This window comes from Muriicola sp. SD30, from assembly GCF_041205185.1.
Classification (GTDB): Bacteria; Bacteroidota; Bacteroidia; order Flavobacteriales; family Flavobacteriaceae; genus Muriicola.
The window spans coordinates 807,399-857,161 of record NZ_JBGEWB010000002.1; the positions used below are offsets into that span (position 1 = coordinate 807,399).

The window sequence follows — 49,763 nt, forward strand, 5'->3', positions numbered from 1 at the left end:
ATAGAAATTAATTGGGTTGATTCTATCGCCATCTTTCCATACTTCATAATGCAAATGAGGTGCTTCCGATCGGCCTGTACTTCCTATGAATCCAATTAAATCACCGCGTTTTACTTTCTGGCCCTTTTTCACATTGTACTTGCTCAAATGTGCATAGAGAGACATATATCCATACCCGTGTTCTATCCGAATGTGCTTCCCGTATCCGGATGCCCTGTTGTCTGCCCTGGATACCGTTCCGTCACCTGTAGCATATATAGGCACTCCTTTAGGGGCTGTAAAATCCATTCCCCAGTGCATCTTCCTCGCCTTGGTAAATGGGTCTGATCTCCAGCCGTAACCTGAAGCCATCCTTGTGAGGTTTTCATTGTTTACGGGCTGAATGGCAGGGATTGCAGCAAGTAATTTTTCCTTGTCTTCCGCTAGCTTGGTGATTTCATCAAGGGAGCGCGACTGGATGACCATTTGCTTCTGGATAACGTCAAGTCTTTTTGTCGTAGCAATGATCATTTCTGAATTGTTGAACCCTTCGAGTGACTTGTATCGGTTTACCCCACCAAATCCGGCACGCCTTTGCTCTTCAGGGATAGGATTCGCTTCAAAGTAGAGCCTGTAGATATTATTGTCCCGGTCTTCTATATTGGTGAGAACCTGTTCGATTTGTTCCAATTTCTTATTGAGAAGCTCAAACCTGAGTTCGTAATTTTTTACCTCCCGTGAAAGGGATAACTCCCTGGGAGTGTTCAGGATGTTTGTATTTAGCAGGAAGATTAATCCGAGAAAACCAAAAAGTGCAGAGCCGAGAATAAAAAGAAAGATGTTCCTATATCGACGGGATTTTTTCAGCTCTATTTTTCGATAGGAGAGCGTGTCCGGATCGTAATAGTACTTAACTTTAGACATGAATGTAAATTATCCTATTTTTGTGCTTCCATTGTATCAAAACAAACAAATATAAAAATTGTTTTGCAGAAAGCGTTAAAATTACCGAAACCTTATTTTCTTATATGACTTCGAGCGAAATACGCGATCATTTCCTGGCATTTTTTAAGGGAAAAAATCACACCATTGTGCCATCAGCTCCTATGGTTATCAAAGATGATCCTACCCTGATGTTTACCAATGCCGGAATGAACCAGTTTAAAGAATATTTTCTGGGTAACAGCGTATCAAAACACCCCCGTATTGCAGATACCCAAAAATGCTTGCGGGTAAGCGGAAAACACAACGACCTGGAAGAGGTAGGAAAAGACACCTACCATCATACCATGTTTGAGATGCTGGGGAACTGGAGTTTCGGGGATTACTTTAAAAAAGATGCAATTCAATGGGCATGGGAATTACTGACCCAGGTATACGGGATCGAGAAAGACAGCCTCTACGTATCAGTTTTTGAAGGAAGCGAGGATGAGGACGATCTTGATCTGGATGCCGAAGCTCTGGAATTATGGAAAGCTATTGTCCCTGAAGACAGAATCATCTTCGGAAATAAAAAGGATAATTTCTGGGAAATGGGAGATCAGGGTCCTTGCGGACCGTGTTCTGAGATTCATGTCGATATACGTTCAAAAGAAGAAAAATTAAAGATTCCCGGAGCTCAATTGGTTAATCAGGATCATCCAGAGGTTATAGAGATCTGGAATCTTGTTTTTATGCAGTACAATAGGAAGGCAGATGGAAGCCTTGAACCACTTCCGGAAAAACATGTGGATACCGGAATGGGCTTTGAACGCCTCTGTATGGTATTACAGGGAGTGAATTCTAGTTATGACAGCGATCTTTTTACCCCGCTGGTAAAAGAACTTGAGCTGGTAAGTGGGAAGTCCTACGGAAAAGATAAGGAGACGGATATCGCATTCAGGGTGGTGGTTGACCATATCAGGGCTGTGGCCTTTTCAATTGCTGATGGGCAGTTGCCGAGCAATAATGGTGCCGGCTACGTTATCAGACGAATCCTGAGAAGGGCTGTAAGGTATGGATTTACCTTTCTGGGAACTTCAGAGCCCTTTATATATAAACTGGTAAAAGTCCTTGTGGCTACCATGGGAACTGCATTTCCCGAGTTAAAGAAACAAAATGTCCTTATTGAAAATGTTATCAAAGAAGAAGAACACTCTTTTCTTAAAACACTTGAACAGGGACTTACCCTCCTCGATAATGTGATTTCTAAAACCAAAGGGAAGGTGGTAGACGGTGAGAAGGCATTCGAATTATACGATACCTTCGGATTTCCAATAGATCTTACAAGTCTCATTTTAAGTGAAAAAGGCTATACGCTTGATGAAGCAGGTTTTGAAAAAGCCATGCAAAAGCAAAAAGCCAGGTCCCGATCTGCTTCCGAAGTATCCAAAGACGATTGGCAAATCGTTTCCGGGAATGGGGAACAGGAGTTTTTAGGATATGATCAGCTCAGTGCTGAAGTACAGCTGGTAAAATACAGGAAGGTAGTCACTAAAAAAGAAGGAACACAGTTTCAGCTGGTTTTCGATAAAACTCCTTTTTATCCCGAAGGGGGAGGTCAGGTAGGAGATAAGGGATATCTGGAAGTTCCAAATGGGGATGTTGTTTATATTCTGGATACAAAGAGGGAGAACAATGAAATCGTCCATTATGCAAAAAACCTTCCCAAACACCCGGCGGAGACTTTAATCGCCGTAGTGGATAAAGTTCAAAGAGCGAGGACGGAGCGGAATCACAGTGCCACTCATTTGCTGCATCAGGGATTGAGACTAATTTTAGGAGAACACGTAGAACAAAAAGGCTCCGCAGTGCATTCGGGACATCTGCGCTTCGATTTCTCACATTTTGCCAAATTGACAAATGAGGAAATCCGTCGCGTTGAGGATTTTGTAAACGAAAGAATACAGGAACAGCTTCCTTTGGAAGAACAGCGTAATATTCCTATGAAAAAAGCCCTGGAGGAAGGTGCCATGGCCCTGTTTGGAGAAAAATACGGGGAGCAGGTGCGTACGGTTCGTTATGGCGATTCCATAGAGCTATGTGGAGGAACACACGTAAAGAACACAGGAGACATCTGGCACTTTAAGATAATTTCTGAAGGGGCAATTGCAGCCGGGGTGCGCAGGATTGAAGCCATAACATCCGATGCTGTACGCCAATTCTATGAGGAAAAAAACAAACAGTTAGACGAAATCAAATCGCATTTGAAAAGCAGTGGAGATCCTGTAAAAGCGGTAGAACAACTCCTGGAAGAGAACAATGCGATGAAGAAGGAGATCGAAGCATTGTTAAAGGCCAAAGCCAAAGGCTTAAAAATTCAGTTAAAGCAAGAACTGGAGTCGGTAGATGATTTTTTCTTCCTGGCAAAAGAGGTAGATCTCGATGCAGGAGCTATGAAAGATCTGGCCTTTGAAATGGGGCAGGAAGAAGAGAAATTGTTTTTGCTTTTTGCATCCGAAAAGGATGGTAAGGCCTTACTGAGTTGTTATATCTCAAAGAATCTTGTTGAATCCAAAGGCTGGAATGCAGGTAAAATAGTTAGAGAACTCGGCCAGTATATCCAGGGTGGAGGAGGCGGACAGCCTTTCTTTGCCACCGCCGGTGGAAAGAACCCGGCCGGAATACAAAAGGCCCTCGAAGAGGTACGCTCCCTGATCCAATAAAGAAATGGAACTTCAGACACATGTTCCGCTTGATAAGGCACCGATTCCAATATCATATGATAGTGAAATAATGCTGCTGGGATCCTGTTTTGCTAATCATATTGCTTCCAGGCTTACTTATTTTCAATTCAGGAACAGGGTAAATCCTTTCGGCACACTTTTTCATCCTCAGGCGATAACAAATCTGATAATCCGTTCCATTAAGGGTAAAAAATTCAGGAAAGAGGAATTAATTTACCACCAGGAATCTTGGCATTCTTTTGAAGTTCATTCTGAGATGAGCAGAGCTGAGGCTGATGATCTCCTTACCGGTTTGAACACTGGACTGCAGGAGCTGCGAGAATTTCTCCTAAATGCTTCTCACCTGGTCATAACCCTGGGTACCGCATGGGGTTATAAAAGCAAAGACAAGGATTCCTGGGTCGCCAACTGTCATAAAGTACCGCAGAGTGAGTTTACAAAGATCCTTTCAACCCCCGCCGATATAAAGGAACATTTGTTTAATGCCCTAACCGCAGTTTTTGAGATTAACCCGGAAATAGGCGTATTATTTACAGTTTCGCCGGTAAGACATCTCAAAGATGGGTTTGTTGAGAATCAGAGGAGCAAGGCACATCTCATGGTTGCTGTTCATGAGCTTGTTGAGCAATTTTCAAATGAGAAGGTCTACTATTTTCCTTCATATGAATTGATGATGGACGAACTACGAGATTACAGGTTTTACGAGGCTGATATGGTACATCCCAATGCGCTCGCTGTTAATTATATCTGGGAGAAATTTAGCCCAGTGTGCATTGATGACAAAGAACATGCTGTAATGCTTTCTGTGGAGGAAATTCGGAAGGGTTTAGCACACATACCGTTTAATCCCCATTCAGAGGCTAACAAAGCCTTTAAATTGGCTTTGGGGGAGAAAATAGATGACTTAAGGAAACGCTACCCCTTTATGAAATTTGAGTAGGCTTTAGCTGATCACCCCCGCATTGTTTACCAGGCTGATTCCGTCATCGATCAGGTGACCCAGATCAGGATGTTCCTTTTTCACTTCGTGAAGATGGTCCAAAATTTCCCGGGCAAATGCCTGATCATTATTATTTTTGGCCAGTTCATATAATTCTACCGAAAGCAACCAGTCATCAGGATAATTATTGCAGATTTCTTTAAAGACCTTATTTCTGGATATGGTGGTATTGGTTCCTTCCCTGAATTCCCTGATCTGCCGATAGAGTAATTGTAATTTTCTGCGTTCGGGAGAAATAACCGGTTTAATGGTGGTACTTGTCACTTCATGTGTGATAAGGTCAAAACTCGACAGGTCGGCCGGACCGTTAAAAGCTGAGACGATCTTTTCTCCTACAGCCATATTGTAAAGTCCGCTTGACGGATCAAATAATACAGTGTCTCCATGGGTTACCGTACAGTCTTTAAATGTGATCAAAATGATCTCTCCTCTCAGATTTCGGGTTCCCGTAATGATTTCACCCTCTACCTTTATCCCTCCTTCAAATTCAAGGGAAATTCGCTCCCCTTCATAGATATTGTAGGCTTTAAGGTCGCGCGGACTCATATCCTCAATAGCCAGGTTGATTCCTTTTAGTTTACCAATAGGGGAGCCAAATCCGTTGGGGTGGTGCTTAGTACTGTGCCCCACCAGTTCTTTTTCCCGGTAAGATAAGGCTGTTGGGCCTTCAGTCTGAATGTAGGCAGCCTGATTCTGATGTTGAATGACCTTATTGAATGCTCCTGAGATCTGCAATCCTGTACTAAGTTCCAGGGTACATAATTCCCGGGATGCGATCACTTTTTTTACGCCACTTAACCCCCCTTTTCTCAAGGCCATGGTATTGGCAAATTCTTCTAAAACCTGACTCAGATAGGCAAAGTCGGGAGTGACAAATAATTGGGGTTGAGGTTTTGTAATGTCGAAGGAAGTATGTGCCGCTTCAATGGAATAGGGCACTTTTTTCACCTTATCGGTCATACACCAGGCACTTTCCCCAATGGAAGACAAAAGGCCTGCTCCATATATTTTTGGATGCTCAATACTGCCGATCAACCCATATTCAACTGTCCACCAGTGCAGATTACGTATCAATGCAATTTCACTGGGCTCACCCATATTGTTTTGTAGATCCTCGATCTTAGCCTCGGCCTCATCGATACTGGTCTGTGGTGTTCCCGATGCTTCTTTGATTATGGATAAATGCCTTACGGCTTCATATAATTCGTGATCCTTGGCATTCGAAATAGCCTTGCATCCGATTTCCCCAAACCTCCGTAGGTATTCTGCGTATTCCGGGTTGGCAATGATAGGGGCATGTCCGGCCCCTTCGTGAATGATATCCGGGGCGGGAGTGTATTCAATATGTTCAAGCTGGCGAATATCACCTGCGATGACCAGTACGTTATACGCCTGGAATTCCATAAAAGCAGAGGGGGGAATAAACCCATCAACTGCTACTGCTGCCCACCCAATTTCTTTCAATATCCTGTTCATTCCGTACATATTCGGGATATGGTCTATTGAAATACCAGTGAGTTTAAGGCCTTCCAAATAAGAGTTATGAGCAACCTCACTGAGGTAGTCTACGTTTTTTCGCATCACATATCGCCAGACAGCCTGATCGATTGCTGTATATTCCTCATAGTTCTGAGGTTTTATATACTGCTTCAAATGTTCGGGCAGTTTGTCTAGAATGGGATTGCTTTCGTAGCTCATTACACAAATTTATTCTGTCACTCAAAGGTAAGAAAACAAGACCACAAAGCCATGTCTCAATCAGTGTCAACCATTGAGTAAAATTCATTAAAAAACCGCCGGGAAGGCGGTTTTTTATTTTAACTGGAAGCCAGCGTATTTGGAGGGTATTTCTCCAAAATTTGGGATACAAATTGCCTTATCCTCTCTTCCTTTTTCTCGATGTTTCCTGTATTGTTTAAGGTTCCCACGCCTCTTCCCTGCCAAATCAATTCTTTAGAGCTGGTATCGATGAGGTCAATATACAATGATCCTTCTGTACGGGTACTTATATTATTTCCCCAGCCCGGGCCTCCCCATAGCCATGGATTCCAATAGCCCCATCCGGGACCCCAACCCCAACCCCAGCCCCAGCCGGCATTGTTATATACGTCAACTCGTTCACGTTCTTTGGTAAAAATACTGACCAGAAGGTCTGGATTTTCAGATTTTACAAAACCCTTATTGGCCATTTCATTTTCAATGGCCCTCAGGATTCTCTTTTTATCAAGATCCGAAATTTGGGCTTTGTCTATCCCGGTTTTGTAAAATGCATAACTCTTATAGGTGTTAAAATCTGCGTTGCGGTCGTAGTCGGCAATAACTCTTACTGAAACACATGAACTCGCCAGAAACATTAGGGCGAGAGGGAGAAAAAACAAAATCTTCTTTTTCATAATACGGATTTTTTTAGTGAACCAATACTGTATATTTCGCTCAAATATCATGCCGAATCACCACATTTCAGGATCTTTTTCCGCTCGGATTAAAGCCGTAAGGGCAGTGTCTGCAATTACTTTCACAGCAGTACCCTCTTTTTAAATGGTATTGCTCGGTAAAAACCTTATAGCCTTCTTTTGAAAGGTAGAAATCTCCTTCTTCCAGTGGTAAAATCCTTTTCACTTGAGTTTTCTTTGATGCCTAAGAGTAAAATTACTGGTTTTCCTGTTAATAACCCATAGCTGTAATCGGTATTATGCCGGTATCTTTACTCCTGATAGCTAAAGGGATATGACCTTTAATTGTGAGTAATTTGTCGAAGATCTTTTTAAAGTTGCGCGAAAACGTCTTAATTTTAGGAAGACAGGATAGTGTACATATGGTGATAATCAGTAAGTATTTTTTTTACAGGAATTACGTAGGTCTTTCTTTATGGCCTTTTATTATCCTTAAAGAACCGGAACTTTCCCATGACAGAATTCTGATCAATCACGAACGTATCCATCTCAGACAACAGGCCGAAATGCTTATTCTGCCTTTTTATATTTGGTATATTAGTGAATGGGTACTTAAATCCATTTGGTATTTAAGCACTTATAAGGCGTACCGAAACCTTAGTTTTGAACGAGAGGCCTACCTTCACGAATCGGACCCGGAATACCTTTCTTCCAGAAGCAGGTTCGGATTTATAAAATATCTTTGGTTGACAAATCAGGGCTAATGTTGATTTTGCCCACAGATTTCATAGAACTTCCGGGACTTAAGGAAAAACATATCAGTCTTTATCTACGACGAGAAGACATGATACATCCTACACTCTCCGGAAATAAATTCCGAAAGTTAAAATACAATATAGAAGAGGCTAAAAAACACAAATGCGAAACCCTCCTGACGTTTGGAGGTGCCTATTCAAATCATATTCCTGCAACGGCCTTTGCTGCTTCTTCGAATGGGATGAGTTCGGTTGGAATTATCAGGGGAGAAGAGCTGGCCGAAAGCTGGCGAAAGAATCCAACGCTTGTTAGTGCTGCGGAAATGGGGATGGATTTTGAATTTGCGACACGCAAAGAATATCGGTTGCGTGAAAATGCAGATTATCAGCAGAGAGTTCTTCAGCGGTACAAAGCGGCATATTTAATACCTGAAGGAGGCACAAATGACCTGGGGATAAAGGGTTGTGAGGAAATTCTGCTCCCTGAAGATAGCCGATTTGATATAATATGTTGCCCGGTAGGCAGCGGTGGAACCCTGGCAGGCCTTAGCAGGGCGGCTGGGGACCATCAGAAAATATTGGGATTTCCGGCATTAAAGGGAGATTTCCTGCCAAGCTTGATAGGAAGATATACAGAAAAGGAAAACTGGTCGCTCATTGATTCTTATCATTTCGGGGGTTACGGCAAGATTACAACTGAGTTAATCACCTTTATCAATTCCTTTAAGGAAAAGACTAAAATCCCCTTAGATCCCGTTTACACGGGAAAAATGATGTATGGCATTCTCGATATGATAAAATCGGATGCATTTAAAAAGGGAACCAAGATACTGGCAATTCACACAGGTGGTTTGCAAGGGATTAAAGGGATGAATGGAATTTTGAGAAAAAAGAACTTACCTTTGCTAAGCATATGAGGAAGATTTTTTTTATAGGAATAATGGTTGTCCTGGTCTCTGCCTGCGGGACAAAAAAACGTACTACATACAGTAAAAAGAATTCCGGAACAACCACTGTTGAGAAGAACAGGAAGGACGACACCGGACTCTACCCCATGCCTGAGGACAATGGAAGATTTATGGAATTTCCCATTGCCTCCATTCAGGATTATATCGATACCTTTTCAGAAATAGCTCAGTTTGAAATGAAGGCATATGGAATCCCGGCGAGTATTACCCTGGCTCAGGGCATTCTCGAAAGTGGCTTTGGACGAGGAGAACTTACACTGAAGACCAATAATCATTTTGGAATAAAATGTCATACAGGATGGGACGGACCTTATGCACTCCACGATGATGATGAAAGGGGCGAATGCTTCAGGAAATACAATCATCCAATGTATTCCTTCCGGGATCACAGTTTGTTTTTGACCACCAGATCTCGATATGCATTCCTTTTCGATCTGAGAAAAGACGATTATAAAGGCTGGGCATACGGCTTAAAGAAAGCGGGTTATGCAACAGACAGGAAATACCCCCACAAGCTTATCTCCTTTATCGAACGATACAAACTGTATGAATACGACACAGCTGTGTTGCAGCAAGGGTATGTGGTTGAGAAAAAATCTTCATCGGGGCGGTTTAAGGTTCATGTGGTAAAGGAAGGCGACACCCTTTATTCCATTTCCCGCAGGTATTTGGTTTCTGTGGAAGAACTCAAGGAACTCAATGCCCTGAATGACAATATCATTTCCGTGGGACAGGAGCTTAGAATACAGTCCAATAAGATCAGATAATCCTATGAAGTACGAAAGGAGCAGTGCCCTGTTCAAGGAGGCACAACGCTATATTCCGGGCGGAGTTAATTCACCCGTTAGAGCATTTAAGGCGGTGGGAGGCACCCCTGTTTTTGTAAAAGAAGCTAAAGGTGCCTATATATATGACGTGGACGGCAACAGGCTTATAGACTATATTTCTTCCTGGGGTCCGCTAATATTGGGTCATGCCTATGAACCCGTTATTGAGGCCGTCATAAAAAAAGCAAAAAAAGGCACTTCTTTTGGTATGCCTACCGAAATAGAGACCGAACTGGCCAAGCTGGCGATCTCCATGGTTCCCAACATCGAAAAGATCAGGTTTGTCAATAGCGGAACCGAAGCCTGTATGAGTGCTATCAGGCTTGCAAGGGGTTTTACAGGAAAGGAGAAGATCATAAAATTTGCCGGGTGTTATCACGGCCATGCCGATGCATTCCTCATCCAGGCAGGGAGTGGAGCTGTAACCTTTGGAAGTCCCAATAGTCCGGGCGTGACCGCTGGTACAGCCAAAGACACCCTGCTGGCCAACTACAACGATCTTGAGAGTGTTGACGCCTTGCTGGAGGCAAATAAAGATAAAATAGCCGCTATAATCATTGAACCTGTAGCAGGCAATATGGGCTGTATTATTCCCGAGGACACCTTTATTCATGGTTTGAGGGAACGCTGTACAGATAATGGTATTCTCCTCATCTTCGATGAGGTAATGACAGGGTTTAGACTGGCACCGGGAGGAGCCCAGGAGGTGCTGGATGTCAAAGCAGATATCGCAACCTACGGAAAGGTCATAGGCGGGGGATTACCAGTGGGCGCCTTTGCCGCAAAAAAGGAGATCATGGATTATCTGGCCCCTGATGGTCCTGTATACCAGGCCGGCACATTGAGCGGAAATCCGCTGGCCATGAGTGCAGGACTTGCAATGCTGACTGCCCTGAAGCGAAACCCCGGAGTGTTCGATAGCCTTGCTGAGAAAACGGAATATCTGCATAAGGGAATAGAGGGTATTCTAACTGATCATGGAATTGCCCATCAGATCAACCGTTTTGGCTCCATGATTTCAGTACATTTTACCGAAGAGGCTGTTAAAGATTTTCAAGGAGCAGTAAAGGGGAATAACGATACTTTTAAAAAATACTTCCACGGGATGTTATCCAAAGGGGTGTATCTTCCACCAAGTGCTTTTGAAAGTTACTTTCTCAATGATGCGTTATCCTACAAAGACATTGATTTTACCTTAGAAGCATTGTCACAGATCGCTCCGGATCTGAAATAAAAAAGGGCCAAATTGGCCCTTTTTATTCATTTATCGCTTCCCGCGACGGTTTTGGTCTCTTTTGTGCTTGCGCCCTTTTTTATGGTGCATTAACTTCTCCCATTTCTCGAATTGTTCCTGATTGAGGATGGATTTTAGCTTTTCCTTGCTGGCAATCATCCGATCGAGGCGCTCATTCTGCATGGCAAATTTTTCATCAGCACTGAGTTCCTTACGAGGAGAATCGGCCCGGTCTTCTTTCCTCGACTCCATTTTTTCCCTGCGTAGCTTGTTATTTTCCAAGTGAAATTCCTGAATCTGCTCCTGCTGTTTCTCTGTGAGATCGAGGGCAAGGGTCATCTTTTTGGTTTGCAAGGTTGCCATTTGTTCCGGTGTCAGGGGATCTTCTGCGTGGCGCGGTCCGTGCCGATGTCCTTCCTGGGCCATGGCACTCATACTGGCTATGATAAACATAGCGATAAGAAATTTTTTCATGTGTTATTAATTTAAGTTATACCCTTAAGACCTGAGGTACAACAAAAGGTTTATCTCAAAACCTGAAATTAAGATGAATTTAACTCATGGACTATAAAAAAAGGAAAGGCCTGCTAATTGCAGGCCCTTTCTTATTGATTTGGGGATATGAAAAAGGTAATTGCTTATAAAGGCTGGTCTGTATCCTGGTTAAAATCTTCAGCTTGCGTCTGAACGAGTTGTAACTCTTCAGAAGAAGGCTCATTCATATTGTTTTCCATTTGACCGTAGATGACAACTGAAACAACAAAACAAATCAGGTATATGAGACTTTTTACTTTATAAGACATGATCTGGGGGTTTTTATTTATATCACTAATATAGACCCTTAAAGAAGGCAATTTGGAGGAATGTTGTGCAATAGCAGTTCTGATGTGGTGAAAGAACCTAAAGTTGTGGTAAACGGAGAAATTGGGTACTAGCTGAAAATAAAAAAAGGTACCGCTCACAGAGGAAACAGTACCTTTTAAAGAGGGTTGTAATTTTATTTAACTCGGATCCAGGATCTTTTCTATGCGCTTGGCGATGTCCTGCAAGTGATATTTGCTCATTCTGTCTGAAGTCCGGTTAGCTGCATTTAATGCCGCAGATCTCAGCGTAGTGAGTTCTGCTCTGGCGATAGATCGAATGTCGGACTGACTTGTAGTTACGGCTGTTGATTTCCGGTACCCGCCAAAATCAGGCAATTTACGCTGGTTTTCAGCATTCATGAGGTATTCGAGTCGGTCTACATAGGCCTTTTGCAGATTCCTGCGATAAGTGTCTATGGTTCGCCCGTACCTGAGTTCAGACCAGATCCCGCTTCGCAAGTCGGTCATAAGGTCGACCAAGGTATAAGCTTCATTCCCGTGTATGGCCTCGTATTCAACCAACCTGGCCAATTTACCGAGGCTCAACAGGTTATTCAGAGCACGAACCTGTAGGGCTCTTACTCTTTCCACTGAACCAGAGTACTCAATCTTCGCAAAAAGGTCTGGATTGATAAGCCACTCAGGAGTTTCAAAGAGCTGGTCGTGTAAAAAGGCGACACAATTCTCCTGATGTTCCTTGGGGACATAGGTATAAACGGCCCCTTCCTGATCGTAGGTCTTGTGATTTTCGTAGACTCCTCCGATGTTGTTGGAAACATGACCCATATACCTGTTGTATTGAGAAAGCACCTGACCGTATAAGGTTTCAAGGTCATCGTAATTTTTTCCATCTTCCTGGGTCCATTCAATCAGATTGGGAACGATACGCTTTAAGTTTTTAATTCCGTATTCGCTGGCGAGGATAGCGTTATCTCCAAGATCTTCAGTTTGTGAACTGGGATCGACCACATCACCCACTTGTTGATGTCCGAATCTATACATGGGATCTCCTGCATGCTCAAGGATCCATGAATCAAGGATAGATTTTTCATCTTCAGCAGAAACATCCGGAATAGGTTTATACCCCCATTTGATAGCATATTTGTCGTAAATACCAATATTAGGCATTAAGGCGACATCCCCATCTTCTGGTTGTGCTACGTAGTTAAATCGGGCGTAGTCCATGATAGAGGGAGCTGTTCCATATTTCTTCGTAAAGGATTCGGAGCGAAGAGAATCAACGGCATAGGCAACACTGCTTCCCATATTGTGCGGTAATCCCAAAGTATGTCCTACTTCGTGGGAAGAGACAAACCTGATTAACCTGCCCATAACCTCATCTTTAAATTCAACCCCACGTGCCTCAGGGTTGATGGCAGCAGTTTGTACAAAGTACCAGTTACGTAATAGTGTCATCACGTTGTGATACCAGTTGATGTCGGCCTCCAGTATTTCACCACTACGGGGATCACTTATATGAGGTCCAGAGGCATTTTGAATGGTGGATGCCAAATATCTAACTACAGAGTATCGCACGTCTTCAGGTGACCATTCAGGATCTTCTTCCGGAGAAGGAGGATCTTTAGCGATGATGGCATTCTTAAAACCTGCTGCCTCAAAGGCTACCTGCCAGTCTTCTATCCCCTGTTTGATAAAAGGCACCCATTGTTCAGGAGTTGCCCGGTCTACATAATATACGATTGGTTTTTTAGGCTCAACCAATTCCCCATTCTTAAATTTTTCCATGTCCTCATCCTTCACTTCCAGTCTCCAGCGATCTAAGTAGGTGACGGTCTTGCTTTTTTGTGCATCCAGCCCGTAATCTACCTGTCCTCTGGCAAACCATCCTACACGTTCATCAAAATAACGGCGCTTCATGGGTTCTTCCGGAAGTAGGATCATAGAATTGTTTATCTCTATAGATATAGAACCTAAACTCTGATTAGAAGGAGGATTCCCGGCATTGTATGTTTTTACATGCCTGGCTTCTATATTGAGCGGGTAGCTCTTCAGCGATTCAATATAACTCCTGTCTGCGTCCAATCGCGTTGCCTTGTATCGTTTCTTTAGTCTGTCGGGCATACCCAGGGCCTGCACATCTTTGGTAAATAGTTCGTCAACCTGAATGACTGTTGCAGGATTCAGAGAGTCTTTCTTAAAAGCTTTAATATCGAAAGAATATAAGATCGGTTCAAAGTTGGAATTAACAACAGCTTCATGTACAGGAAGGGAATCTGCTGCTACTACGTCATAGCTTACTACCCGCAGCAGTACTTTTTTAGGTTTCTTCTCCCATCTCAGAACCTGTTTATTAATCTCTCCACCTCCGAAACCAATCCCTGAAGCTGCCTTGGCGATTCTACTAACCATTAGCATTTCACGATTGAAGAGGGAATCCGGAATCTCATAAAAATGAGAGTCATCTACTTTGTGAACATCAAAGAGTCCGGAATCTGTGACCGCATCTTTGGTAATTACTTTTTCATAGGGTTCAGGATCACCTTTCTTAGATTTAGCTTCCGGTTTAGAAACTTCGGTTTTCTTCTTTTTTTTGAAGAGCTGTGCCTCCGTACTTGGTGCGTACCCTACAAGTAACAGAATTACAAGAATCTTTGGGAGTACTTTTTTAATCATTTTCTGACTTTTAAGATTGAATTTTCCAAAGAACTGAAAATTTAGCCAAAAGTTCTGTTAAGGTTATCTTAAGTAGAGGTAGTTGTAGCAAAGCAAAACAGAAGGTTAAAAGGCAAGTAATAATGGACAGTTACAGGATTTTCAGAGTGAAAATTTGATAAGGATCACGCTGTGATCAGATTGTTAAACCTAAGCAAATGATGTAACATTTGGTTTTTTTCAAAGTCTTATAGATATAGCTTAACATTCATCTAATCAATCAAAAAATGAACAAATTAATTGTCCTATGTGGAATGGTTTTCCTGGGGATAACCTCCACACCGCAATCAACTGATCCCAACGATGTAAGTTCAGAAAATGAAATCACTTCTTTTGTTTTGTCAGAAGAAAACATCGATGCAATTCCTAGTCATCTAATTCCAGAGAATTGGATATGTACTGAGGAAAAAGAATCAATAACCCTGGAGCTTACCTCTATCCCTTATCTGGAAATTGAAGAAGAGGTTGATCTGGGATTTAATACAGCAGAATACCTACCTGGGAATTTTGATCCACAAAAGTTCTATTTCGATCTCTCTTCAGTAGTATATCAGGACTTGAGCAAAGAAAAAGACTTTATTGGAAATTTAAGCCGCCATCTGCCTGAAGGATTCGATCCTTATGCTTCTCCTGCCGATTTTATGGATATTTCTTATATAGATGAAGAAGATATAGAGCTGGGGTTTGATACAAGGGACTACCTCCCTGTCAATTTTGATCCTTATAAAAAAGAACTGGATTTAAATTCCATAGTTTATCTCGAAGAAGAAGAGGTAGAATTGGGTTTTGACACCACAATATTTCTGCCTGAGAATTTTGACCCATACAGTCTGTAGTGAGCTGTATTAATACCAATTTTATTTAATCACTTATTTGAATTAGTTAGCGGAAAAGCCCTTGGAAAGCAGGGGCTTTTTGTTTTGGAAGAATAATTAACCACCCAGGACCTTACTTAACAAAAGTTTAACGCACATTTCACGACTGGTTTTACTGCAATAAAAGCTGCCGGCTGGTACACTAAATGTGTCATTTAGACCTTATTATTATCAACTTGATAATGAAAATCTATAGAAATTATCAAAGTAATAATATGTACTTATATTACAATATGTTAATCATTTCTCAAGTACAATAAAAACGGGGCTTTGGGGTTATATCTTTGCTTTATAATTAAACCAAAAAAAAGGCATTATGAATATACATATTTTAAAAATCAGCACACTTTCACTCTTAGTAGCGGGGCAAATGGCCTTTGCGAATGGAAATTTACATGACAAAAATCTGAACCTTGAGGATATCATCTATCTGGAGGAAGAAACAGCTTCTCTCGATTTCGATACAGATGCGTATCTGCCAGAGGATTTCAATCCTTATGCAGGACCAGTGAACGTTTTACACGTGAGTTATATTGAAAAGACAGAGGAGATTGATCTTGGATTTGATACTCTGGAATACCTCCCAGAGGGATTCAATCCTTACCAATGTGATTTTGACTTAAACTCTATAGAGTATATCGATGAAAATGACCTCTTTGAACTCGATTTTGACACCCGGGAGTACCTCCCCGTTAATTTCAATGCCAGCATTGGAAGGTAAGAAGTAAGACAATAGTTTATTGAAGCTCCGAAAGAAATTTCGGAGCTTTTTTTTTATTAAAACAGCAAAGGCAGGATAAATTGGAACATGATGATCAGCAGGGCCACTGAGATCAGGTTGAGGATAATCCCTGCCCGGGCCATTTGGTGGACTTCTATGTATCCGCTTGCAAAGACGATGGCATTGGGGGGTGTAGCCATAGGGAGCATAAAAGCACAGCTGCTGGCAATAGTGACCGGGATTAATACATGCAGCATAGGAATGTCAAGGCCAATAGCAATTCCTGCCACTACGGGAGCCAGAACAGCCACAAGGGCCACATTGCTCATCAATTCGGTCATAAACAGCATTAAAAGGATAAGCAGGGAAACGGTAAAGAGAACTGATAATTCACTTTGGGCAATGGCATCGGAAACCACATCAACAATACCGCTACTGGCCATGCCGTTGGCAAGTGCCAATCCTCCTCCGAACAGAATCAGAATTCCCCATGCCAGTTTACTGGTGTCATTCCATCGTATTATAAAATCACCCTTTCGCAAATTATATGGTATTGCAAAAAGAGCAATGGCTCCTGTCATAGAGATGATGGTATCTGAGAGTCCGAGCGAAGGAATCATTCCATTGATGACCGTTCGAAAGACCCAAAGAAAAACAGTGACTCCAAAAATGGCGAGCACCATCTTTTCTTTCCCCGATGTAGGCCCGAGTTTGCTCAACTCATCCTGAATCACCTGGCGGGACGCCGAAAACTGTAGTTGATTGTTGGGAAACATCCATTTAACCAGGACCCAGTAACAAATAAAAAGTAATAAGGCCGAGAATGGAAGGCCAAAGGTCATCCATTTTAGAAAGGAAATCTCAATCTGATACTGATTTTCAAGCAACCCGATAAGTACTGAATTAGGAGGAGTACCGATTACGGTAGCGATACCTCCTGCATTGGCCGAAAACGCAATTCCCAGCATTACACTCAGGGCAAAATTTTTATCGTCCTTCGTAAATCCGTCCTGATCATGGATTAACAAACTAATTACAGACATGGCTATGGGCAGCATGACCACCGTACTGGCTGTATTACTGATCCACATACTAAGGGCTGCCGTGGCAATCATAAAGCCCAGTACAACCTTGTTGGGTGTGGTTCCTGTAATCCTTATGATGGTGAGCGCTATCCGCTTGTGAAGGTTTACCTTTTCAAGCGCAAGGGCTAGTACAAAACCACCGAAAAAAAGGAAGATTATAGGACTACCATAATTAGCGCCGACCTCGGCAATGGCCATTACATCGAGACTGGGGAACAATACAAGGGGGAGGAGGGCTGTTACCGAAATAGAAACTGCTTCAGTAATCCACCAGACAATCATCCAGGAGGCCGTGGCGATGACCGCATTGGCATATACCTTGCCTGGTAGAAGGTCAGGTAAATTAATCAGGATAATAAAAAGCAGCGGTCCCAGGAATAGGCCAATTTTTTTACTCAAAGCCATGGATCGAAATTTAAGGCCTAAGCTATACTTAAAATTTTAGTTGGGAAAATAAAAAAGGGAGCTGTCAGCTCCCTTTTTAGAACATGGCAACCAACCCTTACGGACTCAGATCAATGAGCATCAGATCATTATCACAAGCTCCGTAGAAGATTTTAATTTCGTTTTCCTGATCATAACCGGCAATAAAAAAGAGGGCATTGTCCTTTTTTATAAGTTCAGGAAGGTAATTTCCGTTGTACTTTAACTGGGCTGTCTGAGCACCTTGTGCGTTGAATTTTCGCAGGTATTCATCCGTTGAGATCACAAAAGAATCTCCCAGTTCAACCAGGGCCTGAATTGTTGAACTCCCTTCAAAGAAGGTCTTATTTATCGTGTTACCCTCAGCGTCGGTTACCCTGAGTTCACCATGACTGTACATTACCAAGTTCCCATTGCTGAGGCGTGTAAGTTGATAGCTTCCGTTAAGTCCGTTACAATCCTCAACATTTTCAGAAAGGGAGGTGTCCTCATAGATCACATGACTGGTCACATTTAAATCCCCATCTAAAAAGATAAGTAGGGGTTGATAGTCTGAAACATAAGGCAGAGAAATATTTTTTGAGAATACAGCTCCATAAGCTACATATCCGCCATCTATGGCTATCATATCTCCAATCATAGAATCGGCCGGGCCAAAGTTATTTAGCACTACGGCAAATGCGTCACCACTACTATTGCGTTTCTCTACTGCCGTTTTGTAGAGTCCACCTTCTTCCTCTGTTCCGAAATAAAGGTAATCTGAACCGGCTGTAAGAGCTCCGTAGCTGTGTTTTGTGGCAGAACTCACCGCATTGAGCAGCGTCCAAACGCTTGTATAATTCAATTCCTGAGTACCGTAAAGTCCGCCCAGGGTTCTCGCAAAGACAAAGTTCATTTTCCCTGACGGGTAGAAATTAACAAATCCGCTTCCCGAATTATAAGGCTTATCCGCAATATAGTTTGAAGCGTATTGAAAGTTCTCGTCAAATTCCCGGTAGAAGAACTTTGATCCTCCCACGCCCTCATTGTCCTGGTACAACTCCAGGGAATATATATTTCCTGTAGTGGGATTTACCCCTACTTCCAGAGGAAGGCCGGTAAACCCCTCAGGGATCTCCGGAAACAAATAGGAGGCTTCAATAACAATGACGGTAACAGTTTTGGTCTGCGACTTGCTTTCCTGTTCATCATTGGTAACTGTAAGGGTGATATCATAACTTCCACCTTCTTCAAAACTGACAGAAGGACTTTCCAGCTCACTGCTGGTTCCATTGCCGAAATCGAACAAATAGGATGTTGCTCCTTCTGAACAATTGCTGAATGTCAGCATCTCACCAACATTGATAGTGGTGGAGCTAAGTTCAAAACAAGCCTTCAGGGCTACGCCTTCGTCCGGATTTTCGTCAATTAAGGGGTTAGCGTCTTCAGAACACGCGAATAAGAGAATCAGGCATACGCCCAGTAGGTAGTATTTTTTCATAAACACAGATTTGAGGTTCCACGTTTATAAAACGCCTGACTGGCGATGATATTTGAAAAATTAACAGCTTTTCGATGAGATGCACGCTGTATAACTACCTGAAAATAAATATTTTAGATAATTTTAACAGGTTGTTCATCGAATAGGGTCCTATTGGAGGATACAGAGCAGGTTTTTACCCTCTTTTACCACTTTTACCAAACCGTGGGCATTAAGACCTTTAATCCCCTTATCCCAGGCCTTATTACTTAATCCTACCTTTTCTTTAAGGGATAAGAGCGGCATGGGATTTTGCTGTTTCAGGTAGTCCAGAATAAGTTTTTCATTCTCCTTGAGCTCCGGTGCTTTCTTCTCAGGACGCATTTGCGGGAAAAACAGCACCTCTTGTATAGATGCGTTATCTGTCATTAACATCACCAGCCGGTCTATTCCGATGCCAATCCCGGAGGTTGGGGGCATTCCGTATTCAAGAGCCCTTAGAAAATCCTGGTCGATAAACATGGCCTCGTCATCTCCTTTTTCGGAGAGTTTTAATTGATCTTCAAATCGTTCCCTTTGGTCAATAGGGTCGTTTAACTCAGAATATGCGTTCGCTATTTCCTTCCCATTCACCATTAGTTCGAAGCGTTCGGTGAGTTCCGGATTAGTTCTGTGTTCTTTGGTAAGCGGACTCATTTCTTTGGGATAATCAATAATAAAAGTGGGCTGAACATAGAATTTTTCACAAGTTTCCCCAAAGATCTCGTCAATCAGTTTGCCTTTCCCCATGCTGTCATCTGTCTCAATACCCAGTTTTTTTGCAATGCTGCGTATTTCCTCTTCGTCTTTTCCATTGAGGTCGTGACCGGTGTGTTCCTTTATGGCTTCAAGCAAGGGTACTCGTGGATACGGGGCTTTAAAATCGATTTCATTTTTCCCCACCTTCACCCTGGTGCTCCCATGTGCATCAAGGGCTACTTTTTCAAGGAGGCGTTCTGTTGTCTCCATCATCCAGTTATAGTCCTTATAGGCCACATATAGCTCCATAACCGTAAACTCCGGGTTATGGGTACGGTCCATCCCTTCATTCCTGAAGTCTTTTGAGAACTCATAAACGCCTTCAAAGCCCCCTACAATAAGTCGTTTGAGGTATAATTCGTTGGCAATACGCAGGTATAGCGGGATATTAAGGGCGTTGTGATGGGTGACAAAGGGCCTCGCGGCGGCACCTCCGGGAATGGGTTGCAGGATGGGTGTTTCCACTTCAAGGTAGCCCATGTCATTGAAGAAGCCGCGGATACTGTTGGTTATCTTTGTCCGTTTAACAAACGTCTCTTTAACTTTCGGATTAACAACGAGGTCCACATAACGCTGGCGATAGCGCTGTTCGGGATCGTTAAACTCGTCATAGACGTGTCCATCTGCATCTTTTTTGGGCAGTGGCAGGGGCCGGAGTGATTTACTCAGCAGGTCGAAATGTTTTACCATTACGGTCTTTTCACCTACCTGGGTTGTAAAGAGTGTTCCTTCTACGCCAATGATATCTCCTATGTCGAGCAATTTTTTATAGACCTCATTATAGAGCGTCTTGTCTTCACCGGGACAGATCTCATCCCTGTTAAAATAGAGTTGTATTCTGCCTTCGCTATCCTGAAGTTCTGCAAAGGATGCCTTTCCCTGAATACGTCTCGACATGAGACGACCGGCCACAATCACTTCCTTTCCTTCCTCGTAGTTCTGTTTGATCTGAGCAGACCTGGTATTTACCGGGTAGAGATTAGCGGGATAGGGATTAATTCCCATCTCCTTTAGTTTAGCCAGTTTTTCCCTTCGTACTACTTCCTGTTCAGACAGTTGCATATTCCCAAAATTGAGCTGCAAATATAGCGACATGCAGCCAATCTATCAATCAAAATCATGCGTAGTAGAGAAAAATCAATTGGAATGCGGTGTAACATTTTATCTTTATTTGATACTGATATAGTACATCAATCAAAATCAAATCAAAATGAGCTTTATACGCGTATTGCTCGCCATACTCTTTCCACCCCTTTCGGTTATAGGAAAAGGTTGTGGCTCTTTTATTATCGTATTCTTATTAACACTCTGTGGCTGGGTGCCCGGGGTTATCGCTGCCCTTATCATATTGAATAATCCCAACTAGGTAAAAGTTTGCAATTGCATCAATCCATAGACTGCCGAAAAAATCTTACCCCGGCCCTAAAGGGTGGATTTTTTCTATTTCTACAGTGAATTTTGCTCTTTTTAGGGTAGGGGAAACAAAATTGACCCAGTAGTTGTTGATTTGTATTTTAACCTATTAAGTTGTAACAGCCTTTTTGTATTGGCCGAAAAAATCTTACCCCGGCCCTGAAGGGTGGATTTTTTCTATTTCTACATTGAAGCTTGTTCCTTTTGGGGTAGGGAAACAAAATTGACCAAGTAGTTGTTGATTTGTATTTTTACATATTAAGTTGTAAAAAGCCTTTTAGTATTGGCCGAAAAAATCTTACCCCGGCCCTGAAGGGTGGATTTTTTCTATTTCTACAGTGATTTTTGATCCTTTTTGGTTAGGGGAAACAAAATTGACCAATTAGCTGTTGATTTTTATTTTAATCTATTAAGTTTTAAAAAGCCTTTTTGTATTGTCCGAAAAAATCTTACCCCGCACCTGAAAGGGTGGATTTTTTCTATTTCTACAGTGATTTTTGATCCTTTTTGGTTAGGGGAAACAAAATTGACCAATTAGCTGTTGATTTTTATTTTAATCTATTAAGTTTTAAAAAGCCTTTTTGTATTGTCCGAAAAAATCTTACCCCGGCCCTGAAGGGTGGATTTTTTCTACTTTTGTGAGAATTATTAATGCTGTTTTCCTACAGATAGTTAAGTGTTTATATTCCTAGATCATTTTCCAATGAACGAACATAGAGACTTGTTAAAAGACGAAGGTATGCATGCAGGTGCGTCGGCAGACAAATTTGCATTCGCAAGATTCCTAAGGAAAGTTGAAACTCCGCAAGAAAAAAAACTTTGGAATTTTTTGCGTACCAAACCTAACAAGATTAAGTTTCGAAGACAGCATCCTTTTAAAGATTATATCTTAGATTTTTACTGTCACAAAGCGAAACTTGTTATCGAAATCGATGGTCATCAACACAAATCGAATCAACAATATGATAAAGATCGTACAGAAATAATTGAAAGTTATGGTCTAAAAGTGATCCGATTTCAAAACAGTGATATCGATGATAATTTTGAAATGGTAATTAAAAGATTGATGAAATATATTTAAGCTAATTTTTCCTCTCCCCATCCCTAGAGCATGGATTGTTCTGCTTTCAAGGTCAATTTTGCTCCTTTTAGGGTAGGGGGAACAAAATTGACCTAATGATTGTTGAGTTTTTATTTTATTGGTCAACAGCCAGCCCAAAAAATCTTACCCCGGCCCTGAAGGGTGGATTATCCTCGTATCTTTGTGGCCTATGAATAAAAAGGTGGCCATAGAGGATCTCGGTCTGAAAGATTACAAGGAAACCTGGGATTACCAGGAGGAGTTGTTCCAGGAAATTATCGGACTCAAAATACGCAACAGGCGTGAGGCAACCACATTGCCTACCCCCAACCATTTTTTATTCGTAGAACACCCACATGTCTATACCCTGGGCAAGAGTGGCGACATTGAAAATCTTTTGGTAGATGAGGAACAGCTCAAAAAGAGGGGTGCTACTTTTTACAAGATCAATCGCGGCGGAGATATCACTTATCACGGGCCGGGGCAGATTGTAGGCTATCCAATACTGGACCTGGATAATTTCTTTACCGATATTCATAAATACTTGAGATTACTGGAGGAAATGATCATCCTGACACTGGCCGACTATGGACTTAAAGGTGAACGCTCCAAAGGGGAGACAGGGGTTTGGCTTGATGTGGGTACTCCGTTCGCGCGAAAGATATGTGCTATGGGTGTCAGGGCAAGTCGCTGGGTGACCATGCACGGCTTTGCCTTTAATATCAACACAGACCTCTCTTATTTCGACCTGATGATCCCATGCGGGATCAAAGGGAAGGGGGTGACATCTCTGAATGTGGAATTAGGTAAGAGAGAAATACCCATACACGAGGTGCAGGAAAAACTTCTTCTTCATTTCGGTAAGCTCTTTGAGGCCGAAATATCTTAAGATGATTTCCGGGTCGATTTGCTCAAGCCTGTCATAACGCCCAGATAATTTTAGGGTCTTATCCGTGTAACATTTATGCTAATTTTTCGTCTTTAGTATATAGAAACTCTTATTTATAACATTAACAATCAAAAAGATGTCAAGTATTAGAACTCAATTTTTACACAAAGGAATTATGTTGGGCATATGCCTGATGGGAGTCTTGTTGAGCACTATCTTTATCGGGAATGATTCGGAATATACAGATGAAACTTTACTGGTAGGACATCATATTGAAAACCCTTCCGGAGAAAAGGAGTACCAAAGCGAGGGGTCATTAGATCAATCCGATTCTACCCTGGGTGTTACTAAACCAAAATCTACGGTCGAATAAATCAATTCTTCCGTTTCATCGCAGTTTTTAAATGCCTTGTTAGGAGGATTAAGCTATATTTTATTTAGAGAAAGCGGTTAATTCAGACCAGCTAATGAGCTTTCCTTTTTTATTATAATCTTCCTGCTTTACCATACCTACTCCTTCCGCCAGCCATTGTTTTGCTGTACCACTTATTTTTATCCCCATTTTAGATTCAAAGTTATAGGAAAGCACTACACAGTTAAACGTCCCTGCAGGAGTGGTTACGGTTTCTTTACCTGAGACTTTTCGATTGGTGATATTGACGTCCATATTTAACTTGATGGGGTTAATATGAATGGTCATATGCATATTGGAATCGGGTAATTCACGGCCTTCCAGAAGTTCGTTTGGGATGATGAGGTTGGTTCCTGATACTTCTATTTCCATGTCTTCATACTGCTCCATTATCCCCGGCGCTCCAAGCGATTTGAAATCTACCGCTATCCCGTCATCCTGGCAGCGAATCTCATACTCTGAGGTTGCTATTACTTTTCCTTTTTTATCCTTCACCTCATAGGCCAGCATTGCCCAGTCGGCCCCCGCATCACTAACCGTATAATCTACGACTGCCGTAGGTTTGTTGGCCTTTTCATAACTCGTAATCTGGAAGCTCGTCCCCTTTTGTAAAGGGTAGTAAACACTGCATACTTCCTGTGAGAATCCACTTGCGCTTAGCAAAAGGATAACAATAAAAAATAGGTTTTTCATTTTTATATGTATAAATGGTTTTTGTCTGTTGTTCTATGACTGTCAATTCCACTCTTCCTGTATTCTGCATTCCCAGGGCTTAATTACGGAATTTGGATCAAAGGGTAGGGGGTTAAAAACTTTAATTTCCTTTTGCCAAAGTATCTCAGTTTTAATCAAAGTGGTTTCATGGCTGTTATTTTGATCTTTAAAAATAGGTATATAATCCCGATAATAAAAGAGTTGGAATTACAACTGTAACCCCACATGGTAAATCTAGATTTAGGGTCAAGGCAATAAAAAACCAAAGATAAATTTCCGGTTTTGCCATTAATATAAATACCGATCTGGGATAATTTGACCATACGATCTCCCCTGGGGCCTAAAAGACAAAGCAGTGACATCCCTGAATGTGGTATTGGGTAAGGTCTACGTGGATATTGAAAAGGTAAAACAAAAGTTACTTCGGCATTTTGAAACTATGTTTGAGGTGCAGCTGTAAAAGGAAAAAGTTGGTAATTTCCAATAGCATTACCAACTTAACTAATGATTTTTTTCAACTAATAGCCCTCCAATTCTTTTCTCATACACTCCGCAAAAGAATCTTCCATCCCCAATTCTACCATTTGTTTACAGATGACTTCAGATTTTTGTTTTTGCAATTCTTCTAATTGGGCGTCGATCCGATCATAACACCTGTCATTTCTGCATTTCTTTCTCTGCTGTTTCAATATTTGTAGACTTATTTCGATTCTTCTCAATTTATTCTCAAAGTCATCCATTATTTCAAAACCAGCGGTACCGTAGTCACCCCCTAAGGTTATAGGTTTGTACAAAGACCCGTCGAAGGTTATCCCCATGGGATTTATCCATTTTAGCTCCATCTCAATAGCATCTCCGGAATCATATCCGCCAATATGAACTTTGGTATAAACTGCCAAACGGTTGCATTGCAGTTCCTGAATGTCTTTTAATACGCCAACCATAAATCCCATCATGGGGACAGAGGTTATTATTGGTGTAGGAGCTTTATCAAAGTATATGATCCAGACATTCGTCAATCCGGTTTGTGCTTCTATCAAATCGGCTTTGTAGCCAATTACATCGCCGCTCCAATCAATACGGGCGGGAAGAGGTTCCCTCCACTCACCCCATTCCAAAGAAGAGCTGATAAACCGTTGTATCTGTAGGAAATCGTTCTGGTAACGGCCTTCAGCGGTCTGTATGCTTTCTCTGGTAATTGCCTGTTTTGTACCATTTCGGGCATCAATCCCATATACTACCATTTGTCCGTTAGGACGCCAGATGGCAGCATGTATTTCGCCAAAAGCACTGAAATCCTTAAAATTGGTATTAAAGAAACCCATTTCGCCACCCGGGAAAAGGATAGAGCCATCGGCAGAATTTACATAGTATTCCATAATAAATTCATTGGGATTGCCACGAAAATACTCTGGACTAAACCCCTCAGTATCTGCCATTTCAAAATTCATTAAAGCTTTGATTTTGTAATCAAACTTAAACGTCCCATCTATGGCTGCAGGATTAGGGGTCATGCTACTCAATGCATCCATAGGAGCCAAACAATCACCACGCCCTGATGCAGTGCCGCCTGTTGGAGGGCTTCCACTAGTAGTACTTCCTCCGGAAACAATGACTAATTGGCCGTCACCATCATCTTCATCTCCGGGATCGTCCAATGCATTACCATCTCCATCTGTGTCCACCCCATTACCCGGACTGCTGTCAATGTCTAGTATGTCACTAGTTATGACTTCGGCTAAATTTATATGGTTGCCTTCCTGTAGCGCTTTGGCATAAAGCTGTAGTTGGGCAGTACTGCCCGAAGGAAGACCACCAATAATCCAGATGCCATCTACAGCTGCAAAAACCCCTAAATTGGAAGAAGCTCGTTCAAACTCAAAAGCAGAAGGCAGGCTATTGCGGATTCTAATTCCTGTTGTCTCATCGGGTCCATCGTTTGTTAGATCGATTGTAAATATGACGGTTTCACCAATTGCTACGAGATTCTCATTGACCGACAATTCCAGGCTCAGATCTGCTCTTTGGGAGAACAACTGTCCAATTCCGATCAGACTGAGAATTACAAATAAGAAATACTTTTTCATGTCCGCAAGCTTTTATGGGTTAAATCTCATCCACTTGAATAGATTTAATTGGTAGCCAGAGCTCATCCCCCCAATTCCAATCGTGGGTAAAAATACCATACAATGTAATTTGGATCTTACCACCCTGAACTGCCTTGAATAAAAAATTTATTTCTCGTTTAGCAGGGGATACAGGAATTGAATAACCGTCACCGCCGTCTCCAATTAAAACACCGATTTCCCCGCTTGGATAATCCTGGTTAAAATCAGCCAAGAGATGATTTTTATCTGCGAGAATGACCTTCATCCTATATTCCTTCCCTTTTTCTGCGTTAAAGGTTAAGAGTCCACCATATAGAGCGTCAGAAATGATCATATAATTTCTACTGTACTTGCCTACAAAAGCAATTTCCAATGATGGATTGAAAGGTCTTAAAGGGGTGATTTTTACTTTCTTCCTTGAAGGAAGTGCCAATTTACCTTTTGGGATCATCACTTTGGACGTCTTACGGATACTATAACTCCTCGGCAAACCCACATCTTTTAATGTGAGATTGCCAGGTCTTACGGAGACAACAGAACCAAGGTCTTTTGTTGCTATTTTATTTCCCAAGGTCCTATTACCCAATTGCGCAATTGAAACGCAGACAAAAAACAGACTACATATTGTTAAGGTTATAGTTTTCATGATATTTATTAATTAAGAGAATTAGGATTTTATATTGATTTTATAGTTCTGAATAAGAAATTATTGGCAGAGATAGATATTAGATTTACTTAGGTCTACCATTCTTACCGTGCTTATTCCTAAGTTTTGAACTTCAGCCCTGAAAACGTCAGCCAACATTAATTTTATACTATTAGAATTCATTACCATCTTGATCTGGCTTTCCACTGCTTTTCTGATTTGCCTTTTGAAATGGGTTATTATGGAGGGCAATGCAGCTTTTATAGCCCCGTTGGTTTCGAACTTTCCTTCTACAGAAACATCAGCGATTTCGAAAGTAAAAGAACCATTGTAGGCAACAGGCTTTAATTTTACTTTGATTTTAGGATTACGCCATTGTATATCCGGGGCGCGACTATCTTCAAACCTGTTGGCACAACCGGGGCATCTGCCTTTAATCTCCGCTCTGTCGGTTTCAAAGCGTATATTCAGATAGTAGTTTTTGGAACTATAGGATGTACTAACTTCGGTACTGTTCATGTCCTGAAGAAAGTATTTCCAATTATGCCCGGGTTTTTTAAAGACGAATTCAGTGAAGGCAATTCCTTGTTTTCTTCCTAGAATTTCAACGTAACCATTTGAGCGATCGAGCCGTAATTTCATGGTTTTTGCAATTTGTTCTCTTAATAATGTTTCCGTTCTTCTAATGTCCATTGGCCTGCACATGGAAACATTAGAGGCATTTGGCTGAATTCTTCTATTTAGGGTAGGGTTGACAACCATTTTTTTATTGCCCAGTTTAGATTGTGAATGAGCATTTATGGAGCTTAGAATCAGTAAAAAGCTCAAGGTTTTTGTTAGTAGTGTTTTCATGATTTCTTTTTTATAGTTACTTTACTTTTTTAAACTCTACCCTTCGGTTCTGTGCCTTCCCATCGGTGGTACTGTTATCTGCCACCGGTTCGGTTTCTCCTTTGCCTTCGGCTTGTAAACGATAAGGGTCTATCTGGTATACCTGCACCAGAGCATTTACTACTGCTTCTGCCCTTTTTGCCGATAGTTCCATATTCAGAGCGTCATCCCCATCGGCATCGGTATGACCTATAATGTTTAAAGTCAAGGTTTCATCGCTATTGAGTACCTGAGAAATTTGTCTGATAACACCCATGGAAACAGGTAGCAGCGTAGCAGATCCTGATTCGAACAAAATGGCATTAGTAGAAATAGATCCTTCCTCCATGAGTTGTCTGCGAAGGTCTTGTCCGCCCTCCGCCACCTTCAGATTGGATATAAAAAGTCGTTCTTTACCGTCCTTAAATTGGTGCAATTCGAATTTGACGGCAACAGGCTTACTGCCTTCAGGAATCATCCGGGGAATGTCTACCACCTTCTTCTCATCTACCCATAAACGGAAACGCTGTTTGTTAACTGCAATAGAAATATGGGGCTGTCCCAATACTTTCTCACGGATATCACCCTGTATGCTATTGTTGATCTCCCCTCCATTGCGTACAAAGAAGCCTACAGGGGCGTACTGACAAAATGGGATATCCACATTTGCAAATTTCCCCCACTTAAAGGATTTAGTATCCGAAACGCCTACCTTAAGCACTGCCGTTGAAGCCGTTTGCCTGTCGAGCCCCAGGGCCAGCATATCAAATTCTACGGTATAATCTTCCGGAAGATCCGGTAAATCCGGGATGTACGTTATTCCGTATCCAGGTTTGATTTCGAGCCATTTCTTTTGACCTTCGTCAGTAGCTACCACTTCCCCGGAACCATTTGTATTCCAACGGGAAGGAAAATCCCCGACAAATTCTCTGGAGAGGTCATCAAAGAATATGAGTTTATCCCCGGGTACGAAATCAAATTTGCTGTAGATGTACAAAGCTTCAGGATCTGATCCGTCAGACGTGTTCTCGTTATCTTCCCATTCCTCTTCATATATCTCCCCGTTTTCATCTGTGGGTTGACCTGTCTTGCCATTTTTCTTCCTGCCTTTCTTCCCTGGTGCTTCGAGGATGCTGTCCATGGCTTTTTCGGTCTCTTCCGCCGATTTTTCCTCAACCTTCCTGAGGATAGTTTCCTTGGCAGCTTCTTCTGCACGTTTTTTTATCTTTTTCAGTAATTGCGCTTCTACATTGAATCCTACCGCAAGGAGCAATAATAATAACCAGGTAATTTTTATAGTATTTTTCATTTTGATTGATTTAAATGAGACATGTTGTTCTGAAAATGGCCAGGGTAAAAGAGACTGTTGAACTGGCCTCGTCTCTTTCCGCAGAGAGGTAGTAGCCGTTTTTCTTCTTTACCAATTGTAGCTGATGTATTAAATGATAATACTGACCATTCCTTAAATCCAGGGTTATTCCACTTCGCGATTTCTTAAGTTTTACAGTAGTTCGAAGGACGCGCCTGGAACCATTTTCGTTTACGCCAGCTTCTATATTAATGGTTGCTATCAGATTATTACCATCTTTTTTTATGGCTCCAATGCCGTATCTCAGCTCCGCATTGTGGTTTGTTTTGGCTGAACTGGTTGGATTTAACTGTAGGGAGTTAAGAGCAATGCTGTAACATTTACCGTTGTTGAGATCACGAATGATCTCATCATAGGAATCTGGAAGATCAACAGGAGACGAAACTCCTGTGTTAATATTCGGCCTTCTAATTGGTGTGTTAGAGATCTGGGCCTGTGCGGGAATTGCCATCAGGCAAATAATAGTAAACAGGAAAAAATGTACAGTAGTTTTCATTATAATTTGAGTTTAATGAGACAATCAGTTATTCTTTTTAAAGTTTATACTCTTAACAACCTTGTTATTGTTGATAATCTTAAGCTTATACTCCCCCTGTTTGAGATGATTGATGTTTAAATAGATCTCAAATCCGGGTAAATTTTTAAGTTCACCTTCATATCTTTTTTTCTTCATGGAGACATGAAGCGATTTAGATTAATCAGTTGCTAGAATTGAATTCATTTCAATTTTCTGAAACAAACATAAGTGCATAGGCAGGCATAGGCTATGACTGATGTATCAAAGCCTGTAAGTCATGTAACATCTCTGTGAAGTCCTTGTTACAAAGGGTTTAGGAGGGCTTGTTTTTGCTGAAGGTAGAGGGAGATACCCCATAGGCTTCCCTGAAACACTTGGTAAAATAGGAGGGGTCATTAAAGCCAACCTGATATCCGATCTCCGAAATGTTGGCGTCACTTTTTTGGAGCAGGGAGGCAGCCAATTTTAATCGTTGTGAGCGAACGAATTCTGAAGCAGACAGGCCGGTAAGTGCCTTTAACTTCCTGTGAAGTTGCATCCGACTCATCCCTACGGCCTCAGCGAATTCCTGTGTGCTGAAAGCCGACTCGGTGAGCTTGAGTGCCAGGACCTCTTGAACCCGCTCAAGGAAAATCTCATCCAGATTAGTTATGGCAATATCCTTGGGTTTTAAAATTACCTCCTGACTGTAGCGATCGCGAAGTGCCTTTCGGGATTCGATGAGGTTTTGTACCCGGGTCTGAAGCAATTTCGACTTAAATGGTTTTGTGACATAGGCATCAGCGCCTGTTGTCAGACCTTTATACTGATCTTCTTCACCTGCCCTTGCGGTAAGAAGGATTATAGGGATATGGCTGGTTCGTTCATCGGTCTTAAGGATTTTTGATAATTCCAGGCCGTCCATTTCGGGCATCATTATATCCGAAATAATCAGGTCGGGGACCCACTCCATGGCTTGCTTTACCCCCTCCTTGCCATTGGTAGCTTCGACGATTTTATATTTTTTGGAGAATTGGTTTTTCAATAAATCCCTTACCTCCGGATGGTCTTCCACCAGGAGAAGGATATCCCTGTCCTCTTTTTCGAAGAATTCTTCCGGGTCTTCCCATTCTCCTTGTGGTTCAGTGCTACTTAAGATATCGGGTGCAACAGAAGGACTATGTACAGGTTCATTTACGAGTTGATGCGGTTTAAAGGCCGATTTGTTTATGGGCAGCATGACAATAAATTCTATAACATTTTCCAACTTCGAATTTACACTAACCGATCCCCCATTGGTCTGTACCAGTTCCTCAACCAAAGACAGACCTATGCCAACACCCTCATTTTGTGGGTCTTGCTGATAAAAACGGTTAAATGCTTTTTCAATAACCTCCGTATTTAGGGTACTTGAGGAATTGGTTATGGTGATGGAAACTTTATCATTTTCCCGATGGGCATTATACCTGATATACCCTCCATGATCACAGTATTTTATAGCATTGGATAAAAGGTTCGTCGTGATTTTTTCAATAATGTCCTTGTCAAACCAAGCATCTTCCAGCTCACTAATTTCAATCTGATAGTCAATTTCTTTTTCAGTAGCTAAAAACTGAAAAGCCTCTCCCTGAGCGCGGAGTAATCGACTGAGATTGCCCCTGCTGACCATCAGCTGGTATTTCCCAGCCTCCAGTTTAGACAGATCAAGTAATTGATTAACCAGGTTGAGGAGACGATTAGAATTACGCTGTATCATCTCAAAATCTCGGCGGTCTGTTTTGGACAGTTCTCCTGAATTGATTCGTTGCTCTACCGGACCGGAGATTAAGGTGAGGGGCGTTCTGAATTCATGGGATATATTGGCAAAGAAGTTAGACTTTAGTCGGTCTAGCTCCTGTAGTTTTTTATTAGTCTTTTGCCGGTTCTGATATTGGAAAAAAAGAAATACTCCTATTAACGAAGTGACCCCAATCCCTCCCAGCAACAAATTACGCTGATTGACTTTCTGCTGCTCAATTAGCTCTTTTTCGGCATTGAGCAGAGCAATCTGCTGTTCTTTTTTCTCGGTTTGATACTGTGCCTCTACCCTGCGTGAGACTTCTCTATTCGCTTTTTTTGATAAACTGGATTTGAGATCATAGGCAATCCGGTAATGCTCACTGGCTTTATGATAGTTGCTATCTTCTAAATAACAATCGGCCAGATCACGATTGAGACGTTCATAGTTATAAGTGTCTGTTAGATTTAAGGAGTCATAAATGCTTTTTGATTCTAACAGGCTTACCTTTGCATCCTTACAGCCCCCTAAATAGCCCCCTTGAAAATGACCATAGTAGTACAAGAGTTTCGCCAATTCCAGTTCATTTCCTTTCTCTCTGGTGTATGCAATTCCCTTTAAGTAGGCTTCCTGAGCCTTATCAATCCTGTCATTCACTTTGTAATACGCTGTACTGATCATATAGAGCCGGGCAATATATGGTTCATACTCCTTTTTGTCATGGGCCAGAAAATATTCCAGGGCGAGATCTATATATTCCTTTGCTTTTTCATATTCCCCCTTTAATCCGGAGGTGTCGGCCAGGTATAAATAAATATAATGGATACTCTCCTGATCATCGATTTCTCTGGCATTAGCAAGGGCTTCCTCAAGCAATAAATGGGCGTAGTCTGAGCTTTGTTGTGTAAAAGCTGTCCGTGAAATTTCCGAACGCTTTACAATACTTCTAATGGTTGCCTTATTTACAATTTTATGTAATTGTGCTATAGAGTCCACTTTCAGGTATTGTTCCAGGGCAGCTTGAAATTCTCTCTCGCCAAATAATTCGTTGGCAGCATCGTAATACAATTCAATGAGTCCCTCCCAGTTTTCCTGCTCTGTATAGGTGCTCTTTAATTGCTGAATTTCGAGTGAGTCCCTCTCCCCGTTTTGGACCGGCAATGTATCCTTTTGTTGAATGGCTAAAATTGGCGTGCAGCAAAGGAATATAAGCAGATATAAGAGATTGCGAATTGCCATGATATTTTCATTGTAAGATAGGTATACAACAAGTAATTCACTATGACATATGTAACCTTACTAAAGTTACAAAATATTCGCTAATGGAATTGAGGCTGCGATAAGCTATGCCTGAGAGATTTTAATTATAAAGAGATAATATTAATTCAAGGAATAAACAATCAGTGAATTCTCCTCAAACTTGGCTACAATTTCGATGCTGTGGTTGTTGTCTAAATCGGACAGGTCAATTGGCGATGCAGCATATACCGGGAAATCGGGAAAAGGTAGGGCACTGCTGTCAAAGAGATAGGCCCTTTGGGTCTGTATATCGGTTACGCTAACATAGATCTTATCGTAAATATAAAAGATACGCGGTTTGGTATATACCCCAAGATCGAGGGACGCCTTGTTTCCTTTTATAGTCAGTTCATTGTCATTCATCAGTGACAAGGTCTTTATGGTGGCATCCATCCCGTGGTCCTCGGCCAGGTTAAAACGGGTTTTGGTGATCTTTCCTTTGGTGTCCACGGCGAAGAGTGTTCCTGTTTTATCTGTCACGATAAATCTATTGTTGTTGAGGTACACGTCATTTTCAGAAAAATCGATTTGTTCCTTTACTGCCACGCGGGTATCACCCACCCGGTTTAAAATTTTAAGAGAACCGTCTTCCAGTTTAAAAACCAGGTAGTCCCTGCTCCCAATCCTGAAGTGTCTGGGCCTGTCAAGGACAGCTGTTTCTGCCTTGGTGTATTTAAAACCTTCTACAATCTTTCCCTTTCCGTTGTACATTTTAATATCACTGCCCTGGGTCACTACAAAGCGATAGTTGCGATTGCCTTCATAGTCGAAAACTGCAAGTGGGTTGAGGATAGGTCCTGAGAAAGTCATATCGAAAGGGGCTACTTCCTTTCCGTTCCTGTCGAGCACAAGGAATTGATTGCTGGTGGTAAATGCCAGCTGTAATCGTCCGTTTTTATAGAGGTCGATTTGTTCTATCCTGCCTTGAACGCGTCCTTTAAGGGCTTTTTTCCATAATATCTTCCCGGATGTTGATATCAGATAGAGGTTGTCCTCGGTATCCTGAACAACAATTTCTTTTTTATCATTGCGGTGGTCAGTTACAAATTGTGGGTTTGTTGCAAGGGGTGCATCTAATTCTACGGTAAAAAGGGGAGCCACACCCTGTTTTTTTCGTGAACTAGATTTTCTTTTTACAAAGGTATTAAGGTGGCAGAACGATCTGTCTGCTACCAGCTGAAAGGCAAATACATGCTCAGGCAGGTCTGAACTGTCATCAGCGAGTAGGGCTTTGGGGATATTTTTGCTTATTTCATTTTCTAATTTCCCGCCGTCGGCGATAAGGAGCAGGGAAGAGGCCTCTGCCAGTTCTGAGCTCGCACTTTGATAAATTGCCGAAGTATCAAAGGTTTTACCACTATTGATATTTCGGATAATGAGTTCTATAAATCGTTTGTTTTCAGAAAAAATAAAAGCATTGTCGAATACTGTATAGTGCGTCACCTTAAAATCAGAAATAAAAGCAGGAAAGGCATTTTCCAAAATTGGACTAGATTCCAGAATTCCGATTTCCTTCCCCTGGTATTCGTAAACCGATCTCCTCGAATCCTGTAAAAATTCCGACAGGCTTAGCGCTCCATACGTATTGATTAATACCGCCTTATTGTTGCCCTGAAAGACCACCCCTGCTTCTTCGGTAGTCTGGAACAGTGAATCGGCAACTTTTATCTGTGTATACTGCTTTTGCTGATTTGACTTAAATACGCCTTCATCAGTAAATGATATAGTGAGCAGGCCGTCTGCTCCTTCGGGTGAAAGGCCGGCTAGGGTATTTTCTACAGGCTGGGTATTAGCAAAAAGCGATAATAGGGTAGGGATGCTATCTGTCATGGTCCCTACACCTGTCCATTGAAGCAAATCCTGCGAAGCATGGAGATCCAGTGCCAGGGAATGGGCCAGATCTGCCCAGCCGGAGCCGCTTTGATCTTCAGATCCCATATACAGCGAATCGAGTTGTGAAGCCTGAATAAAAAGGGAGGCTGTTTTTCCCTGCCCTGCGCTTTTAAGAAGTGGAACTATTTCCCTGTCGGGATGAGTATCCGATTTCAGCCATTTTTTTTCCGTGATCAAGAGGGAATCCTTGCCTGAAAACCTCAGAGATCCTATTTCTGAGGAAAACCAGGGTGTTGAAATTTCTTTCAATTCTTCAACATCGTCTCCATCTTGATCTATTACCTCCCCGGAAGAAAGACTGTCTGATACCTGTTTTGCGGGCGGAATTTCAGAGATATAAATATAAGATAGGCTGTCAGCGGTGTTGGGCAGGGCTACAAGATAACCCGGGTCTTTAATGGGGAGTCCTTTTAATTGTTGCAGAAGATGCATCAGACTGGGTTCCTTTTCCCCTTCGGATGGAGGCAGGACGAAATCACAATTTCGCAAGTCGAGTCTCATGGTAGTGGGGTCGTTCACCCTTAGGATCAGGGCGGCATTATCAGGAAGAGCATCTTCTAGAGACAGTTCGGAACTTTCCAGAGGATTACAGGCTGATAAGAGGATTGCGATGATTCCCATCGCCAGGATACTTCTCATGCATTAATTTTAAACAAATTTAGGATTTTAAAGTTCAAGTGATAATTGATCATTCTTAATTTTAAAAGTTTTTCTGTGGTAGGGTGTCAGGCCAAATTTATGGATAGCCCTCCTGTGTTCCCTGGTAGGATATCCTTTGTTTTGTCGCCAGTTATATTGAGGGTATTCTTCATGGATTTTTGACATATAATCATCCCTGGCATTTTTAGCCAGCACGGAGGCTGCGGCAATACTCATGAATTTCCCATCGCCTTTCACTATACATTCATGGGAAAAATTACCAAAGGGTTTAAATTGATTCCCGTCTACAAGGATATGCCGTGGTTCCGTACTAAGAGCTGAAAGTGCCCTGTGCATTCCCAGGATAGAGGCGTTCAATATATTGATCTCATCTACGGTAGCGGGGTCGATATGTACAATGCTAAAACTAAGGGCATTGGTGATTATTTCGGCTCCGACCAATCTCCGCTGTTTTTCTGAAAGCTCCTTGGAGTCATTTAGTAATCCTGAATCGTATCGGGGAGGCAGTATAACGGCTGCTACAGTGACCGGACCGGCCAGGCAACCCCTTCCGGCTTCGTCGGTTCCTGCTTCGAACAGGAAGCGATGATATTCTTTTAATGCGCCCATTGATTTACTGATTCTGAAGAAGTTAAAATTTTTCTATTACCCATGAAAACGTTAAAATATTTGAATAAAATCAAAGAAAAGGTCTAAAATCTTACATTATCAATAATAAATGATCAATTTTTAACAAGCCTTAACCTCGCTTTCACTTCTTGTTTGGAAAATTAACTTATAATTATCACTTTTGCAGCTGGCTAATTCAAAAATCTAATTAAATGAAATCAAAGTTAACATGGATGTTGACACCATTATTGGTGCTCTGCATGAGCTTTTCTTTTGCACAAGAGAAAAGTATTTCAGGTGTTGTGACAGACCAGAACGGTATGCCGCTACCTGGTGTTGCGGTTTTAGTTGTAGGAACGACTACCGGAACACAGACCGATTTTGACGGAAACTATACTATCACTGCCCGCGTTGGACAGGTTTTAAGGTATAGTTATCTGGGGCAAAAGACGGTGACGAGAACAGTAGGTGCTCCAAGCACCATTAATGTTCAAATGGAAGATGATGCTGAGGCACTGCAGGAAGTTGTAGTTGTGGGATACGGTGGAGGACAGGATAAGAGCAGGGTTTCCTCTGCAATTACCACAGTAACCGCCGAAACTATCGAGAACAGACCAAACGCGAGTTTTGTCCAGACACTTCAGGCTCAAGCACCTGGTCTTTCGATATCAACTGGTTCCGGACAACCGGGAGCAAACAGTACGATACTTATCAGGGGGGTAACTTCTTTGAGCGGTAATATCGAGCCTCTTTTTATTTTGGATGGAGTTCCTGTAGATGAGGATAATTTCAGGAGTATAAACCCTAATGACATTGAATCTATAAACATACTTAAGGATGGTTCTGCCTCTGCCTTATATGGGAATAGAGGTGCAGCTGGGGTTATTGTAATTAAAACCAAATCCGGGAAGTACAATTCCAAATTCACTGTAGGATACAGAACTCAAACCGGTTTTACGACTCCTCAAGCTCCAAACTTTGATACGATGAGTACCCAGGAGATTATATCATTGGAAAGACTAACTGGAAATACCAACTTTGATGCTATGGCTTCGGATTCTGAAAGGGCATTTTTAGTTTCAGATGCGATCAATACCAGATGGGAAGATGTTATTACTCAAACTGGCAAAACAATACTTCACGAACTGACCATTACATCAGGAGGTGAAAACAGCTCAAATTATAATTCTATTTCCTATTTTGAGCAAGGAGGAACCGCCCGTAGGAGTAATCTTCAAAGATTTACTTTCAGAACTAACTTCTCAGGTAAATCGGATTCTAATAAATTTACCTTCGGATCTAATTTTACTGCCAACTTCAGTAAAAATAACTTCATCCAGAATGAAGGAACAGGAAGTTTAGCGAATCCATTTCTAGTTGCCTACTTGGCAAAGCCTTATTTGAGAGCATTTAATCCTGATGGCACGTTAAATACAGTTGGATTGAATAGAGATGGTTTTGATGTAACCCCATATGTCTCCTTGAATAATACAGAGCTCAATACGCAATTACAGGAAGAGATAAAAATAGTAGGTTCTGTGAATTCCAGTTTAGAAATCGCCCCTAATTTAAGAGCTGGAACTTCTTTCGGTATGGATTTCACTCAAACAAACTTTCTGACGATAACCAGTCCCTTGAGCATCTATGGGCAGAACGCACCGGACCCGGCTTCAGAAGTAAAAGGATCTCAATTTGAGCAACAACAAAGAGATCTTCAAATCACCAGCAATGTCTCCCTGACTTATAGCAAACTATTTGCAGATAAGCATAATGTGGAAGTTGCGGGTTATGCAGAATTCAATAAAAATATCCTTGACAATCTCGGATTTACTGGATTTGGAATAGACCCAAGGTTGGAAGGTTACAATTTTACTCCTGGAAATGTACGCGAATTCCCAGATGTTGCTCCTGGAGACGAAACTTTAGATAATTTACAGTTATATTATATCCCTAATGTGTTCTCAAATAGAACGGAAGTTTCCTTATTCTCATATTTCGGAATATTGAACTACGATTACGACGGTAAGTACGGTATTGATGCATCGATCAGACGGGATGCATCCTCTAGATTTAGTGATACTAATAAATGGGGTACTTTCTGGTCGGTTGCCGGTAGATGGAATATTGACAAAGAACGATTTTTAGAAAACTCAAATGTAGTTGATGAGCTTAAGCTTAGGGCAAGTTATGGTACTGCGGGTAACGACAGGATCACAGGAGGTAGATTTGGTGGAACAACTCTAACTAGTAACCTTTATTCAATAGGTGGTGGTTATAATGCATCTCAGGCTGTATTTGCCTCAAGCCTGGCGAATCCTGACCTAAAATGGGAAACCACTGAGCAATATAATATTGGTGTTGATTTCGGCCTTTTCGGCAGACTAAATGGAACTATTGATTTGTACGATAAAAGAACCTCAGATCTTTTCTACGCTACACCAAATACGCTCATCTCTACTTTTGGTACGATTTCCAGAAATATCGGATCCATGACTAACAAAGGTGTTGAGGTAAGTTTGACGTATGATATTTTCAATACTACAGACTTTAAATGGTCTGTAAATGGTAATGCTGCATTCAATAAAAATGAAATTACTGAACTTCTCGATGGTGAATTGATTGAGGCAGGAAGGGTAGCATTGCAGGAAGGAAAACCATTTAACAGCTTTTATGCGGTACGTTGGGCAGGAGTAAACCCTGCCAATGGTCAACCAATTTATTTGGATATTGATGGAAATCCAACATCTCAGTACAACACAGATGATAGGGTATTCCTCGACAAAGGAACTATCCCTGAATTGACAGGTGGTTTCGGAACAAATGTTAATTACAAAGGGTTGTCCCTTGATGCACTATTCTCCTTTATCGGAGATGCTTATAGGTATAATAATGCTTATGGTGTTGCTGAGGATCCTACCTTGATTTCTCTTGCGAATATGTCCACAACGATGAATAATATTTGGACAACTCCAGGTCAAATTACGGACATTCCAGCGGCCAATGCCGGAAGTACTAGGAACTTACTATCAGACCGCTACTTGGAAAATGCTTCCTATCTGAGATTAAGAAACGTGACTGTTGCTTACTCACTTCAACCAAAGGTTTTGGAGAAAATACCATTTTCAGCAGCCAGGATTTATTTTCAGGCAGAAAACCTGATTACCTGGACTGAGTGGAGAGGATTTGATCCGGAAGCTGATGCTCTGAGGGTTCAAGACTTCTTTAATTACCCAACTCCAAGAATTTTAACACTTGGACTGGATCTACAATTTTAAAAAAAAAGAACATGAAAAATATAATTAAAAAACTAGGTGTTTTTTGTGCCGCGCTAATTTTCACAACAGGGTGTGACGATCAGTTAGATATTCCACCAATCGGATTTCTTTCAGATGAAAACACTTTCGAAACAATAGAGAATCTTCAGCAAGGTCTGAATGGAGCTTATGGAAACCTAACTTCTCGATTCAATATTACGTTTGATATCATTACCGATGAGGTAAAACCAGGTGCAGATAATGGTGGACAGTTTATCAACTTCTACAATTTCAACCTGAATAACCAAAGTGGAGAGGCCACTAATCATTGGACAAACAATTATGCAATCATCAATCAGGTAAACCGAGTGCTTGAAGGTGCAGAACTGTTGGATGTTGACGCTGCCGATCAGGCAGAATACAACAATATTCTTGGTCAGCTTTATGCGCTTAGAGCATATTCGCATTTTCAACTCCTTACATGGTTTTCCACGGACTACACGGATGGAAACAGTCTGGCTGTTCCATATGTCGATTTTGTTGTGACCATTGAGGAACTGCCTCGTAATACTGTTTCAGAGGTCGTTACCGGAATTAATGCCGACATAGCTTTAGCACAAAGTTTATTGAGCAATGCAAACAGTAACATCCTTATGAATAAGGATTTCATTACGGCTATGGAAGCTAGAATGAATCTGTATTTAGAAAATTTTTCGGTAGCTCAATCTAATGCACAGGAATTGATTGATAAATACAGCTTAGCGACAAGAGCTCAGTATGAAGCTATGTACGCAGACTCAGATGATACTGAAGTTATTTTTAAGGTTAAACGAGTGACAGGGGATTTCCCAATTGGAGCAGTTTGGTACTTTACAGGAAGTGCGGGACCTTTTCTGGAAATGTCAAACGGACTTTATGATGCATTGGATCCAACAGATATTCGATACAATGTGAACTTCTGGGAAGAAGAAAGTGATCCGGCTAACAACTCCCATTTAATTGGGAAATATCTTGGGCCAGGATTTTTAAACGATCTGAAAGTTTTCAGAGTTTCAGAAATGTACCTTATTAAGGCAGAAACTCAGGCACGTAACAATCAGTTAGCAGAAGCTGCAACTACCCTAAAGGAACTAAGAGATGCCAGGTTTGGAACCGATACAGTTCTTGAAGTTTTCACTTCTGTAAACGACGCCTTGTTGACCATCCTTGACGAAAGACGTATAGAACTGGCATATGAAGGTCATCGTTACCTAGATATAAAAAGACTTAGAAATGTCTTAAGTATCGGTATTTCGAGAGATGTTCGAGATTGCCCAACAGGCAATTGTGATCTACCTGCCAGTGACTTTAGGTTTAATTTGCCTATACCATTAGCAGAATTAAATGCCAATGATAATATGGTTCAAAATCCAGGATACGGATCGTAAGCTAAAAACCTAATAAGATATTCAGAACTATGAAAAAAGTATATTTAATATTAATGACAATAGCCTTGACTGTCTCTTGTGACAGAACAGAAGGCCCAATTTACGATGTGGAGAATGGCGTGGCCCTGGCCGCATTTAATCGAAATGTGCAAACCTATCCAGTAGATGATTCAGGCGAAAGTTTTGCAGAAATCCTTGTAGGAGTTTCCACTGTTTCAGATTCAGACCGTTCGGTAACTGTTAGTATTGACCCTTCTTCGACCGCAGATCCTAGCGAATATACTATTGATCCTGCTTCATTGGTTATTCCTGCAGGAGAATTTGTAGCAAGAGTTCGTTTAGAGGGAAATTTTAATAATATTCCTGAAACAGGTCAAACGTTTGTTATTCTTAATTTGGAAAGCGTGGACGGAGCTATTTTAGATAGCCCTCAAACGGGTAGATTGAGTCATAGAGTAAACCTATTTCGTTTTTGTCCATTCACTGACGGAGCTACATTTTTAGGGGACTATGAATTAACGACTATCACTACTGGAATATTTGGGGTAGAAACATTTATTTCGGGCACTGTAACCCTAACTCAGGGAGCCACAGTTGCTGACAGACAGTTTTCAGCAGGACTATATTCTGCTTTCGGTGGATTTGGTCCTTACACCTGGAATATTAGTCTTATTTGCGGTGAAGTAGTTGTTCCTTTTGGAGTAAATACTGGAGTAGGTTGCGGCGGTAGTATTGAAGTGGGATCACCGGATGTAAATGCAACTTATGACAGTGCAGATGATTCTCAACTTCTGATTAATTGGACTGATGATGTAGACGGAGCAGGCGGATGTGGTGGACCAGTACAGATCACAATTTTACTTACTAAGTTATAATGTAGATAGAGTTAAGTATAAAAAGAAATGGTGGCGGGAAATCGTCACCATTTTTATTTTCAAACTGGCCTCATTTACGCATATTAATTGATGTTAAAATAACGAAGCATTTTAACTACATCTACTTCTTCTGAATAGGAAAGTCTATGCTCCTTACAATATCGTTTCATATCGCTTTCCTTGTTACCAAATAAAGCTAAAATATCTTTCTTTTTTAAAGATATTTCAGCTAAACGAGATTCCCTTTCAATATAATAAGTTTTTCTCATTATAAATTCTGCCGGCTTGTCAGTACCATAACTAGACCTAGCAGGCTTAGCTTCATTGAATTTCGAAGAATTCCTAAGCCATAGGGAAATTTTGTCTCCTGCCACTAATTTTTGTACATAAGCAAGATTACTATCGGGGAGTTCTTTAAGAAGAAATTCACTATTCTTAATTTTTACCCATACGTTTTTTGTTTTGCTCAGTTGATTGTTTGAATCTTCACCCGTTTTTATTTCAATGATATCGGCATAGGCGTTATAACGCATCATGGCAGGATAGGTTTTATCATCGGTATATATTTTACCTGCCTCAAATTCATCAGTTAAATAAGGGGATCCTATGTAATTCTGACCATTAGATACATTATCGATAAAGAATAATTGCCCTCTCACGTAATCCGTGGGCAGGTCAAACGTGGTCTGACAGAAAATAGCACTGGCAAAAAGTAGTAATGCAATTGTATTAATAGTTTTCATATTATAAAATTTTAAACTGAAAAATCTCGGATTGTGAAGTATTCCCCTGACTGTCACGAGAAACAATTCGCCAGTAATAGACTGTCCCGGATACCACTGTGGCGTCTAGTGTGCTATCCGTTGTAGTACCCAGAGAGACTAATGCCGAACTATCAGTCCCAAAAAACACTTCATAGTCTTCGAGGTCATTATCCACGTCGCTTCCTGCCCATACCAGGCTTACAGTCCCTGAGGCTGCTACGGTAGAACCTCTTTCCGGACTTACCACTTCAGCAGGGAAGGGGGCATAATTCTCAACCCCTGGACCTTGATTGTAAAAACGCCAGGTGGGACTGGTAGCCGTTTCATTTGTGCCATCGGCCCTGGAAACAACAAACCACTCATAAGGGACTCCCCTTAAAATCGTTATATCCGCACTGTTGATACTCGAATTGGTTCGGGATGTGTTGTTGTTGTCAAGGTTGCGGAGATTGACCTGATAGGAATCCGTGTTTTCTGAATTCGTCCATCTAAAGTTCACTGTACTCTGTGTATCATTGATTACCGTTCCCTCGTTGCATTCTGTATTATTATCCGGAAAGATAAGGGTTGCCGCCGATGGGGGAGTAACCGTTACCGGTGGTTCCGGTTCAGGATCAGGATCACTACCACCACCACAGGATATCAGCATTACAGAAAGAAGCCCTAAAAAGCTTAGTTTGTATTTCATTTTCTAATGATTTTATAATTCATCAAACCTGAAGATGTTTTTATATTCAGCATATAAATACCCCTGGAAAGAGCATCTACATTAAATCTGATTTCGTTGTTTTCCACATTGTATTGTTTTCTGAAGACTGTTCGTCCGTTAAGGTCGAATAACGCAACCTCCACTTTTTCAGAACTGTTATTTCCGAGATAGATGTTGAGATCACCTGAAGAAATGGGATTCGGGTAGATCAGCAATTCTGAACTCAGCATAATCGTTTCCGAGTAAACTCCCTGGCAATCCTTATCCGTCCTCACCCTCAGTGTATTTTCCACCTGGGAGAGCGGCAGGGTAATCTCCTTTTCAGAAGTACGGTATACTTCCCCATTCAGGTTGATGGTATACGACTTTCCGCCCGAGAGATCGAGAGTAACCTTATTGTCAAACGAATCGATTTTTGAAGAGACAGAGAGGTCTTCAGGCTCTGGAATATTAACCGAATAACAGATTTCGTATTCGGGCTGTCCATCCACAGTTATACAAATTTCGTAAGTCCCTGCACTGAGATTCTCAAAGCTCAGGGTGTCACTAAAACTCTGACTTTCATTAAGTCCGCTCCCTGCAATAGTGGCGGTGTAATTCAAGGCTTCCACAGCGTTGAGAGTGATACTTCCATCATTATTGTCGGTACAGGTTTCTCCAACCGTAAGCAAACTAAAGTTTGTTATTGGGAGGGTGAATATCTCACAGCCGGTTACATCAACTACTGTACCCGGTGGTGTGTTGTCACAAAGGTCATTTGCATTGGGTACGCCGTCGTTATCGGCATCGTCATCGCATACATCACCTATGCCGTCACCATCTGCATCCTCCTGATTTGGATTGGCTACCAGCGGGCAATTATCCTCTGTATCCAATATGCCGTCATTGTCATCATCCGTATCACAGGCATCTCCCTGGCCATCTGCATCCGTATCGGTTTGGTTTGCATTGCCCACCAGGGGACAGTTATCGTCTACATCCAGAATACCATCATTGTCATCATCGTCATCATCCTGTACCCCTTCTACCACAAAATCGTCTATGATCACTCCCTCCTGGTTTAATGCGGGATCTGAATGGAAAACAATACGAAAAAGCACATTGGATTCATTTGTTAGATCGGTCTCTCCCAGGGCGGCATTGGCGGTAAAATCATAGGCGTATTCCGTCATGGTTTCATTGGTGCCTGTCCATTGTGCCCCCGGACAATTCTGGCAGTCGTCTGCCGCACCAGAATTCGCGTTTGTGCGGTCACTGCTGTACCAATTGGGCTGACTATTAACGGTTCCCAGCACCTGCCAGTTGGCTCCGTCATCCGTGCTGTATTCCACATAGACGATATCAAAATTAATTTCCAGATCGTACGCCATGTTGAATTTGAGAACGGGAGCAAGTATGGACGACATTTCATAACAATTACTTACCAGAAAACTTTTTACCCCGTCCGGATGATTCCCATCCAGATTGGTCCCATACACCTGGGATCCTGATGCCGCTTGATTGAGCAAGGTCCCAGCGGGAACCCCTTTTTCCCAAACACTGCTATTGTTATCAATATCATTGTAGGTAAGTAGGATTTCTTCTGCAGATTCGAAGGTGTTTACCGTACCCCCTAAACCAAAGAAATTGGAAAAGAAGTTTTGTATCAGGGAGTTATTATCTGGAAAAGTGTCATTGGCTATAGTGACCTCAACCTCAAGGCTGGCCGGGCCAATGGAATTAATATTGACCGAAGGCAGAGCTATAGTTGTGGTCTCCCCTGAATTCAGGTTAACGGAAACATTATTAAACGGCTGGTCAGCCCCTCCATTCACCCTGTAGGTAACATCAACACTGGTAATGGGGTTAAGTCCTTTATTTTCCACAAGGATTTCCGGGAAAATTTCTCCGCAGCGTATGGTATTTGCTGAGGGCATATTAATGGCAACTAATTGTATATCATTATCAGGGACCTGCACGGGGATGGGCGACTGCCATATTCCCCGTCCATAGGTGGCAGCGGTAATTATTTCCTGGTCCAGGTTTATATCCAGATCGCTAACGGCCACATTGGGCAGGTTGGTAAAATAATCTTCCCATTCGGCTAGTGTATCGTCAATACGATATACTCCAAGGCTGGTGCCCACATAAACAGGGTTATCGGTATGCCGACCCTGATGCTTAATAGAGAATAAAGCCTGGTCTGCAGGCAGGTTCAGGGTAATATCATCAACCGTCTCATCTCCCGGCCCATTTATGGTAACCCGGTATACACCCCGGTTTCCGGGTTGCTGAGACTGCCTGATACCAACCCTGTTTGAAGTTACTACATAGGCAATATTGTCCAGACTGGAATGTATTGCGATATCGGAGATTATGGTTGGGAACCTGTGGAGAAAGTCATAAGTAACACCACCATCCGTACTGCGGTATAACAGGTCTTGTCTTGCTACATATAATATTTCCTCGTTATTGCGGCTCACCTCGATATCGGTGAGGTTATCACCATCGAAATTGGTAGAGATCTTTACCCAGTTATTCCCCTGTAATTGGTAAACGGCATCGAAACCACTGAAGACCTTTCCAGTAGGTCCAATGGCCATTGGGGTAATCCAGTTTCCCTGTATACTATCTCCGTTTGCATCTTCCGGAGGTGCAATGGAACCAATGGATTGCCCTGAGTTTGAAGTCACATTAAAGGAACTGCCAAATTGGGTAAACCCATAGAATATATTGTCATTATTGGGGTCTATGGCATTATCCATACCATCACCTCCGTGGTAGTTGTTCCATTGACCCCCGTTCAGGGCCTGACCCCCATTGTCCTGTAATCCCCCAATCATTTTATTGGGATCAGAAGGAGAAACGGACATGCGATAAAACTGCCCTACCGCCGCACCGGCTGTATAATCTGTAAAGGTGCTCCCGCCATCTTCAGTAAGGTAGATGCCTCCATCCGTACCGGCATAAAGTTTTCCGTTGAAAAATTTCAGTGTGTGGATGTCTGCGTGTGTATAAGCCGGATTATTGATAAACCACTGGTTCAGGCGAGACCAGTTGGTGCCTCCAGAATTGCTTTTCCAGATATTCAGGCAACCCATATAAATTTCATCCGCATCTGTAGGGGAGACCTCCAGGGCCAAATCAAACCAGGCCTGACTGGATTCCATAATATTGGTAGTATTGGAACTTTCTGCGAAAGAAACCCCGCTATCAACCGATTTGTAAAGGCCCTGGTATTCAAAATCTTGCTCACCAGCACCTGTATTGGCCGCTAATATGTACAACACTTCAGAGTCTGCAGGGGTAACGCCTAAAACTACCCTACCTGCCGTTGTTGGCAGTAAGGGGTCATCGATTGTAACAAAATCAGACCCATTGGTTGTTTTATAAAAAATAGCTGATCCTCCTGCTCCCCCAATATGCCGATTTGCCACTGCATATACTGTATTGGGGTCTCCTGGCTTTAATTTAAAATCAGAGATGTATCCCGCCCTCACTATGTTCCAGTTGTCCCCTCCGTCTACCGATTTGTATAAACCAGAACTACTACCTGCCCAGAGTATATTGGGGTTAGAAGGATCAATAACAATTTCATTCATCAGAAAGTTATTGTTCGTATTGGAAGGATTCAGACCGGTCTGGTTCCAGGTTTGCCCACCGTCAATGGATTTAAATACACCTACACTATAAGAGTCTGCGGCATCATCGTCACCTGTGGTGATATATATGATATTACTGTCATTAGAATCTATCGCGATACCCGATACTCCGATTTGGGGAAACTCGTCAAAAAGGTTGGTCCAAGTCTGGCCTCCATCAGTAGTTTTCCAGATACCTCCAGCCGGAGCACCTATATACCAGGTATTCTCATTATTTGGGTCTACGGCTATTTGATTGACACGTCCTGTCCCAGGAAGCCTCCCGGAAAAAACACGAACCGCAAATGGACCAACGGAGTTCCAGTTACTTATGGGGTTGCTACGGGCGCTGCTCGCCTGTTTATTTTGCCAGCTATTCCAAAGTTCTTTTCCCGAGGGGAGGTCCCCGTTTGCGTCGGCGAAATGGCTCCAGTAGTGTTCCCATCGTTTCATAGGTTTGTACCCACTTCCTTTGCGGTTTTTATCCCGACTAGCCCAGTAAGCCTCAACAGCTTCGCTAAAGTTATATAGATTTACAGGCGTTGTACCATCCGAAAAAGACACTTGCGAACCAAGTGCAGGATCCTTTCCTGAACTTATATTATCGTCCTGTCCATAGGAAGAAAACCCGCATAGTAGTAATACGAGGAGTAATTTTCTTATCATGTAATTTTTTTTGACTAATATCCAGAAAAAAACAGGATTATTAAATTTTTTTAGTTTTAGAACTCCATTTTTTAGGGATTTACCATAAAAGTTTCCCAAGATAGGGAAATGATGTGTTTTCTTATAAAAGATTCACACTTCTTTAGTATTAAAAAAAAGTAACTTTGTGCGAGTGATCGAATTTATGAGATACCTGTATATAGTAGTATTCTTTCTGGTTTTAATTCCTATAGGTGCACAGGAGAAGTTGCCCCCACCGGAAAAACAAAAAGACTCAACACAGTTCAGAAAACGAAATCTTCAACAAGCTCCGGCAACGGATGGTAATGAATCGATAACGAGAATAGAAGAATACAAGATCATTTCATATTCCAGGGACACAACATATCTGGATACAACTCTTTCTATCCAAAAAGAGTATAAATACAATTTTCTTAGACGCGATGATTTTGAACTCATGCCTTTTGCCAATATAGGTCAGCCCTACAATAGCCTTGGTGTAGACCTGGAAAGGTTGGGCTTATATCCAGCTTTGGGTGCCAGGGCAAGACATTTCAATTATCTCGAAGTAGAGGACATTTCATATTACAATGTCCCGACACCTATGACCGATCTGTTTTTTAAGACCACTTTCGAGCAGGGACAGATGCTTGATGCCATGCTCACTTTTAACACTTCTCCCAGATTAAACTTTTCCATTGCCTATAAAGGCTTTCGCTCTCTTGGGAAATATCTGTACAGTGAGAATGAGTCGGGAAATTTCAGGACAACGGCGAATTATCTCTCGAGAAATGGCCGATATGCTCTCAGGGCACATATTGCAGCACAGGATATTTTAGGAGAGGAAAATGGGGGCTTGAGTGATAAGGAATTGCAGTTTGAATCTGAGGATGATGACTTTCAGGACCGATCGAGGTTAGATGTATTTTTTACCAATGCCAGCAACAAAATTTTGGGCAAGAGGTATTTTCTAGACCATCGATATGCCCTGGCCCGAAAAAGGGATTCAATAAGAAACTCTTCTTTGGGATTAGGGCACGAATTTTCCTATGAGACCAAATACTATCAATTCCAGCAGGATGCTCAGAACGATTATTTTGGGTCCATTATAATTTCTCCAATTGATGACAAAGCCACTTTAAAGACTTTGTACAACCAACTAAGCCTTGATTACTCAAGTAAATTACTGGGTACTCTTAAGGGTTTTGTAAACCTCTATCAATATGATTATTATTTCAACAGCATACTCATCACTGAGGATGAGACGATTCCTAATCAGTTAAGGGGGGATGAGATTGCTGTTGGAGGAAGTTACAGTAAACAAATAGATGGTTTTTCTCTGGATGGAGAACTGGCCTACGGGATCACGGGAGATCTTACGAATTATGTTTTTGACGGCTCAGCTAAGTTGAAACTCAATGAGAAGCATGAGATTGGATTTGGCGCTCATTCTTCTTCCAGGATGCCTAATTTTAATTTTTTACTCTATCAGTCGGAATACACCAATTACAACTGGAACAACAGCAATACTTTTGAAAATGAAAATGTACAGAGTTTAAAGTTTAGTTTAAGCTCACAGGATTGGGGGGAGTTAATGGCTCAGTACTCCACTACTGATAATTACACCTACTTTTCCTCCAATGCCACTGAACAGCAGATAGCAGACGGAGAAGAAAATGCCTTTGTCACGCCAAAGCAGGAGAGTAATTCGGTAAATCATCTGAAGGTAAAGTATGCAAAGGAGTTCAAATTCGGGAAATGGGCCCTGAACAATACCCTAATGTATCAGAATGTGAGTCAGAGCACTGTGGTGCTTAATGTACCCCAGCTGGTAACGCGTAATACGATATACTATTCATCCAATGTATTTAAGAATGCCATGTTCCTGCAAACTGGGGTGACCTTTAAATATTTTACCTCTTATACAATGGATGCTTATAATCCTTTACTGGGGGAATTCTTTGTACAGAACAGGGAAGAGCTGGGGGCGTTTCCTCTTCTCGACTTCTTTATCAATGCCAAAATACGCCAGACTAGAGTCTATCTTAAGGCGGAACACTTTAATTCATCTTTTACCGGGAACACTTTTTATTCAGCACCTTCTTATCCGTATCGCGACTTTGTGATCAGGTTTGGGCTTGTCTGGAATTTCTTTTCTTGATTTTTTATTGACTTTAAAAATATTTTTTGAAAAGGGAATGCTCATTTTCAGGGGGTTAGAAGGATATATTTTCATTTAAGAAAATTTTATCGTTTGGGGTTGTGCAACCAAAAAAATGGCTCTATATTTGCACCCGCTTAACGAGGGATCGTTGGGTGAAAAGAGGAATACAAAAGTTCATTGATATATTGGTAGACAGCGAATTTGTTAAAGCAGAAGGGGTAGGTTTTCGGATTTACTTTGGAAGTTTTTAGCAGATTTAAGATCATTAGATTTAAATGAAACATGAGAACCGTTTTGGGGCGGGATGACTCTGCGGATTTGTGGTAGCGT

At 41.7% G+C, this 49,763-nt stretch carries 39 protein-coding genes (1 of these 39 only partly in view); 16 read left to right on the top strand and 23 right to left on the bottom strand.

The genetic code is table 11. The annotated features are described in order from the left end of the window. A protein-coding gene (locus tag AB8P51_RS08750; RefSeq protein ID WP_369748428.1) for a M23 family metallopeptidase crosses the window boundary here: on the bottom strand, nt 1–903 show its 5' portion. Its footprint begins 75 nt before the window's first position; only the first 903 of its 978 coding nucleotides appear in the window; its start codon is at nt 901–903; the stop codon falls past the left edge of the window. 104 nt (nt 904–1,007) lie between these two features. On the opposite strand from AB8P51_RS08750, the gene alaS reads away from it, so the two are divergent. Beyond that, nucleotides 1,008–3,623 carry an alanine--tRNA ligase gene (gene alaS, locus AB8P51_RS08755; RefSeq protein WP_369748429.1) on the top strand — a complete coding sequence of 872 codons (2,616 nt, stop codon included), beginning with the start codon at nt 1,008–1,010 and terminating at the stop codon, nt 3,621–3,623. A gap of 4 nt (nt 3,624–3,627) precedes the next feature. Next, nucleotides 3,628–4,584 (top strand): GSCFA domain-containing protein, encoded by a 957-nt coding sequence (locus AB8P51_RS08760; RefSeq protein WP_369748430.1) that lies wholly within the window; start codon nt 3,628–3,630, stop codon nt 4,582–4,584. Nucleotides 4,585–4,587: 3 nt separating this feature from the next. Here AB8P51_RS08760 and AB8P51_RS08765 read toward each other — a convergent pair whose 3' ends face one another. From AB8P51_RS08765 to AB8P51_RS08775, 3 genes are all read right to left on the bottom strand, one after another. Next, the gene (locus AB8P51_RS08765) at nt 4,588–6,342 is read right to left on the bottom strand and encodes an aromatic amino acid hydroxylase (RefSeq protein ID WP_369748431.1); all 1,755 of its coding nucleotides are present in this window, start codon (nt 6,340–6,342) and stop codon (nt 4,588–4,590) included. Between the two features lie 119 nt (nt 6,343–6,461). After that, nucleotides 6,462–7,037: a DUF4136 domain-containing protein gene (locus tag AB8P51_RS08770; RefSeq protein ID WP_369748432.1), complete on the bottom strand. Its 576-nt coding sequence runs from the start codon at nt 7,035–7,037 to the stop codon at nt 6,462–6,464. Between the two features lie 67 nt (nt 7,038–7,104). Next, nucleotides 7,105–7,263 carry a DUF5522 domain-containing protein gene (locus AB8P51_RS08775; RefSeq protein ID WP_369748433.1) on the bottom strand — a complete coding sequence of 53 codons (159 nt, stop codon included), beginning with the start codon at nt 7,261–7,263 and terminating at the stop codon, nt 7,105–7,107. Between the two features lie 130 nt (nt 7,264–7,393). Between AB8P51_RS08775 and AB8P51_RS08780 the strand changes: the two genes are divergently transcribed. From AB8P51_RS08780 to hemL, 4 genes are read left to right on the top strand one after another with little or no spacing between them, the layout of a single operon-like run. Further along, nucleotides 7,394–7,801 (top strand): hypothetical protein, encoded by a 408-nt coding sequence (locus AB8P51_RS08780; protein ID WP_369748434.1) that lies wholly within the window; start codon nt 7,394–7,396, stop codon nt 7,799–7,801. Beyond that, nucleotides 7,801–8,709: a 1-aminocyclopropane-1-carboxylate deaminase/D-cysteine desulfhydrase gene (locus AB8P51_RS08785; protein ID WP_369748435.1), complete on the top strand. Its 909-nt coding sequence runs from the start codon at nt 7,801–7,803 to the stop codon at nt 8,707–8,709. The genes AB8P51_RS08780 and AB8P51_RS08785 overlap by 1 nt, the downstream gene beginning before the upstream one ends. After that, nucleotides 8,706–9,527, top strand: a complete 822-nt coding sequence (locus tag AB8P51_RS08790; RefSeq protein WP_369748436.1) for a glucosaminidase domain-containing protein — start codon at nt 8,706–8,708, stop codon at nt 9,525–9,527. The genes AB8P51_RS08785 and AB8P51_RS08790 overlap by 4 nt, the downstream gene beginning before the upstream one ends. Before the next feature lie 4 nt (nt 9,528–9,531). Beyond that, nucleotides 9,532–10,821, top strand: coding sequence for a glutamate-1-semialdehyde 2,1-aminomutase (hemL, locus tag AB8P51_RS08795; protein WP_369748437.1), 1,290 nt, complete (start codon nt 9,532–9,534; stop codon nt 10,819–10,821). A gap of 30 nt (nt 10,822–10,851) precedes the next feature. Here the strand turns inward: hemL and AB8P51_RS08800 are convergent, their stop codons facing one another. The 3 genes from AB8P51_RS08800 to AB8P51_RS08810 form a co-directional block, all read right to left on the bottom strand. Further along, complete coding sequence (locus tag AB8P51_RS08800) at nt 10,852–11,295, bottom strand: hypothetical protein (RefSeq protein WP_369748438.1); 444 nt, start codon at nt 11,293–11,295, stop codon at nt 10,852–10,854. 164 nt (nt 11,296–11,459) lie between these two features. Next, the gene (locus AB8P51_RS08805; RefSeq protein ID WP_369748439.1) at nt 11,460–11,624 is read right to left on the bottom strand and encodes a hypothetical protein; all 165 of its coding nucleotides are present in this window, start codon (nt 11,622–11,624) and stop codon (nt 11,460–11,462) included. A gap of 198 nt (nt 11,625–11,822) precedes the next feature. Then, nucleotides 11,823–14,318 (bottom strand): zinc-dependent metalloprotease, encoded by a 2,496-nt coding sequence (locus AB8P51_RS08810; protein ID WP_369748440.1) that lies wholly within the window; start codon nt 14,316–14,318, stop codon nt 11,823–11,825. Between the two features lie 266 nt (nt 14,319–14,584). On the opposite strand from AB8P51_RS08810, the gene AB8P51_RS08815 reads away from it, so the two are divergent. Next, nucleotides 14,585–15,193 (top strand): hypothetical protein, encoded by a 609-nt coding sequence (locus tag AB8P51_RS08815; RefSeq protein WP_369748441.1) that lies wholly within the window; start codon nt 14,585–14,587, stop codon nt 15,191–15,193. A 355-nt stretch (nt 15,194–15,548) separates the two neighbouring features. Then, nucleotides 15,549–15,953 (top strand): hypothetical protein, encoded by a 405-nt coding sequence (locus tag AB8P51_RS08820; RefSeq protein WP_369748442.1) that lies wholly within the window; start codon nt 15,549–15,551, stop codon nt 15,951–15,953. Between the two features lie 56 nt (nt 15,954–16,009). On the opposite strand, the gene AB8P51_RS08825 is transcribed toward AB8P51_RS08820, so the two are convergent. From AB8P51_RS08825 to lysS, 3 genes are all read right to left on the bottom strand, one after another. Further along, nucleotides 16,010–17,443 carry a DASS family sodium-coupled anion symporter gene (locus tag AB8P51_RS08825; RefSeq protein ID WP_369748443.1) on the bottom strand — a complete coding sequence of 478 codons (1,434 nt, stop codon included), beginning with the start codon at nt 17,441–17,443 and terminating at the stop codon, nt 16,010–16,012. A 97-nt stretch (nt 17,444–17,540) separates the two neighbouring features. Further along, nucleotides 17,541–18,941 (bottom strand): PKD domain-containing protein, encoded by a 1,401-nt coding sequence (locus AB8P51_RS08830; protein WP_369748444.1) that lies wholly within the window; start codon nt 18,939–18,941, stop codon nt 17,541–17,543. 150 nt (nt 18,942–19,091) lie between these two features. Further along, nucleotides 19,092–20,780, bottom strand: a complete 1,689-nt coding sequence (lysS, locus tag AB8P51_RS08835; RefSeq protein ID WP_369748487.1) for a lysine--tRNA ligase — start codon at nt 20,778–20,780, stop codon at nt 19,092–19,094. A 148-nt stretch (nt 20,781–20,928) separates the two neighbouring features. Between lysS and AB8P51_RS08840 the strand changes: the two genes are divergently transcribed. From AB8P51_RS08840 to AB8P51_RS08855, 4 genes are all read left to right on the top strand, one after another. Next, nucleotides 20,929–21,084 carry a YqaE/Pmp3 family membrane protein gene (locus AB8P51_RS08840; protein WP_129605687.1) on the top strand — a complete coding sequence of 52 codons (156 nt, stop codon included), beginning with the start codon at nt 20,929–20,931 and terminating at the stop codon, nt 21,082–21,084. 750 nt (nt 21,085–21,834) lie between these two features. Further along, nucleotides 21,835–22,212 carry an endonuclease domain-containing protein gene (locus AB8P51_RS08845; protein WP_369748445.1) on the top strand — a complete coding sequence of 126 codons (378 nt, stop codon included), beginning with the start codon at nt 21,835–21,837 and terminating at the stop codon, nt 22,210–22,212. 190 nt (nt 22,213–22,402) lie between these two features. Next, nucleotides 22,403–23,101, top strand: coding sequence for a lipoyl(octanoyl) transferase LipB (lipB, locus tag AB8P51_RS08850; protein WP_369748446.1), 699 nt, complete (start codon nt 22,403–22,405; stop codon nt 23,099–23,101). 136 nt (nt 23,102–23,237) lie between these two features. Next, nucleotides 23,238–23,474, top strand: coding sequence for a hypothetical protein (locus AB8P51_RS08855; protein WP_369748447.1), 237 nt, complete (start codon nt 23,238–23,240; stop codon nt 23,472–23,474). A gap of 60 nt (nt 23,475–23,534) precedes the next feature. Here AB8P51_RS08855 and AB8P51_RS08860 read toward each other — a convergent pair whose 3' ends face one another. The 10 genes from AB8P51_RS08860 to AB8P51_RS08905 all read right to left on the bottom strand — a co-directional run bounded on the left by AB8P51_RS08860 (nt 23,535) and on the right by AB8P51_RS08905 (nt 35,954). After that, nucleotides 23,535–24,206 (bottom strand): hypothetical protein, encoded by a 672-nt coding sequence (locus tag AB8P51_RS08860; RefSeq protein ID WP_369748448.1) that lies wholly within the window; start codon nt 24,204–24,206, stop codon nt 23,535–23,537. Nucleotides 24,207–24,745: 539 nt separating this feature from the next. Then, nucleotides 24,746–26,314 carry a DUF11 domain-containing protein gene (locus AB8P51_RS08865; RefSeq protein WP_369748449.1) on the bottom strand — a complete coding sequence of 523 codons (1,569 nt, stop codon included), beginning with the start codon at nt 26,312–26,314 and terminating at the stop codon, nt 24,746–24,748. 19 nt (nt 26,315–26,333) lie between these two features. Next, nucleotides 26,334–26,981 carry a hypothetical protein gene (locus tag AB8P51_RS08870; protein ID WP_369748450.1) on the bottom strand — a complete coding sequence of 216 codons (648 nt, stop codon included), beginning with the start codon at nt 26,979–26,981 and terminating at the stop codon, nt 26,334–26,336. Nucleotides 26,982–27,041: 60 nt separating this feature from the next. Continuing rightward, nucleotides 27,042–27,833, bottom strand: coding sequence for a hypothetical protein (locus AB8P51_RS08875; RefSeq protein ID WP_369748451.1), 792 nt, complete (start codon nt 27,831–27,833; stop codon nt 27,042–27,044). A gap of 16 nt (nt 27,834–27,849) precedes the next feature. Next, nucleotides 27,850–29,160 carry an OmpA family protein gene (locus AB8P51_RS08880; protein WP_369748452.1) on the bottom strand — a complete coding sequence of 437 codons (1,311 nt, stop codon included), beginning with the start codon at nt 29,158–29,160 and terminating at the stop codon, nt 27,850–27,852. Between the two features lie 10 nt (nt 29,161–29,170). Then, nucleotides 29,171–29,716: a hypothetical protein gene (locus AB8P51_RS08885; RefSeq protein WP_369748453.1), complete on the bottom strand. Its 546-nt coding sequence runs from the start codon at nt 29,714–29,716 to the stop codon at nt 29,171–29,173. A gap of 24 nt (nt 29,717–29,740) precedes the next feature. Continuing rightward, nucleotides 29,741–29,893, bottom strand: a complete 153-nt coding sequence (locus AB8P51_RS08890) for a hypothetical protein (protein ID WP_369748454.1) — start codon at nt 29,891–29,893, stop codon at nt 29,741–29,743. Between the two features lie 157 nt (nt 29,894–30,050). Next, nucleotides 30,051–32,732, bottom strand: coding sequence for a response regulator (locus AB8P51_RS08895; protein ID WP_369748455.1), 2,682 nt, complete (start codon nt 32,730–32,732; stop codon nt 30,051–30,053). Between the two features lie 141 nt (nt 32,733–32,873). Further along, entirely contained in the window at nt 32,874–35,324 is a 2,451-nt protein-coding gene (locus AB8P51_RS08900) for a ribonuclease HII (RefSeq protein WP_369748456.1), read from the bottom strand. Between the two features lie 27 nt (nt 35,325–35,351). After that, on the bottom strand, nt 35,352–35,954 hold the full coding sequence (locus AB8P51_RS08905; RefSeq protein ID WP_369748458.1) for a ribonuclease HII: 603 nt from the start codon (nt 35,952–35,954) through the stop codon (nt 35,352–35,354). A 212-nt stretch (nt 35,955–36,166) separates the two neighbouring features. On the opposite strand from AB8P51_RS08905, the gene AB8P51_RS08910 reads away from it, so the two are divergent. The 3 genes from AB8P51_RS08910 to AB8P51_RS08920 are packed head-to-tail and all read left to right on the top strand — an operon-like array spanning nt 36,167 to nt 41,510. Continuing rightward, a complete protein-coding gene (locus tag AB8P51_RS08910) occupies nt 36,167–39,229 on the top strand; it encodes a SusC/RagA family TonB-linked outer membrane protein (RefSeq protein WP_369748459.1) in 3,063 nt (1,020 codons plus the stop codon). 11 nt (nt 39,230–39,240) lie between these two features. Next, entirely contained in the window at nt 39,241–40,635 is a 1,395-nt protein-coding gene (locus tag AB8P51_RS08915) for a RagB/SusD family nutrient uptake outer membrane protein (RefSeq protein WP_369748460.1), read from the top strand. Between the two features lie 29 nt (nt 40,636–40,664). Beyond that, nucleotides 40,665–41,510: a DUF1735 domain-containing protein gene (locus AB8P51_RS08920; RefSeq protein WP_369748461.1), complete on the top strand. Its 846-nt coding sequence runs from the start codon at nt 40,665–40,667 to the stop codon at nt 41,508–41,510. 83 nt (nt 41,511–41,593) lie between these two features. Here AB8P51_RS08920 and AB8P51_RS08925 read toward each other — a convergent pair whose 3' ends face one another. The 3 genes from AB8P51_RS08925 to AB8P51_RS08935 are packed head-to-tail and all read right to left on the bottom strand — an operon-like array spanning nt 41,594 to nt 47,269. After that, nucleotides 41,594–42,253 (bottom strand): hypothetical protein, encoded by a 660-nt coding sequence (locus AB8P51_RS08925; RefSeq protein ID WP_369748462.1) that lies wholly within the window; start codon nt 42,251–42,253, stop codon nt 41,594–41,596. A 1-nt stretch (nt 42,254) separates the two neighbouring features. After that, the gene (locus AB8P51_RS08930; protein ID WP_369748463.1) at nt 42,255–42,962 is read right to left on the bottom strand and encodes a hypothetical protein; all 708 of its coding nucleotides are present in this window, start codon (nt 42,960–42,962) and stop codon (nt 42,255–42,257) included. Then, entirely contained in the window at nt 42,959–47,269 is a 4,311-nt protein-coding gene (locus tag AB8P51_RS08935) for a thrombospondin type 3 repeat-containing protein (protein WP_369748464.1), read from the bottom strand. The genes AB8P51_RS08930 and AB8P51_RS08935 overlap by 4 nt, the downstream gene beginning before the upstream one ends. 184 nt (nt 47,270–47,453) lie before the next feature. On the opposite strand from AB8P51_RS08935, the gene AB8P51_RS08940 reads away from it, so the two are divergent. Continuing rightward, nucleotides 47,454–49,430: a putative porin gene (locus tag AB8P51_RS08940; RefSeq protein ID WP_369748465.1), complete on the top strand. Its 1,977-nt coding sequence runs from the start codon at nt 47,454–47,456 to the stop codon at nt 49,428–49,430. The last annotated feature ends 333 nt before the right edge of the window (nt 49,431–49,763 follow it).

Excerpts from the sequence above, each read along its gene's own strand:
- alaS (WP_369748429.1), top strand. The coding sequence starts at position 1,008 with ATGACTTCGAGCGAAATACGCGATCATTTCCTGGCATTTTTTAAGGGA.
- AB8P51_RS08760 (WP_369748430.1), top strand. The coding sequence starts at position 3,628 with ATGGAACTTCAGACACATGTTCCGCTTGATAAGGCACCGATTCCAATA.
- AB8P51_RS08765 (WP_369748431.1), bottom strand. The coding sequence starts at position 6,342 with ATGAGCTACGAAAGCAATCCCATTCTAGACAAACTGCCCGAACATTTG.
- AB8P51_RS08770 (WP_369748432.1), bottom strand. The coding sequence starts at position 7,037 with ATGAAAAAGAAGATTTTGTTTTTTCTCCCTCTCGCCCTAATGTTTCTG.
- AB8P51_RS08785 (WP_369748435.1), top strand. The coding sequence starts at position 7,801 with ATGTTGATTTTGCCCACAGATTTCATAGAACTTCCGGGACTTAAGGAA.
- AB8P51_RS08790 (WP_369748436.1), top strand. The coding sequence starts at position 8,706 with ATGAGGAAGATTTTTTTTATAGGAATAATGGTTGTCCTGGTCTCTGCC.
- hemL (WP_369748437.1), top strand. The coding sequence starts at position 9,532 with ATGAAGTACGAAAGGAGCAGTGCCCTGTTCAAGGAGGCACAACGCTAT.
- AB8P51_RS08800 (WP_369748438.1), bottom strand. The coding sequence starts at position 11,295 with ATGAAAAAATTTCTTATCGCTATGTTTATCATAGCCAGTATGAGTGCC.
- AB8P51_RS08805 (WP_369748439.1), bottom strand. The coding sequence starts at position 11,624 with ATGTCTTATAAAGTAAAAAGTCTCATATACCTGATTTGTTTTGTTGTT.
- AB8P51_RS08810 (WP_369748440.1), bottom strand. The coding sequence starts at position 14,318 with ATGATTAAAAAAGTACTCCCAAAGATTCTTGTAATTCTGTTACTTGTA.
- AB8P51_RS08815 (WP_369748441.1), top strand. The coding sequence starts at position 14,585 with ATGAACAAATTAATTGTCCTATGTGGAATGGTTTTCCTGGGGATAACC.
- AB8P51_RS08820 (WP_369748442.1), top strand. The coding sequence starts at position 15,549 with ATGAATATACATATTTTAAAAATCAGCACACTTTCACTCTTAGTAGCG.
- AB8P51_RS08825 (WP_369748443.1), bottom strand. The coding sequence starts at position 17,443 with ATGGCTTTGAGTAAAAAAATTGGCCTATTCCTGGGACCGCTGCTTTTT.
- AB8P51_RS08830 (WP_369748444.1), bottom strand. The coding sequence starts at position 18,941 with ATGAAAAAATACTACCTACTGGGCGTATGCCTGATTCTCTTATTCGCG.
- lysS (WP_369748487.1), bottom strand. The coding sequence starts at position 20,780 with ATGCAACTGTCTGAACAGGAAGTAGTACGAAGGGAAAAACTGGCTAAA.
- AB8P51_RS08840 (WP_129605687.1), top strand. The coding sequence starts at position 20,929 with ATGAGCTTTATACGCGTATTGCTCGCCATACTCTTTCCACCCCTTTCG.
- AB8P51_RS08845 (WP_369748445.1), top strand. The coding sequence starts at position 21,835 with ATGAACGAACATAGAGACTTGTTAAAAGACGAAGGTATGCATGCAGGT.
- lipB (WP_369748446.1), top strand. The coding sequence starts at position 22,403 with ATGAATAAAAAGGTGGCCATAGAGGATCTCGGTCTGAAAGATTACAAG.
- AB8P51_RS08855 (WP_369748447.1), top strand. The coding sequence starts at position 23,238 with ATGTCAAGTATTAGAACTCAATTTTTACACAAAGGAATTATGTTGGGC.
- AB8P51_RS08860 (WP_369748448.1), bottom strand. The coding sequence starts at position 24,206 with ATGAAAAACCTATTTTTTATTGTTATCCTTTTGCTAAGCGCAAGTGGA.
- AB8P51_RS08865 (WP_369748449.1), bottom strand. The coding sequence starts at position 26,314 with ATGAAAAAGTATTTCTTATTTGTAATTCTCAGTCTGATCGGAATTGGA.
- AB8P51_RS08870 (WP_369748450.1), bottom strand. The coding sequence starts at position 26,981 with ATGAAAACTATAACCTTAACAATATGTAGTCTGTTTTTTGTCTGCGTT.
- AB8P51_RS08875 (WP_369748451.1), bottom strand. The coding sequence starts at position 27,833 with ATGAAAACACTACTAACAAAAACCTTGAGCTTTTTACTGATTCTAAGC.
- AB8P51_RS08880 (WP_369748452.1), bottom strand. The coding sequence starts at position 29,160 with ATGAAAAATACTATAAAAATTACCTGGTTATTATTATTGCTCCTTGCG.
- AB8P51_RS08885 (WP_369748453.1), bottom strand. The coding sequence starts at position 29,716 with ATGAAAACTACTGTACATTTTTTCCTGTTTACTATTATTTGCCTGATG.
- AB8P51_RS08890 (WP_369748454.1), bottom strand. The coding sequence starts at position 29,893 with ATGAAGAAAAAAAGATATGAAGGTGAACTTAAAAATTTACCCGGATTT.
- AB8P51_RS08895 (WP_369748455.1), bottom strand. The coding sequence starts at position 32,732 with ATGGCAATTCGCAATCTCTTATATCTGCTTATATTCCTTTGCTGCACG.
- AB8P51_RS08900 (WP_369748456.1), bottom strand. The coding sequence starts at position 35,324 with ATGAGAAGTATCCTGGCGATGGGAATCATCGCAATCCTCTTATCAGCC.
- AB8P51_RS08905 (WP_369748458.1), bottom strand. The coding sequence starts at position 35,954 with ATGGGCGCATTAAAAGAATATCATCGCTTCCTGTTCGAAGCAGGAACC.
- AB8P51_RS08910 (WP_369748459.1), top strand. The coding sequence starts at position 36,167 with ATGAAATCAAAGTTAACATGGATGTTGACACCATTATTGGTGCTCTGC.
- AB8P51_RS08915 (WP_369748460.1), top strand. The coding sequence starts at position 39,241 with ATGAAAAATATAATTAAAAAACTAGGTGTTTTTTGTGCCGCGCTAATT.
- AB8P51_RS08920 (WP_369748461.1), top strand. The coding sequence starts at position 40,665 with ATGAAAAAAGTATATTTAATATTAATGACAATAGCCTTGACTGTCTCT.
- AB8P51_RS08925 (WP_369748462.1), bottom strand. The coding sequence starts at position 42,253 with ATGAAAACTATTAATACAATTGCATTACTACTTTTTGCCAGTGCTATT.
- AB8P51_RS08930 (WP_369748463.1), bottom strand. The coding sequence starts at position 42,962 with ATGAAATACAAACTAAGCTTTTTAGGGCTTCTTTCTGTAATGCTGATA.
- AB8P51_RS08935 (WP_369748464.1), bottom strand. The coding sequence starts at position 47,269 with ATGATAAGAAAATTACTCCTCGTATTACTACTATGCGGGTTTTCTTCC.
- AB8P51_RS08940 (WP_369748465.1), top strand. The coding sequence starts at position 47,454 with ATGAGATACCTGTATATAGTAGTATTCTTTCTGGTTTTAATTCCTATA.